The sequence below is a fragment of the Mycobacterium sp. 852002-51961_SCH5331710 genome (assembly GCF_001665535.1).
Classification (GTDB): Bacteria; Actinomycetota; Actinomycetes; order Mycobacteriales; family Mycobacteriaceae; genus Mycobacterium.
Genome location: NZ_LZSQ01000001.1, coordinates 1 through 56236 on the forward strand (window position 1 = coordinate 1; position 56236 = coordinate 56236).

56 protein-coding genes and 1 pseudogene (1 of these 57 cut by a window edge) are annotated in these 56236 nt (G+C 67.8%); 27 read left to right on the top strand and 30 right to left on the bottom strand.

Annotated elements, in window-relative coordinates:
- From A5752_RS00005 to A5752_RS00015, 3 genes and pseudogenes are all read right to left on the bottom strand, one after another.
- A pseudogene (locus A5752_RS00005) lies at nucleotides 1–273 on the bottom strand (hypothetical protein); the annotation flags it as partial.
- Between the two features lie 349 nt (nucleotides 274–622).
- Entirely contained in the window at nucleotides 623–1783 is a 1161-nt protein-coding gene (locus A5752_RS00010; RefSeq protein WP_067080116.1) for a hypothetical protein, read from the bottom strand.
- A complete protein-coding gene (locus A5752_RS00015) occupies nucleotides 1780–2271 on the bottom strand; it encodes an ImmA/IrrE family metallo-endopeptidase (RefSeq protein WP_067080118.1) in 492 nt (163 codons plus the stop codon). Before A5752_RS00015 ends, A5752_RS00010 begins: the two co-directional genes overlap by 4 nt.
- Nucleotides 2272–2527: 256 nt before the next feature.
- Here A5752_RS00015 and A5752_RS00020 point away from each other — a divergent pair, with 256 nt between their 5' ends.
- From A5752_RS00020 to rraA, 7 genes are all read left to right on the top strand, one after another.
- Nucleotides 2528–3184 (top strand): DUF6474 family protein, encoded by a 657-nt coding sequence (locus tag A5752_RS00020; protein WP_067080120.1) that lies wholly within the window; start codon nucleotides 2528–2530, stop codon nucleotides 3182–3184.
- Between the two features lie 7 nt (nucleotides 3185–3191).
- Entirely contained in the window at nucleotides 3192–3707 is a 516-nt protein-coding gene (locus A5752_RS00025) for a hypothetical protein (protein WP_067080122.1), read from the top strand.
- A gap of 32 nt (nucleotides 3708–3739) precedes the next feature.
- Nucleotides 3740–4348 carry a YcnI family copper-binding membrane protein gene (locus A5752_RS00030; protein ID WP_067080126.1) on the top strand — a complete coding sequence of 203 codons (609 nt, stop codon included), beginning with the start codon at nucleotides 3740–3742 and terminating at the stop codon, nucleotides 4346–4348.
- Nucleotides 4345–4857: a copper resistance CopC family protein gene (locus A5752_RS00035; protein WP_067080129.1), complete on the top strand. Its 513-nt coding sequence runs from the start codon at nucleotides 4345–4347 to the stop codon at nucleotides 4855–4857. The genes A5752_RS00030 and A5752_RS00035 overlap by 4 nt, the downstream gene beginning before the upstream one ends.
- Nucleotides 4854–5777 carry a CopD family protein gene (locus A5752_RS00040; protein ID WP_231983287.1) on the top strand — a complete coding sequence of 308 codons (924 nt, stop codon included), beginning with the start codon at nucleotides 4854–4856 and terminating at the stop codon, nucleotides 5775–5777. Before A5752_RS00035 ends, A5752_RS00040 begins: the two co-directional genes overlap by 4 nt.
- 91 nt (nucleotides 5778–5868) lie before the next feature.
- Nucleotides 5869–6390, top strand: coding sequence for a hypothetical protein (locus A5752_RS00045; protein ID WP_067080135.1), 522 nt, complete (start codon nucleotides 5869–5871; stop codon nucleotides 6388–6390).
- A 92-nt stretch (nucleotides 6391–6482) separates the two neighbouring features.
- Nucleotides 6483–6962 carry a ribonuclease E activity regulator RraA gene (rraA, locus tag A5752_RS00050; protein WP_067080138.1) on the top strand — a complete coding sequence of 160 codons (480 nt, stop codon included), beginning with the start codon at nucleotides 6483–6485 and terminating at the stop codon, nucleotides 6960–6962.
- Between the two features lie 85 nt (nucleotides 6963–7047).
- On the opposite strand, the gene A5752_RS00055 is transcribed toward rraA, so the two are convergent.
- Entirely contained in the window at nucleotides 7048–8523 is a 1476-nt protein-coding gene (locus A5752_RS00055; protein WP_067080141.1) for a flavin-containing monooxygenase, read from the bottom strand.
- A gap of 79 nt (nucleotides 8524–8602) precedes the next feature.
- Between A5752_RS00055 and A5752_RS00060 the strand changes: the two genes are divergently transcribed.
- Nucleotides 8603–9250: a TetR/AcrR family transcriptional regulator gene (locus tag A5752_RS00060; protein ID WP_067080153.1), complete on the top strand. Its 648-nt coding sequence runs from the start codon at nucleotides 8603–8605 to the stop codon at nucleotides 9248–9250.
- Between the two features lie 20 nt (nucleotides 9251–9270).
- On the top strand, nucleotides 9271–10491 hold the full coding sequence (dinB, locus tag A5752_RS00065) for a DNA polymerase IV (RefSeq protein WP_067080156.1): 1221 nt from the start codon (nucleotides 9271–9273) through the stop codon (nucleotides 10489–10491).
- Here the strand turns inward: dinB and A5752_RS27635 are convergent.
- From A5752_RS27635 to A5752_RS00080, 3 genes are read right to left on the bottom strand one after another with little or no spacing between them, the layout of a single operon-like run.
- Nucleotides 10480–11004 carry a hypothetical protein gene (locus tag A5752_RS27635; protein ID WP_067080159.1) on the bottom strand — a complete coding sequence of 175 codons (525 nt, stop codon included), beginning with the start codon at nucleotides 11002–11004 and terminating at the stop codon, nucleotides 10480–10482. The genes dinB and A5752_RS27635 overlap by 12 nt on opposite strands.
- Nucleotides 11005–11048: 44 nt before the next feature.
- A complete protein-coding gene (locus tag A5752_RS00075; protein ID WP_067080162.1) occupies nucleotides 11049–12053 on the bottom strand; it encodes a PHP domain-containing protein in 1005 nt (334 codons plus the stop codon).
- 55 nt (nucleotides 12054–12108) lie between these two features.
- The gene (locus A5752_RS00080) at nucleotides 12109–12801 is read right to left on the bottom strand and encodes a potassium channel family protein (RefSeq protein WP_067080425.1); all 693 of its coding nucleotides are present in this window, start codon (nucleotides 12799–12801) and stop codon (nucleotides 12109–12111) included.
- A 184-nt stretch (nucleotides 12802–12985) separates the two neighbouring features.
- On the opposite strand from A5752_RS00080, the gene A5752_RS00085 reads away from it, so the two are divergent.
- Both A5752_RS00085 and A5752_RS00090 read left to right on the top strand, forming a co-directional pair.
- Complete coding sequence (locus tag A5752_RS00085) at nucleotides 12986–14482, top strand: potassium/proton antiporter (protein WP_067080164.1); 1497 nt, start codon at nucleotides 12986–12988, stop codon at nucleotides 14480–14482.
- A 91-nt stretch (nucleotides 14483–14573) separates the two neighbouring features.
- A complete protein-coding gene (locus A5752_RS00090; RefSeq protein WP_067080167.1) occupies nucleotides 14574–15422 on the top strand; it encodes an LLM class F420-dependent oxidoreductase in 849 nt (282 codons plus the stop codon).
- 388 nt (nucleotides 15423–15810) lie between these two features.
- On the opposite strand, the gene A5752_RS00095 is transcribed toward A5752_RS00090, so the two are convergent.
- The 4 genes from A5752_RS00095 to A5752_RS00110 all read right to left on the bottom strand — a co-directional run bounded on the left by A5752_RS00095 (nucleotide 15811) and on the right by A5752_RS00110 (nucleotide 25300).
- A complete protein-coding gene (locus tag A5752_RS00095; RefSeq protein ID WP_231983288.1) occupies nucleotides 15811–16641 on the bottom strand; it encodes a polysaccharide deacetylase family protein in 831 nt (276 codons plus the stop codon).
- Between the two features lie 106 nt (nucleotides 16642–16747).
- Nucleotides 16748–18214: a glutamate synthase subunit beta gene (locus tag A5752_RS00100; RefSeq protein WP_067080173.1), complete on the bottom strand. Its 1467-nt coding sequence runs from the start codon at nucleotides 18212–18214 to the stop codon at nucleotides 16748–16750.
- Entirely contained in the window at nucleotides 18207–22799 is a 4593-nt protein-coding gene (gene gltB / locus A5752_RS00105; protein ID WP_067080178.1) for a glutamate synthase large subunit, read from the bottom strand. Before gltB ends, A5752_RS00100 begins: the two co-directional genes overlap by 8 nt.
- A 413-nt stretch (nucleotides 22800–23212) precedes the next feature.
- On the bottom strand, nucleotides 23213–25300 hold the full coding sequence (locus A5752_RS00110) for a heavy metal translocating P-type ATPase (protein ID WP_067080181.1): 2088 nt from the start codon (nucleotides 25298–25300) through the stop codon (nucleotides 23213–23215).
- Between the two features lie 54 nt (nucleotides 25301–25354).
- Here A5752_RS00110 and A5752_RS00115 point away from each other — a divergent pair, with 54 nt between their 5' ends.
- Nucleotides 25355–26170 carry a PaaI family thioesterase gene (locus A5752_RS00115; RefSeq protein WP_067080184.1) on the top strand — a complete coding sequence of 272 codons (816 nt, stop codon included), beginning with the start codon at nucleotides 25355–25357 and terminating at the stop codon, nucleotides 26168–26170.
- A 12-nt stretch (nucleotides 26171–26182) separates the two neighbouring features.
- Nucleotides 26183–27607 carry a chloride channel protein gene (locus A5752_RS00120; protein ID WP_067080187.1) on the top strand — a complete coding sequence of 475 codons (1425 nt, stop codon included), beginning with the start codon at nucleotides 26183–26185 and terminating at the stop codon, nucleotides 27605–27607.
- Here the strand turns inward: A5752_RS00120 and A5752_RS00125 are convergent.
- The 3 genes from A5752_RS00125 to A5752_RS00135 form a co-directional block, all read right to left on the bottom strand.
- The gene (locus tag A5752_RS00125; protein ID WP_064418170.1) at nucleotides 27600–28163 is read right to left on the bottom strand and encodes a Dps family protein; all 564 of its coding nucleotides are present in this window, start codon (nucleotides 28161–28163) and stop codon (nucleotides 27600–27602) included. The two genes, A5752_RS00120 and A5752_RS00125, sit on opposite strands and share 8 nt — an antisense overlap.
- A gap of 81 nt (nucleotides 28164–28244) precedes the next feature.
- Nucleotides 28245–29156, bottom strand: coding sequence for a DNA-3-methyladenine glycosylase family protein (locus A5752_RS00130; protein ID WP_067080190.1), 912 nt, complete (start codon nucleotides 29154–29156; stop codon nucleotides 28245–28247).
- Nucleotides 29157–29183: 27 nt separating this feature from the next.
- The gene (locus A5752_RS00135) at nucleotides 29184–29564 is read right to left on the bottom strand and encodes a DUF427 domain-containing protein (protein WP_067080193.1); all 381 of its coding nucleotides are present in this window, start codon (nucleotides 29562–29564) and stop codon (nucleotides 29184–29186) included.
- Here A5752_RS00135 and A5752_RS00140 point away from each other — a divergent pair.
- Nucleotides 29563–31062 carry an HNH endonuclease signature motif containing protein gene (locus A5752_RS00140; RefSeq protein ID WP_231983289.1) on the top strand — a complete coding sequence of 500 codons (1500 nt, stop codon included), beginning with the start codon at nucleotides 29563–29565 and terminating at the stop codon, nucleotides 31060–31062. The genes A5752_RS00135 and A5752_RS00140 overlap by 2 nt on opposite strands.
- A gap of 124 nt (nucleotides 31063–31186) precedes the next feature.
- The gene (locus A5752_RS00145) at nucleotides 31187–31843 is read left to right on the top strand and encodes an enoyl-CoA hydratase-related protein (RefSeq protein ID WP_067080196.1); all 657 of its coding nucleotides are present in this window, start codon (nucleotides 31187–31189) and stop codon (nucleotides 31841–31843) included.
- Nucleotides 31844–31918: 75 nt separating this feature from the next.
- Here the strand turns inward: A5752_RS00145 and A5752_RS00150 are convergent, their stop codons facing one another.
- Genes A5752_RS00150 through A5752_RS00165 form a run of 4 tightly spaced genes read right to left on the bottom strand, consistent with a single transcriptional unit; the run spans nucleotide 31919 to nucleotide 34698 of the window.
- Complete coding sequence (locus A5752_RS00150) at nucleotides 31919–32737, bottom strand: class I SAM-dependent methyltransferase (RefSeq protein WP_067080199.1); 819 nt, start codon at nucleotides 32735–32737, stop codon at nucleotides 31919–31921.
- 13 nt (nucleotides 32738–32750) lie between these two features.
- Nucleotides 32751–33755, bottom strand: coding sequence for an NAD-dependent epimerase/dehydratase family protein (locus tag A5752_RS00155; RefSeq protein WP_067080202.1), 1005 nt, complete (start codon nucleotides 33753–33755; stop codon nucleotides 32751–32753).
- Complete coding sequence (locus A5752_RS00160) at nucleotides 33752–34261, bottom strand: nuclear transport factor 2 family protein (RefSeq protein ID WP_067080205.1); 510 nt, start codon at nucleotides 34259–34261, stop codon at nucleotides 33752–33754. Before A5752_RS00160 ends, A5752_RS00155 begins: the two co-directional genes overlap by 4 nt.
- Before the next feature lie 38 nt (nucleotides 34262–34299).
- Nucleotides 34300–34698 carry a hypothetical protein gene (locus tag A5752_RS00165; protein WP_067080208.1) on the bottom strand — a complete coding sequence of 133 codons (399 nt, stop codon included), beginning with the start codon at nucleotides 34696–34698 and terminating at the stop codon, nucleotides 34300–34302.
- 59 nt (nucleotides 34699–34757) lie between these two features.
- Here A5752_RS00165 and msrB point away from each other — a divergent pair, with 59 nt between their 5' ends.
- Entirely contained in the window at nucleotides 34758–35219 is a 462-nt protein-coding gene (gene msrB, locus A5752_RS00170) for a peptide-methionine (R)-S-oxide reductase MsrB (protein WP_067080211.1), read from the top strand.
- A complete protein-coding gene (gene msrA / locus A5752_RS00175) occupies nucleotides 35216–35731 on the top strand; it encodes a peptide-methionine (S)-S-oxide reductase MsrA (RefSeq protein WP_067080214.1) in 516 nt (171 codons plus the stop codon). The genes msrB and msrA overlap by 4 nt, the downstream gene beginning before the upstream one ends.
- 18 nt (nucleotides 35732–35749) lie before the next feature.
- Here msrA and A5752_RS00180 read toward each other — a convergent pair whose 3' ends face one another.
- Both A5752_RS00180 and A5752_RS00185 read right to left on the bottom strand, forming a co-directional pair.
- A complete protein-coding gene (locus tag A5752_RS00180; RefSeq protein ID WP_067080430.1) occupies nucleotides 35750–37081 on the bottom strand; it encodes a cytochrome P450 in 1332 nt (443 codons plus the stop codon).
- Between the two features lie 8 nt (nucleotides 37082–37089).
- Nucleotides 37090–38457: a cytochrome P450 gene (locus A5752_RS00185; RefSeq protein ID WP_067080217.1), complete on the bottom strand. Its 1368-nt coding sequence runs from the start codon at nucleotides 38455–38457 to the stop codon at nucleotides 37090–37092.
- A 99-nt stretch (nucleotides 38458–38556) separates the two neighbouring features.
- On the opposite strand from A5752_RS00185, the gene A5752_RS00190 reads away from it, so the two are divergent.
- Complete coding sequence (locus tag A5752_RS00190; RefSeq protein ID WP_067080220.1) at nucleotides 38557–39162, top strand: TetR/AcrR family transcriptional regulator; 606 nt, start codon at nucleotides 38557–38559, stop codon at nucleotides 39160–39162.
- Between the two features lie 3 nt (nucleotides 39163–39165).
- Here A5752_RS00190 and A5752_RS00195 read toward each other — a convergent pair whose 3' ends face one another.
- The gene (locus A5752_RS00195; protein WP_067080223.1) at nucleotides 39166–39735 is read right to left on the bottom strand and encodes a TetR/AcrR family transcriptional regulator; all 570 of its coding nucleotides are present in this window, start codon (nucleotides 39733–39735) and stop codon (nucleotides 39166–39168) included.
- 66 nt (nucleotides 39736–39801) lie between these two features.
- On the opposite strand from A5752_RS00195, the gene A5752_RS00200 reads away from it, so the two are divergent.
- The gene (locus tag A5752_RS00200; RefSeq protein ID WP_067080226.1) at nucleotides 39802–40452 is read left to right on the top strand and encodes a class I SAM-dependent methyltransferase; all 651 of its coding nucleotides are present in this window, start codon (nucleotides 39802–39804) and stop codon (nucleotides 40450–40452) included.
- Here A5752_RS00200 and mmpH read toward each other — a convergent pair.
- From mmpH to manT, 3 genes are read right to left on the bottom strand one after another with little or no spacing between them, the layout of a single operon-like run.
- Entirely contained in the window at nucleotides 40449–41528 is a 1080-nt protein-coding gene (gene mmpH / locus A5752_RS00205) for an MMP endo-(1,4)-3-O-methyl-alpha-D-mannosidase (protein ID WP_067080433.1), read from the bottom strand. The two genes, A5752_RS00200 and mmpH, sit on opposite strands and share 4 nt — an antisense overlap.
- Nucleotides 41515–42246 (bottom strand): class I SAM-dependent methyltransferase, encoded by a 732-nt coding sequence (locus A5752_RS00210; RefSeq protein ID WP_067080230.1) that lies wholly within the window; start codon nucleotides 42244–42246, stop codon nucleotides 41515–41517. The genes mmpH and A5752_RS00210 overlap by 14 nt, the downstream gene beginning before the upstream one ends.
- Complete coding sequence (gene manT, locus A5752_RS00215) at nucleotides 42240–43475, bottom strand: MMP alpha-(1->4)-mannosyltransferase (protein WP_066841919.1); 1236 nt, start codon at nucleotides 43473–43475, stop codon at nucleotides 42240–42242. Before manT ends, A5752_RS00210 begins: the two co-directional genes overlap by 7 nt.
- A gap of 222 nt (nucleotides 43476–43697) precedes the next feature.
- On the opposite strand from manT, the gene A5752_RS00220 reads away from it, so the two are divergent.
- The 5 genes from A5752_RS00220 (at nucleotide 43698) to A5752_RS00240 (ending at nucleotide 48961) form a co-directional block, all read left to right on the top strand.
- The gene (locus tag A5752_RS00220) at nucleotides 43698–44099 is read left to right on the top strand and encodes a DUF3224 domain-containing protein (RefSeq protein ID WP_064395079.1); all 402 of its coding nucleotides are present in this window, start codon (nucleotides 43698–43700) and stop codon (nucleotides 44097–44099) included.
- Between the two features lie 248 nt (nucleotides 44100–44347).
- Nucleotides 44348–45679 (top strand): type VII secretion-associated serine protease mycosin, encoded by a 1332-nt coding sequence (gene mycP / locus A5752_RS00225; protein WP_418767586.1) that lies wholly within the window; start codon nucleotides 44348–44350, stop codon nucleotides 45677–45679.
- On the top strand, nucleotides 45676–47073 hold the full coding sequence (gene eccE, locus A5752_RS00230) for a type VII secretion protein EccE (protein WP_067080236.1): 1398 nt from the start codon (nucleotides 45676–45678) through the stop codon (nucleotides 47071–47073). Before mycP ends, eccE begins: the two co-directional genes overlap by 4 nt.
- Nucleotides 47074–47099: 26 nt before the next feature.
- Nucleotides 47100–48635, top strand: coding sequence for a PPE domain-containing protein (locus tag A5752_RS28130; protein ID WP_067080242.1), 1536 nt, complete (start codon nucleotides 47100–47102; stop codon nucleotides 48633–48635).
- The gene (locus A5752_RS00240; protein WP_156613480.1) at nucleotides 48632–48961 is read left to right on the top strand and encodes a YbaB/EbfC family nucleoid-associated protein; all 330 of its coding nucleotides are present in this window, start codon (nucleotides 48632–48634) and stop codon (nucleotides 48959–48961) included. Before A5752_RS28130 ends, A5752_RS00240 begins: the two co-directional genes overlap by 4 nt.
- Here the strand turns inward: A5752_RS00240 and A5752_RS00245 are convergent.
- Genes A5752_RS00245 through A5752_RS00260 form a run of 4 tightly spaced genes read right to left on the bottom strand, consistent with a single transcriptional unit; the run spans nucleotide 48958 to nucleotide 52094 of the window.
- Nucleotides 48958–49452, bottom strand: coding sequence for a TIGR04338 family metallohydrolase (locus A5752_RS00245; RefSeq protein ID WP_067080246.1), 495 nt, complete (start codon nucleotides 49450–49452; stop codon nucleotides 48958–48960). The two genes, A5752_RS00240 and A5752_RS00245, sit on opposite strands and share 4 nt — an antisense overlap.
- Entirely contained in the window at nucleotides 49449–50225 is a 777-nt protein-coding gene (locus tag A5752_RS00250) for a DUF2786 domain-containing protein (RefSeq protein WP_067080249.1), read from the bottom strand. The genes A5752_RS00245 and A5752_RS00250 overlap by 4 nt, the downstream gene beginning before the upstream one ends.
- 40 nt (nucleotides 50226–50265) lie before the next feature.
- Entirely contained in the window at nucleotides 50266–51228 is a 963-nt protein-coding gene (locus tag A5752_RS00255; RefSeq protein WP_502686592.1) for an alpha/beta hydrolase family protein, read from the bottom strand.
- Nucleotides 51229–51254: 26 nt separating this feature from the next.
- A complete protein-coding gene (locus A5752_RS00260; protein ID WP_067080258.1) occupies nucleotides 51255–52094 on the bottom strand; it encodes an alpha/beta hydrolase in 840 nt (279 codons plus the stop codon).
- Nucleotides 52095–52110: 16 nt separating this feature from the next.
- Between A5752_RS00260 and A5752_RS00265 the strand changes: the two genes are divergently transcribed.
- A complete protein-coding gene (locus tag A5752_RS00265) occupies nucleotides 52111–53133 on the top strand; it encodes a sigma-70 family RNA polymerase sigma factor (RefSeq protein WP_067080262.1) in 1023 nt (340 codons plus the stop codon).
- A 1-nt stretch (nucleotide 53134) separates the two neighbouring features.
- Here A5752_RS00265 and A5752_RS00270 read toward each other — a convergent pair whose 3' ends face one another.
- Nucleotides 53135–54055, bottom strand: coding sequence for a DUF8686 domain-containing protein (locus A5752_RS00270; RefSeq protein WP_082950806.1), 921 nt, complete (start codon nucleotides 54053–54055; stop codon nucleotides 53135–53137).
- 153 nt (nucleotides 54056–54208) lie between these two features.
- Between A5752_RS00270 and A5752_RS00275 the strand changes: the two genes are divergently transcribed.
- Complete coding sequence (locus A5752_RS00275) at nucleotides 54209–55333, top strand: NDMA-dependent alcohol dehydrogenase (RefSeq protein ID WP_067080267.1); 1125 nt, start codon at nucleotides 54209–54211, stop codon at nucleotides 55331–55333.
- Here the strand turns inward: A5752_RS00275 and A5752_RS00280 are convergent.
- Nucleotides 55308–55772 carry a MarR family winged helix-turn-helix transcriptional regulator gene (locus tag A5752_RS00280; protein ID WP_067080270.1) on the bottom strand — a complete coding sequence of 155 codons (465 nt, stop codon included), beginning with the start codon at nucleotides 55770–55772 and terminating at the stop codon, nucleotides 55308–55310. The genes A5752_RS00275 and A5752_RS00280 overlap by 26 nt on opposite strands.
- Nucleotides 55773–55839: 67 nt before the next feature.
- On the opposite strand from A5752_RS00280, the gene A5752_RS00285 reads away from it, so the two are divergent.
- Nucleotides 55840–56236: the 5' portion of a pirin family protein gene (locus A5752_RS00285; RefSeq protein WP_067080273.1), read on the top strand. 395 nt of this gene lie beyond the right edge of the window; the window shows 397 of its 792 coding nt (coding positions 1–397); the start codon lies at nucleotides 55840–55842; the stop codon falls past the right edge of the window.

The following is a 56236-nucleotide window of genomic DNA, read 5'->3' on the forward strand; positions in this document are numbered from 1 at the left end:
AGCAGACCGCCGACTCGCCTCAGCCTTGGAGATCCGCAACAACACCGTCAACGCGCCGGCCACACTGTGCTCACCCACCTCCGCCAACGGCGCGCCCTGCAACCCGGCGACCAGCCGGTGCCCCACCATCGCTTGGCGTCGCGTGAAGGTCTCCCACTGGGCGGTCAACGCCAACTGCTCAGCAGTGCTCAAGGTGTCGAACGACTCGGCGATCAACGCGGACGCCTGAGCGGCCATCCCCGCAATCACTTCGCTCACATGTTCGAAACCCACACCCCGACGCTAAACCCACCCCCCGACACGATCACCCCAATTGTGACCACTGAAACCAAAGAGACACAAGTGAATTGAGATGAGTCCCCGCACAAAGCAACGCGGCGCACGCTCACCTAGAAGCGTGCGCCGCGTGGCTGGGCGCTAGATGTAGCCAGCTAGTGATTACGGGGCGGGGATGTTGATGCAGCCGACGTTCGGCAGGCATCCGCTCGCGCCGCCGGGTCCGGCTGTGCCGCCGGGTCCGTTCGGAGCCAGCGCGCCGCTCGCGCCGCCGGGACCGGCCGAACCACCGGGGCCACCAGGGATTACGCCCGCCCCAGCTGGCGAAGCGCGGCCACCAGACCAGCTACGCTGCTTGACCCGCCGCGGCACCGCGGCGGGTCAACGCGCGGTACTGCTCGGCGATCTCCAGAATCCACTCGCGGTCTGAGTACTCGCTGGGTTGGTTGAGCCAACCCAGGCCGGGAAAGTCGACGCGCTGATCCTCCGCGGTGCCGTCGATTCCGGAATAAATCCATTCGGCGATCGCCTTCGCTTGTTCCTGCGGCGGAACGGGCGGCGATTCGAGTTCAGCGTCGTCCTCGGCCTCGTCACCGGTCACCGCGCCGGCGGGGTCCACCCGCAGCTTGCGGCGGTACTCGGCGGCCGTGGCTTCCAGGTAGAGCGCATCGGAGATCAACGACATCCGCTCGGCGACCCGGAAGACCAGCGGACCGCGGGGCCGGACCCCGATACCGATGTCGGGATGCCTGCGGCCCAGCTCGGTGAGTATCGGTTGAATCGCCCGCAGTTCGCGACGAGCGCCGAACCAGTCCTCGATGCTGGGCAGCAGTGATCCCGCGGCGACGACCACCATCGCGCAGCCCAGGAGCGTCGCCGCGGCGCCGACACCGACAGGCCCGCTGCGGTTCACGGCGCGCAGGAAGAAGAAGGCGGCCGCGACCGCGATCAGCACGATGCCGAGCGTGAACACGAACAGCGCCCGGCCACGGCGGCTGCGATTCGAATAGCGCAGTCCCGCCCAGGAGACCAGTGACAAGGCCAGCAGCACGTACAGCAGCGGCAGCAGCCAGGGCAACGAGTTCCCGCCCTCGCTCAGATTGCGCTGCAGGAACTCCTGGGCCGACATCTCGGGCTGCCGTCCCGCGGCGAAGAACGCCAGCGCCGTCACCACGGCGATCACCGCCGCGACGGCGTACTGCGCCATGGCGATCCGGCGGATCGTCGCCGGTTTACGCACCGACGACGCGGAGGTGATCATCACGCAGCTGCCCGCGGCACAGGCGACGAGCGCGATCTGGGACAAGCCCAGCGAGATGTTGGGCCAGTGCAGGAGCCGGTCGATCAGCAGCGTCAACGGCTGCCAGTTCAGGGCGGCGATCAACGCCAGGCTGGCCAACGCGAGGATCATCGCGGTGCTCACCAGGCTCTGCTTATTGACCAGCGCCCACCCGATGCGTAGGCCGGTGGCCAGTCCGAGCAGACCGGCGATCACCCAGACGATCAACCAAACGCCTCTCCGAGCCGCACCTGGACGATCGACGAACGGTCCGACGGCAGCCTGCCGAGGCGGTAGAGCAGCAGGGCCGCGAAATCCTCCGCCTCCTGCTCGGCCTCTTCACCGGCGGGCCCCATACAACCGGTCCGCTGGTTGAGCATGTAGCTGATGAGATCGGAGCTGGCGAACTCCGTGCTCTGCTCGGCGGCTTGCGCGACGGGGATGCCGTCGTGGCCCAGCACCAGATGCCCCAGCTCGTGGGCCAGCGTGCGGTCCCACGCGGGCAGACCCTTCTGGATCAGGAAGACGTCGTGGTCGTTGTACTGGCGCCACTGCCCACAGACTCCGGGCGGCAGCTCGGCCATCTTGAGCTCGATGCGTCGTTGGCGGTCTTCGCTGACGGCCTCGACGAGCCGGGTCAGCGACACCTCCCCGTGCCGCGGCGCCAGTTCGAGCACGGCCCCGACTGCTCGGGTGACACGGCGGTTAGCTGGCATGGATCCCCCTTCCGACCAGTCCACTATCCGCTGTCCGCCGTCTTGACGGGCGGCTTCTTGGCTTCAAGTTCGCGAACTCGCGGTTTTGTACAAGCATGCCCGCAATGCGCGGTCCAGCCAAGGCGTAACCGCAGCGGCCCCGCGGGCATCGAGCCGCCCGCAGCCCACAAGCTCGCAACGATAGGGTTGTGCTGCACCGACAACCCGCACAGCGATGACGTCAGCGGCCGAAAACACCACTGGGAGGCAAGCCGGGATGAGCCTGTTCAAGCGACGCAAAACCCGCGCCACCCGCAGGGCCGAGGCCCGCGCGATCAAGGCCAAGGCGAAACTGGAGGCCAAGCTGGCCGCCAAGAACGAAGCCCGTCGCATCAAGGCCGCCAACCGTTCCGAGACCAGGGCTCTCAAGGCCCAGCTCAAGGCGCAGCGCGACAGTGACCGGGCAGCGCTCAAGGTCGCCGAGACGCAACTGAAGGCCGCCCGCGAAGGCAAGCTCTTCTCCCCCGGCCGGATTCGGCGGGTGCTGACCGTGACGCGGCTGCTCGCCCCGATCGTGGTGCCGGTCGCTTACCGCGCGTCGATCACCGCACGCGGTTACCTCGACCAGCGCCGCGCGGACCGGCTCGGGGTCCCGCTCAGCCAGGTCGGTCAGTTCAACGGGTACGGCGCCCAGCTGTCGGCCCGCATCGCCGGCGCCGAGCAGTCGTTGCGCCTCGTCGCCGAGAAGAAGCCCAAGGACGCCGAGACCAAACAATTCGTCGGTGCGATCACCGAGCGGCTCGGCGACCTGTCCGCCGCGGTGGCCGCCGCCGAGCACATGCCGCCGGCACGACGTAAGGCGGCGCACACCTCGATCGAACAGCAACTCGACGGAATCGACGCCGACCTGATGGCTCGGCTCGGCGTGAGCTGAGCGGTCCATGTCGCCCACCGGTCTCGCGGCACGCCTTCGTGGCGTGGCTTCGGGGCTGCTGACGGCGACACTCGCCGCGGCCGCACACGGATACGGCGGTGCCGAGTTACCGACCGGGGCGGCGACGGTTGCGATGGCCGTTCTCGCCGCGACCATCGGCGCGCTGATCGCGGGTCTCTCGCGGGCCTCGGAAATTCCCGTGCTGCTGGGGATCTTGGCGTCGGGACAGGTCGTCGGCCACATTTTGCTGGGCGTCACCGGGCATACCCACGCACCGCCGAGCACGACGATGCTGGCCGCGCACGTGCTGGCCGTCGGAGTGGGTGCAGTGCTGATCGCGGCCGGCGACCGCCTGTGCCGGGCGGTGTCCCGCGTGGTGCGGGTGGCGGTGCGGATCGTGTGCGCACCGGTTCCGCCGCAGGCGCGCTGCAGCACTCATCGTGCCGAACAACCGCTTCGCTCCGCGCTGCTTCTCGCCGCGTCGGTGTCTCATCGTGGCCCGCCGGTCAGCCTCGCCCGCTGATCGACTTCCCCACGACACAGAAAGCCCACTCGATGAGAACCATCACCAGGGCGCCCCTGCGCGCCCTTATCACCGTCGCCGCAGCGGCGTCGACGATCGCGCTCGCCGGCACCGCGTCGGCCCACGTCCGCGTGGATGCAGACCACGCGGACCGCGGCGACTACGCAATGCTCACGTTCCGGGTCCCCGGTGAATCCGACACCGGTGCCCTCACAACGGAATTGACCGTGGAGCTGCCGAACCTGACGTCGGTGCGGACAGAGGTCATGCCGGGGTGGACCGCACGGCTGGACCGTGACACCGCAGCGGGCACCGTCCGCTCCATCACCTGGACGGCGGCGCCGGGAACCGGCATCTCGCCCGACCAGTTCGCGTTGTTCCGCGCCTCGGTCAAACTCCCCGACGACGACTCGGTGAGCTTCCCCGCCACCCAGACCTACGACGACGGCACCGTCGTGCACTGGAGCCAGCCCGCGACAGCCGACGGCACCGAACCCGAGCACCCGGCGCCGGCGCTGGAGTTGACCAGCACGGGTACGCCGCCGACAACCGACACCGGGACGCGGTGGCTCGCCGGCGGAGCGCTGGGCGTCGCCGCCATCGCGCTCGCTGTGGCGCTGCTTTCGAGGCGGCGGGCATGAGGAGATTTGCCGTCGGTGTGCTCGTGATCGCCTGGGTGGCCGCAGGGGCGCTGGCCGGTGCGGGCACCGCGTCCGCGCACGCGACCCGCATCGCCACGGACCCGGCCGAGAACGCCCGACTGACGGAGACGCCGACGTCGGTGTCGGCGACGTTCAGCGAAGCGATGCAGACGCAGTTCGCCGCGATGACCGTCGTCGGCCCCGACGGCAACCTGTGGTCGACCGGTGAGCCGGAGGTCCGGGGCGCCGTCCTGCGTGTCGGCGTGAGACCGCTCGGGCCGTCCGGGCGGTACACCGTGAACTACCGGGCCACCTCGGCCGACGGGCACGTGGTCAACGGGTCGTGGTCGTTCGAGCTGAGTGTGCAGGGGACCGGGACGCCGGGACCGCCGGCGGCCGCCCCGGCTGACACCTCGGCCGACGACGGGGTTCCCGTGTGGCCGTTCTTCGTGGGCGCCGTCGTCGTCATCGGTGCCGGCGCGGTGTGGGCGGTGCGGCGGCGCCCGTGACCCGCGCACGCACGGTGGCCGCCGGGGTGCTGCTGGCGGCCGCCGCGGCGGTCCTGGCGTGGGCCCTGGCCCATCCGCACGGGTCGTTGGCCGTGATCGCCGTGCGAGCACTGGCCGACGGCGCAGGCGTCGTGGCGCTGGGCCTGGCCGTGGTGCCGATGCTCGACGGTGAGCGTCGTCGCGGCGAGCTGCTGGTCCGCTCGTCGCGACCGCTCGCCGTCACCTCGGCGGTGTGGCTGCTGGCCGAGCTGGCCCGGTTGCTCGTCGAGGCCGCACAGGCCGCGGGGCTGCCGGTGCTTCGGCTCGGCGTGCAGACCACGCTGAATTTTGCGACCGCGACCGCTGCCGGGCGGTCGGGCATCCTCGCGGTTGTGGTTGCGGCCGCCGTCGGCTTCGCCGCGCTCGCCGCGCCGCGGACCTCGTCGAGGAACGTCGTGGTGATCGGCGCCGTGGCGGTCGGGGTGGCCGCACGCCAACTGACGGGGCACTTCGCCGACAGTGCGCTGGGCGGTGCCGCGGTCACCGTGCACACCCTGGCCGCGGCGCTCTGGTGCGGAGCGCTGGCCGCTCTGGTGCTCACCGTCGACCACCGGGGGCAGTGGGCCAGGATGCTGCCGCGTTTCTCGCAGTTGTCGCTGGTCTGCGTGCTGGTGCTGCTTGCCGGCGGGGCGGCGGGTGCCGCGATCCGGTTGGGCGCACCGGCCGAGCTGTACACCACCGGCTACGGACGGCTGCTGTCGGCCAAGATCGCGGCTACGGTCGCTCTCGTCGTCCTCGGCTGGCGAAACCGCACGATGTGGGTGCCCGCCGCACGGTCGCACCGCGCGACGGCGGTGGCGTCGCGCACCAGGGCGCGGGTCGAGACCGCGCTGATGATCGTCGCGCTGGTGCTGGCGGCCGGTCTGGCCGTCGCGGGTTAGCGCCATATCCAACCTGGCATGATGGGACCGTTCGACTGCCGGTCGCCCGCTCGGCCGGCCTGGCGCCGAGACACTGCAAAGGAGCAGCCCGATGGCAGACCAGCAGGGCCGACCCGACGAACAGCCGCAGGGCTCACCACCGGCGGATGAGTCGACCCCGCAGCCCGCTGCCGCCGAGTCGGCGAGCACCTCGCCGGATCCGCTGATCCCCCCGGCGCCCGCGAAGAAGACTCCCGCCAAGAAGACTCCCGCCAAGAAGGCGGCCAAGAAGACCCCGGCCAAGAAGGCGGCGAAGAAGGCCGCACCGGCCAAGAAGACGCCCGCCAAGAAGGCGCCCGCCGCCAGGAAGGAGCCGGCTAAGAAGGCTCCGCCGAAGACGGCGCCCCCGACGGAATCGGCCGCCAAGGACAGCAGCCTCGAGTCGGCGGCGAAAGAGGCCGCTGCACAAGCCAAGTCGACGGTCGCCAGCGCGCCCAACCCGGTGTCAGGGCCGGAACCGGCGCCGTTGATCGGGCCGGAGCCATCGCGGTTGCCGGTGGCGGTGGCGATCGCGGCGGGTGTGCTGGCGATCATCGTCGTGCTGCTGATACGCCGCGGCGGCGACGAGGACTGACGCGGCGTCTGGGTCGATAGTGCTGCGCGAAGAGGGTGATCTCCCTGGCCCTCGCCAGCACCGGACAGGGCGCGCTCCCTTAGCATCGACCGGTGAGCATCGAACCCCGCCCCACCGCCGACCTGGTCGACGACATCGGACCCGACGTGCGCAGCTGCGATCTGCAATTACGCCAGTTCGGCGGGCGCGCCGAGTTCGCCGGACCCATCGTCACGGTGAAGTGCTTCCAGGACAACGCCTTGCTGAAGTCCGTGTTGTCCGAACCCGGTGACGGCGCGGTGCTCGTCATCGACGGCGACGGGTCGCTGCATTCGGCGTTGGTCGGTGACGTCATCGCGGGCCTCGGCGTCGACAACGGCTGGGCCGGTTTGATCATCCACGGCGCCGTCCGCGACTCCGCGACACTGCGCACCCTCGACATCGGCATCAAGGCGCTGGGCACCAATCCGCGGAAGAGCACGAAAACCGGTGCGGGCGAACGCGATATCGCGGTCGAGTTCGGCGGGATCGTGTTCGAGCCCGGCCACATCGCCTACAGCGACGACGACGGCATCGTGGTCGTCGCCCCCTGACGGCCACCCCCACAACCGCGAACAGACGCGAACCTGCCTCATTTCGGCGAGAAATGGGCAGGTTCGCGTCTGCTCGGCGGAAGAACTAGGCCGAAGCTTTCACCCACGCTTCGTGCTTGCTGAACTCCAGCGCCTCGTCGTCGACCTTGCCACGACGGATCAGCCGCAGGTCGAGCAGGTAGTTCTGCTTAAGCCGCCACGGGGTGACGTGTCCGGCCTTCGGCAGATAGTCCAGTGCGCGCAGGACATATCCGGGCGTGAAATCCATCAGCGGACGCTCGTCGACGGTGTTACCGGGATGCTTCGGCTCGAAGCGGTCGAATCCCTTGGCGTCCATGTAGTTCAGCACCCGGCAGAAGTACTCCGAGACCAGGTCGGCCTTCAGCGTCCACGACGCGTTGGTGTATCCGATCGTGAACGCCATGTTCGGCATGTGGGTCAACATCATGCCCTTGTAGGCCATGGTCTCGTTCAGCTCGATCGGCTCGCCGTTGCGCATGATCGCCGCACCACCGAACAGCTGCAGGTTCAAACCCGTTGCGGTGATGATGATGTCGGCAGTCAGCTCCTCACCGGAAGCGAGCTTGATGCCCGTCTTGGTGAAACGCTCGATGGTGTCGGTGACGACGTCGGCCTTGCCGTGGCGGATGGTCTTGAACAGATCCCCGTTGGGCGCCAAGCAGAGTCGCTCGTCCCACGGGTTGTACCGCGGACCGAAGTGCTTCTGCACGTCGTAGCCCTCCGGCAGCCGGCGCTGCGCCATCGTCATCAGCTGCTTGCGCATGAAATTCGGGAAGCGCCTGCTGATCTGGTACTGCGCCGACTGGAACAGAATGCTCTTCCAGCGGTTGAGCACGTACGCCATCTTCTCCGGCAACGCCTTCTTGGTCTGGACGGCGAACGGGTCGACGTCGGGCAGCGCGCCGATGTAGGTCGGCGAGCGCTGCAGCATCGTCACGTGGCCCGCTCCCGAATTGGCCAGTGCCGGAATCAGCGTGACCGCGGTGGCGCCGCTGCCGATCACGACGATCTTCTTGCCCGTGTAGTCGAGGTCTTCGGGCCAGTGCTGCGGGTGGATGATCGTGCCCTCGAAGTCGTCGCGGCCGACGAACTCGGGGGTGTAACCCTCGTCGTAGTTGTAGTAACCGCTCGCGGCGAACAGGTAGGACGCGGTGATCTCGGCCTCCTCGCCATCGCGGTCGACGCGCACGGTCCAGCGGTTGTCCTGGTCCGACCAGTTCGCCGACAACACTCGGTGGCGGTACCGAATGTTTTTGTCGATGCCGTACTCGGCGACCGTTTCCTTCAGGTACGCCATGATCGACGGCCCGTCGGCGATCGCCTTCTCCGATGTCCACGGCTTGAACCGGAAGCCCAGCGTGAACATGTCCGAGTCGGACCGGATGCCGGGGTACTTGAACAGGTCCCAGGTGCCGCCGAGGTTCTCCCGGCGCTCCAGGATCGCGTAGCTCTTACCGGGGCAGCGGTCCTGCAGGTGCCACGCGGCGCTGATGCCGGAGATCCCTGCTCCAACGATGACGACGTCGAGGTGTTCGCTCATGGTACCGGAGCGTATCAACGCACTGTCGACTTAGTCAACGGCGTGTCGAGAAAGTCGACACCGTGTAAAGTCATGGGTTGTGACCACCGTCAGTCAGTCCCGCGGACCGCGGGGGCGCCGTTCCGGCAGGCCCTCCGGCGACGACCGTGAGCAGGCAATACTCTCCACTCTCGAGGCCCTTCTCGAGGAGCGCTCGCTGGCCGACATCTCGGTGGACGACCTGGCCAAGGGCGCTGGTATCTCCCGCCCGACGTTCTACTTCTACTTTCCGTCGAAGGATGCAGTGCTCCGCGCGCTCGTCGAGCAGGTGATCGACGAGGCCGACCGCAACGCCGACGACGCGATGGGCGGCTTGGACACCGCGGTGGATCCCGCCGGGGTCTGGCGGGCCATCAACGCGCTGTTCCGCACCTTCGGGTCACACCGCGCCGTCACGCTCGCGGGTGCGGCCGCCCGGCCCACCAACCCCGACGTGCGCACGCGATGGTCGAGCTTCATGCAGAAGTGGATCGACTACACCACCGCGTCGATCGAGACCGAACGCGCGCGCGGTGAGGCGCCCGAGACCATCCCGGCACGGGATCTTGCGACGTCGCTGAACCTGATGAACGAGCGCACGATGCTCGCGGCCTTCGCGTCCGAGCAGCCGGCCGTCGACCCGGCGCAGCTCGTCGACACCCTCGCCCACATCTGGGTCACGAGCATCTACGGCAAGGCTCGCCACTAGTCGGTCCTCGATGCGAACATATGTTCGTGTCCACTGGTCCCGGGGCCGACTCGGCGAGCATCCTGCACGCCGACCTCGACTCGTTCTACGCCTCGGTCGAACAGCGGGACGACCCGGCGCTGCGCGGTAAGCCGGTGTTCGTCGGCGCCGGGGTGGTGTTGGCCGCCAGCTACGAAGCCAAGGCCTACGGGGTGCGAACCGCCATGGGCGGGCGCGAGGCACGCCGCCTCTGCCCCCACGCGATCGTCGTGCCTCCGCGGATGTACGCATACTCACAGGCCAGCGCCGCGGTCTTCGAGGTCTTCCGTGACACCACCCCCACGGTCGAACCACTCTCGGTCGACGAGGCGTTCCTCGACGTGTCGGGTCTGTGGCGGGTGTCGGGAACCCCGGTCGAGATCGCCGCGCGGCTGCGCGAGCGCGTCCGCGACGAGGTCGGCCTGCCCATCACCGTCGGCATCGCCCGCACCAAGTTCCTGGCCAAGGTCGCCAGCCAGGAAGCCAAACCCGACGGGCTGCTGCTGGTCCCACCCGATCGCGAGCTGGCGTTCTTGCATCCGCTGCCCGTGCGCAGGCTCTGGGGCGTCGGGGCGAAGACCGCGGAGAAGCTGCACTCCTACGGCATCGAGACCGTGGCCGACGTCGCCGAGCTGAGCGAGTCCACTCTGGGCTCCCTCGTCGGCGGAGCGATGGGCAGCCGGCTGTTCGCGTTGTCGCACAACATCGATCGGCGGCGGGTGGTCACCGGCGTGCGCCGTCGCTCCGTGGGTGCGCAGCGGGCGCTGGGTCGCCGCGGCAACACGATGTCGACGCAGGAGGTCGACGCCGTCGTCGTCAACCTGATCGACCGCATCACCCGCCGGATGCGCAAGGCCGGCCGGACCGGGCGCACCGTCGTCCTGCGCCTGCGCTTCGACGACTTCGGCCGTGCCACGCGTTCGCACACGATGCCGCGCGCCACGGCGTCGACGGAGGTGATCCTGCATGCCGCGCGTGGCCTCGTCACCGCCGCGGCGCCGTTGATCGCCGAGCGCGGGCTGACCCTCATCGGGTTCGCGGTGTCCAACGTCGATCGCGACGGCGCACAACAGCTCGAGCTGCCCTTCGAAGAGAGCCACGACACGACCGCGGTCGACGAGGCGGTCGACCAGGTGCGCCGGCGTTACGGCAATGCGGCGGTGACACGCGGCGTATTGCTGGGCCGGGACCCTGGCCTCGAGATGCCCCAGCTACCCGACTGAACCGGGTCGTCCCTTGCGCGGCTGGGTCTTCTTCGCCTTGGCGGGTTGTGCCTTCTTGGCCGCTCGCCGCGGGTCCGGCGGCGGATTGGCGGCCCCGGTCTTCGCCGACTTCATCGGCGGCACAGTCTTTTTCGCACGCGCCTTCTTGGCGGGGGCCTTCTTGGCCGTCACCTTCTCGACCGGAGCCTTGGACACCGCCTTGTTGGCGGGCATCTTCGGAACCGTCTTCTTGGCCGGAACCTTCTTGGCCGGAGCCTTCTTGGCGGGGGCTTTCTTCGCCGGCGCCTTCTTGGCGGCCACTTTCGTCGCGGTCGCCTTCTTGGCCGGAGCCGTCTTGACCGGAGTCTTCTTGGACGGCGCCTTTGCCTGCGACGTCGAGGCCGGCGTGCCCTGGTCTTCTGACTCTCCACTGACGCGACGCACGATGCGTCCGGCCGTCTCGCCCGCGGCGCTCGCGAGCTCCGCCGCACGTGCGCCGAGCGCCGCGGCCGTCTCACCGATTTTTCGTCTCACAGACACCCTGTACCCCGTTCGGGTCGGTTAACCGCGGACGATTTTCATGATCCGGCCCACGCCAACAGGCGATCGGCGGACCACGTGTTGACGATGCGGTCGACCGGCACCTCGGAGTCGAGCGCACGCTGCGCGCCGTATCCGAGGAACTCCAACTGCCCGGGCGCATGTGAATCGGTGTCGATCGAGAACAGGCAACCGATGTCCAGCGCGAGCTTGAGCAACCGGGTCGGCGGGTCGCGCCGTTCGGGACGGGAGTTGATCTCGACAGCCGTGCCGTGATCGCGGCAGGCCGTGAACACCTTTTCGGTATCGAACTTCGATTCCGGCCGCATCCCCCGTCCGCCGGTGACCAGCCGGCCGGTGCAGTGGCCCAGCACATCGGTGTGCGGGTTGGCGACGGCCTTGAGCATGCGGCGCGTCATCGATGGCGCGTCCATCGCCAACTTCGAGTGCACACTGGCCACCACGATGTCGAGCCGTTCGAGCAGCTCTTCCTCTTGGTCGAGGGAGCCGTCCTCGAGGATGTCGACCTCAATGCCGGTGAGGATCCGCAGCGGCGCGACCGTCTCGCGCAACTCGTCGATGACGTCGAGCTGCTGACGCAGCCTGTCGGGCGACAGGCCGTTGGCGATCCTCAGCCGGGGTGAATGATCGGTCAGCGCGCAGTACTCATGACCGAGATCCCTTGCCGCCGTCATCATTTCCTCGATCGGGGCCGACCCGTCCGACCAGTTCGAGTGCACGTGCAGATCGCCCCGCAGCGCTGACCGGATGTCCCCACCGCCGAGATCCTTGGCGTTGGAACGCAGTTCGACCAGTACATCGGGCTCACGTCCGGCCCATGCCTGCGCGATGACCTTCGCGGTCTTGGGGCCGATGCCCGGTAGCGACTGCCAACTGTTCGCGGTGCCGTGGCGGTCGCGTTCGGCATCGGACAGCGCTTCGACGATGTCGGCTGCATTGCGGTAGGCCATCACCCGGCGCGGGTCTTCGCGCGCGCGGTCCTTGTAATAGGCGATCTGCCGAAGGGCGATGACGGGGTCCATCACTCCAGTGTGCCCGCTTTGCTCCGAGGCGATCGATCACGCTCAGACGCAAGGGTCAGCTCTCGGGTGCTTTGGCGGGCGTTGCCTGCATCGCCCCGTGTACCAGCGCCGCGACCTCGCCGTGCGTCGACCCGCCGGTGAGGAACAGCATCTCGTCACCGGCCTCGAGCACGTCGTCGGGCTTGGGCAGCACGATCCCGCTGTCGCGGATGATGATCGCCAACGCCGTGTTCTCCAGCAGCGGCAGATCGCGCATCCGCCGGCCGACCAGCGGATCGCCCTCGGGCAGCGTCAGTTTCGCCAAGCTCACCTGGCCGTGGCGCAACTGCATCAACCGCACCACATGGCCGATGTCGATCGCACCCTCGATCGCCGCCACCAGTGCGCTCGGCGCCGATACCGCCACGTCGACCCCCCACGCCTCGGTGAACAACCACTCGTTGCGAAGGTCGTTCACCCGAGCCACCACGCGACCGACGCCGAACTCCGTCTTGGCCAGCAACGACGCCGTCAGGTTCACCTTGTCGTCGCCGGTCGCCGCGATCACCACGTCGCAGATCTGCAGCCCGGACTCCTCCAGCGCTGACAGCTCGCACGCGTCGGCGAGCAGCCACTCCGCGTCGGGCACCGACTGCGGTTCGTAGTGCCGCACGCTGTGTTCGATCAACAGAACCTTGTGGCCGTAGTCGATCAGCTCCTGTGCCACCGAGCGGCCGACGGCCCCGGCACCGGCGATGCCCACCCGCATCATCTGGCGCTCCTCGACGCGCTGCGGCGCGTCGGAATGCCGCCAGGGGAGCCGTATCACGCACCCATAGTGACCCATCGCGGCGGCATCGCGCGCAGCTACCGGGCGAGACTGACCGGCCAGGACCCGTGGTAGGTGTTTTACTGCACCTCACACCACCCACCCGGTTCCGAACGGCGAGGAAATGACCCTGGAGCAGCTGTATCTCGTGCTGCTGCTCGCTGGGGTGGTGCTGCTGGCGAGCATCGTCGCCACCAGGGCCGCCAGCCGCGTCGGCCTGCCCAGCCTCCTACTGTTCCTCGGCGTCGGCGTCATCGTCGGCGAGGACGGGCTCGGCCTCCAATTCGACAATTACCTGCTCGCCGATCACCTGGGCACAGTGGCGCTGGCCGTGATCCTCGTCGAGGGCGGTCTGACGACGCGGTTCTCCGACGTCCGGCGGGTGCTCGCGCCTGCGGGCGCCCTCGCCACCATCGGGGTTGCAGTCAGCATGGTCGTCACCGCCGCGGGAGCGCACCTGCTGCTCGGGATCGACTGGCAGCTGTCGCTGCTGCTCGGCGCCGTCGTCTCGGTCACCGACGCGGCCGCGGTGTTCTCGGTGCTCCGCGTAGTGCCCCTGCCCCGCCGGGTGGCCGGCCTGCTGGAAGCCGAGTCCGGCTTCAACGACGCCCCTGCCGTCATCCTCGTGCTGATGTTCAGCGTGGCACCGCTGGAGCTCTCGCCCGTGCACGCCGTCACGGAACTGGTCTACGAGCTGGTCGTCGGCGCCGCGGTCGGCCTGGGTGTCGGCTTCCTGGGCTCTGCCGCGCTGCGCCGCATCGCGCTTCCGGCGTCGGGCCTGTACCCGCTGGCCACGTTCGGGCTGGGCATGGTCGCGTTCGCCGCCGCCGGCAGCGCACACGCCAGCGGATTCCTCGCCGCGTATCTGTCGGCGGTGGTGCTCGCCAACACCGGTCTTCCGCACCGGTCGGCCACGCGCTCGTTCGCCGAAGGTCTCGGTTGGCTGGCGCAGATCGGTCTGTTCGTCCTGCTCGGTCTGCTCGTCGATCCCAGCGATCTTGGCATCGAGGTGGTTCCCGGCATCGTGACGGGCCTGGTGCTGTTGCTCGTCGCGCGGCCGCTGTCGGTGTTCTTGTCCCTCGTTTGGTTCCGAATACCCTGGCGCGAGCAGATATTCGTGTCTTGGGCCGGTCTTCGCGGCGCCGTTCCGATCGTGTTGGCGACGTTCCCGATCGTCGGCGGTGTGCCCGACAGTGTCCGGCTCCTCAACATCGTGTTCATCCTCGTGGTGGTGTTCACGCTGGTGCAGGGCCCGAGCCTGCGCTTCGTCGCGCACCGGTTGGGATTGATCCCGAAGGAGGCGACGCGCGAGATCCACGTCGAGTCGGCTCCCCTCGATGTGCTGGACGCCGAACTGCTGACCATGACGGTGGAGGCGCCGTCGCGGTTGCACGGTGTCACGGTGCTGGAATTGCGCCTTCCCGATCCGAGCGTGATCACGCTGATCATCCGCAACGGCCGCACCTTCGTTCCGCAGCCCGACACCCGGATCTCGATCGGCGACGAACTGCTGATCGTCACGACCACCAAGACGCGCGCGATCGCCGAGCGCCGGCTGCGCGCGGTGAGCCGTCGCGGCAAGCTCGCCTACTGGTTCGACGAATTCGGCGAAGCCGAATAGACGGCCGGAGCGGCGAAGCCGAATAGACGGCCGGAGCGGCGAAGCCGAGTGAACAGGCGGCTCACAGCCGGGCCGGACTAATCTCGATTCAGTGAGATTCGCTTTCAAGACATCCCCGCAGAACACGACCTGGGCCGACATGCTCGCGCTGTGGAAGGCCGCCGACCAGATCGACGTGTTCGATTCCGGCTGGACGTTCGATCACTTCTATCCGATCTTCTCCGACCCGACCGGCCCGTGCCTGGAGGGTTGGGTGACGCTGACCGCGCTCGCGCAGGCGACCGAGCGGCTGCGCGTCGGCGTTCTGGTCACCGGCATCCACTACCGCCACCCCGCGGTCCTCGCGAACATGGCCGCCGCATTGGACATCGTGTCCAACGGCCGGCTGGAACTCGGCATCGGCGCGGGCTGGAACGAGGAGGAGTCCGGGGCGTACGGGATCGAGCTGGGCTCGATCCGGGAACGGTTCGACCGGTTCGAGGAGGCGTGCGAGATCATCACGAGTCTGCTGAGCCAGGAGACGACGTCGTTCGACGGCAAGTTCTTCCAACTCAAGGACGCCCGCAACGAGCCGAAGGGACCGCAGCGCCCGCACCCGCCGATCTGCATCGGCGGCAGCGGTGAGAAGCGCACGCTGAGGATCACCGCCAAGTACGCCCAGCATTGGAACTTCGTCGGTGGAACGCCGGAGGAATTCGCCCGCAAACGCGATGTGCTGGCCGGCCACTGTGCCGACATCGGGCGGGACCCGAAGGAGATCATGCTGTCGGCGCACGTCCGGCTGGACTCCGACCACAACTACGCCAAGGCCGTCGAGGAGGCCGCTGCCCTCGGGGAAGAGGGGCTGGATCTGGCGATCATCTACCTTCCGCCGCCGCACGATCCCGCGGTGCTAGAACCGCTGGCCGACGCGATCGTGGCCTCGGGTCTACGAAGTTAGCCGTCGTTTCTGACGGTCACGGAAATATAACGATTTGGCAAACGCGGATCGGAAGTTTCTCCGGGGGAGGAAATCCACCCCGTTCAGTTCGCTAGACGCCGTAGAGACGGAGTTCGTCGGCGGTGATGAGGCGCTCGGCCTTGGCCGGAAATTCGCGGCTCTTCAGGGGATGACGTAGGAGTGACCAGGCGATTCGGCTCACCCGAGACCGGGATAGCGGGTTGACATACACGGAACTGACTCCTGTGTCGAAACCGATAGCTGACCGGGGGCTAACCTTACCTCAGTGCCCTCATGAAGTCATTAGAACCCCGCCCTCGGGCAAACTGTGGTAGGCGCGCCGATGAATAGTCGGATGTTTTTAGAGTTGCTGAAGTGACAGATGTGACTACGTCTGAGGTCGGAAAAACACATCATCGAGTGTCACGGTCCGCAGCCTGCGCGCCTCGAGAATGTCGATCAACTGCCCGAAGACCTCGGTGACCGGTGGGTGGTTGAGGTGGCCGATGACGATCTTCTGCGGGGTGAAGTGTTCGTCGGCCATACGCACGACCTCGGCCGGTGGAATCAACTCGTGGTCCTCCAGCGTGCCCGACCACAAGGTCTCGACGGTGTAGCCGAGGTCGCTCGACACCTTGTCGACGTGCGGACTGGTCGCGCCGTAGGGCGGGCGGAAGTACGGTCGTGCGTCGACTCCGTATGTCTTCCAGAGGAATTCGTGGTTGCGTCGCAACTGCTCGGCCACGTCAGCCAAGGGCAGCTTGGTGAGGTCCGGGTGCGACCAGGTGTGGTTGGCCAGCTGGATCTGGCCGTCGTCGACCAGCGGCCGCAGCAGGTCGACATGGTCGGTCCAGGAGCGGTAGACGCCGTTGACGAAGTAGGTCAGCCGTATCCCGGTGTCCTTCGCGAATTGAGTGTAAGCGCGCACCACGTCACTGCTCACACCGTCGTCGACGGTCAGCGCGAGGAGGTCACCGTCGCCGGGCAAACTGCTCAGCACCCCGTCGCCGGGCAACGCAACCCGCGCCGACTTCGGCGGCGGCGGCAACAAGCCGGCGGGGTCGGGTGTCTCGGCGGCCACGCCAGTCACCTGCGGCTGGCCGTCCGTGGTGCAACGGCTCAGCCCTACGGCGCCGACGGTGGCGATGGACAGAGCCGCGATGAAGTTGCGCCGGTTGAGCTCGAGCCCGGCGCGGACAGTTCGGTAGCGGCCGATCACCGCCATTACTGTCGCGCGTCGTAGCGCGATATCCGTCCATTGCGCCGCGTGTCGCGCCGGCTATCAGCGAGCGCTCATCGCTGCAGTCTGCTCTTCGCGCGAGCGCTCATCGCTGAGGAACGGCGGTCGGCTTGATCGGCGCCGGAAGCGCGGAGTGCCCCATCAGGTAACGGTCGACACCGGCCGCGGCGGCGCGGCCCTCCGCGATCGCCCACACGATCAGCGACTGCCCGCGCCCCATGTCGCCTGCGACGAAGACGCCGGGCACCGAGGACGCGAAGTCGGCGTCGCGGCTGACATTGCCCCGCTCGTTGATTTCGACGCCGAGGTCGGTCAGCAGGCCTTTGCGCTCGGGGCCGGTGAAGCCCATCGCGAGCAGCACGAGATCGGCTTCCATCTCGAACTCGGTGCCCTCGACCTTCTCGAACTTGCCCGCGTTCATCTTGACCTCGTGGCCACGCAGCCCGGTGACATGCCCGTCGCGGCCGATGAACTCCTCGGTGTTGACCGAGTAGACCCGCTCGCCGCCTTCCTCGTGCGCCGAGGACACCCGGAACATCAATGGATAGACCGGCCACGGCGTCGAGTCGGCCCGCGTCTCCGGCGGCCGCGGCATGATCTCGAACTGGTGCACACTGGCCGCGCCCTGGCGGTGAGCGGTGCCCAAGCAGTCGGCGCCGGTGTCACCACCGCCGATGATGATGACCTTCTTGTCCTTCGCATGGATCGGCGGCAGGCCGTTTTCGTCGGTGACCGGATCGCCGAACTGCACGCGGTTGGCCCACGGCAGATACTCCATCGCCTGGTGGATGCCGTCGAGCTCCCGGCCCGGGATCGGCAGGTCACGCCGCTCCGTCGCGCCGCCGGCGAGCACCACCGCGTCGAACTCCTTACGAAGCTGCTGCGCGGTGATGTCAACGCCGACGTTGACCCCGGTGCAGAACTCGGTGCCCTCGGCCGCCATCTGCTCCAGACGACGGTCGATGTGGCGCTTTTCCATCTTGAACTCGGGGATGCCGTAACGCAGCAGCCCACCGATGCGGTCGTCGCGCTCGAACAGCGTGACGCTGTGCCCGGCGCGGGTCAGCTGTTGGGCGGCGGCCAGCCCGGCCGGGCCCGAGCCGACGACGGCGACCTTCTTGCCGGTCTTGACATCCGGCGGCAGCGGCGTCACCCAACCCTCGTCGAAGGCCTTGTCGATGATCTCGACCTCGACCTGTTTGATCGTGACCGGATCCTGGTTGATGCCCAGAACGCACGAGCCCTCGCACGGGGCGGGGCACAGCCGGCCGGTGAACTCCGGGAAGTTGTTCGTCGCGTGCAGCCGCTCGATGGCGTCGCGCCAGCGGTCGTTGCGCACCAGGTCGTTCCACTCGGGGATCAGGTTGCCCAGCGGGCAACCGTTGTGGCAGAACGGGATCCCGCAGTCCATACAGCGGGCCGCCTGCTCGCGCAGGGTGTCGTGGGAGAAGTCCTCGTAGACCTCTTTCCAGTCGCGCAGGCGAATCGGCACGGGCCGCCGTTGGGGCGTCTCGCGGTGGGTGTACTTGAGGAAACCGCGGGGATCAGCCACTGGCGGCCGCCATGATCGCCTCGGCAATCCCGTTCTCGTCGGCGCCGCGCTGTTCGGCCTCGGCGATCGCCTCGAGTACCCGCTTGAAATCGCGGGGCATCACCTTGGTGAAGTGCTTCACGTTGTTGTCCCAGTCGTTGAGGATCCGTGCTCCGGCAGCGGAATCGGTGGCATCGACGTGGGCCTGAATCATGCCCGCGAGCCAGTCGAGGTCCTCCTCGTCGAGGCCCTCCAGTTCCACCATCTCGGCGTTGAGGTTCTCCGGCAGTGACCCGTCTGGGTCGTAAACATAGGCGATGCCACCGGACATGCCCGCGGCGAAGTTGCGCCCCGTCGGACCGAGGATCGCGATCTTGCCGCCGGTCATGTACTCACAACCGTGGTCGCCCACGCCTTCGACCACCGCGTGCGCACCGGAGTTGCGCACCGCGAACCGCTCGCCGACCTGGCCGCGGATGAACACCTGGCCGCTGGTCGCACCGAACAGGATCACGTTGCCCGCGATGATGTTGTCCTCGGCGACGTAGTCGTCGGGAGCGCTGTCCGATGGCCGCACCACGATCCGTCCACCCGAGAGGCCCTTGCCGACATAGTCGTTGGCGTCGCCGTAGACCCGCAGCGTGACACCCTTCGGCACGAACGCCCCGAAGCTGTTGCCCGCCGAACCGTCGAAGGTGATGTCGATGGTGCCGTCCGGAAGACCCTGTCCGCCATATGCTTTGGTCACCTCGTGGCCGAGCATCGTGCCGACGGTCCGGTTGACGTTGGCGATCGTCGTCGAGAAGCGCACCGGCGTCTGTGAATCCAGCGCTTCGCGGCACATCACGATCAACTGCTGGTCGAGCGCCTTGTCGAGGCCGTGGTCCTGACGCGAACTGCAGTACAGGTCCTGGTTCATGAACGCCGACTCGGGCTCGTGCAGCACCGGCGTCAAATCGAGCTTGTAGGCCTTCCAGTGCTCGGCGGCCTTCGTGGTGTCCAGCGCGCCGACCTGCCCCACCATCTCGTTGACCGTGCGGAAGCCCAATTGGGCCATCATCTCGCGCACTTCTTCGGCGATGAACATGAAGAAGTTCTCGACGAATTCGGGCTTTCCGGTGAACCGCTCGCGCAGCACCGGATTCTGGGTGGCCACGCCCACCGGGCAGGTGTCGAGGTGGCACACGCGCATCATGATGCAGCCCGAGACCACCAGGGGCGCGGTGGCGAAGCCGAACTCCTCGGCGCCAAGCAGCGCGGCGACCACGACGTCGCGGCCCGTCTTGAGCTGACCGTCGACCTGGACGACGATACGGTCGCGAAGACCGTTGAGCAGCAACGTCTGCTGGGTCTCGGCCAGACCGAGTTCCCACGGCGCGCCGGCGTGCTTCATCGATGTCAGCGGAGTTGCGCCCGTACCACCGTCGTGGCCGGAGATGAGCACGACGTCCGCGTGCGCCTTGGACACACCGGCGGCCACCGTTCCGACACCGTTCTCGGAGACCAGCTTGACGTGCACACGGGCCTGCGGGTTGGCGTTCTTCAGGTCGTGGATCAGCTGCGCCAGATCCTCGATCGAGTAGATGTCGTGGTGCGGCGGCGGCGAGATCAAGCCGACGCCGGGCGTCGAGTGCCGCACCTCGGCGACCCACGGGTAGACCTTGCCGCCCGGAAGCTGGCCGCCTTCACCGGGTTTCGCGCCCTGAGCCATCTTGATCTGGATGTCGGTGCAGTTGCTCAGGTAGTGGCTCGTCACGCCGAACCGCCCCGAGGCCACCTGCTTGATCGCGCTGCGGCGCCAGTCGCCGTTCTCATCGCGGTCGAAGCGCGACACCGCCTCGCCGCCCTCACCCGAATTCGATCGTCCGCCAAGGCGATTCATCGCGATGGCCAACGTCTCGTGCGCCTCGGCGGAGATCGAGCCGTAGCTCATCGCGCCGGTCGAGAACCGCTTGACGATCTCGCTGGCCGGCTCCACCTCCTCGAGCGGCACCGGCGGGCGCAACCCGTCGCGGAACTTGAGCAGCCCGCGCAGCGAGGCCATCCGCTCGCTCTGATCGTCGATCAGCTCGGTGTATTCCTTGAAGATCTCGTACTGGCCGGTGCGAGTTGAATGTTGCAGCTTGAACACCGTGTCCGGGTTGAACAGGTGGTACTCACCCTCCCGGCGCCACTGGTACTCGCCGCCGACCTCGAGTTCGCGGTGCGCCCACTCGTCGGGCCGGTCGAGATAAGCCAGCGAGTGGCGGGCCGCGACGTCGTCGGCGATGTCGTTGAGGTCGATTCCGCCGACGGGGCAGGTCAATCCGGTGAAGTACTCGTCGAGCACCTGCTGGTTGATGCCGATGGCCTGGAACAGCTGGGCGCCGGTGTAGGAGGCCAGCGTGGAGATGCCCATCTTCGACATCACCTTCAGCACACCCTTGCCCGCGGCTTTGACGTAGTTGGCCTTGGCCTGGTCGCTGGAGATGCCGGTGATGACCCCACGTTCGACCATGTCCTCGATCGACTCGAACGACATGTACGGGTTGATCGCCGCCGCACCGAAGCCGCACAGCATGGCCATGTGGTGCACCTCGCGGGCGTCACCGGCCTCGACGACCAGCCCGACCTTGGTGCGCGTGCGTTCCCGGACGAGGTGGTGGTGCACGGCCGATACCGACAGCAGAGACGGGATCGGCGCCATCTGCTCGTTGGATTCGCGGTCGGAGAGCACGATGATGCGCGCGCCCTCGCGGATCGCCGTCGACACCTTCGCGCGTACGTTGTCCAGCGCTTCCTTGAGGCCCTGCCCACCGCGGTTGACCGGGTACAGGCAGCGGATCACCGCCGCGCGCATACCGTGCTTGTGCCCGCGGATCTCGTGATCGGGGTCGACGCAGATCAGCTTCGACAGTTCGGCATTACGCAGGATCGGCTGCGGCAGCACGATCTGGCGGCACGACTCGGCGTTCGGGTTGAGCAGGTCGCCCTCGGGGCCGAGGGCGCCCTGCAGGCTGGTCACCACCTCTTCGCGGATGGCATCCAGCGGCGGATTGGTCACCTGGGCGAACAACTGCTGGAAGTAGTCGTAGAGCATCCGCGGGCGTTGCGAGAGTACCGCGACCGGAGTATCGGTGCCCATCGAGCCGAGCGGCTCGGCACCGGTGCGCGCCATCGGCGCGACCAGCAGGTTGAGCTCCTCATAGGTGAAACCGAAGATCTGCTGGCGCAACACGACCCGGTGGTGGGGCATGCGCACGTAATCGCCGGGTGGCAGTTCGTCGAGGTGGAACAGGCCGGCGTCGAGCCACTCCCGATAGGGACGCTCGGCGGCGAGTTCGGCCTTGATCTCCTCGTCCTCGACGATGCGGCCCTTGGAGGTGTCGACCAGGAACATGCGGCCGGGCTGCAGGCGCATCCTCTTGACGACGGTGGACGGATCGAGGTCGAGCACGCCGGCCTCCGAGGCCATCACCACCAGACCGTCCCTGGTCACCCAGATCCGCGATGGCCGCAGCCCGTTGCGGTCGAGCACCGCCCCGATCACCGTGCCGTCGGTGAAGGTCATCGACGCCGGGCCGTCCCACGGCTCCATCAGCGACGCGTGGTACTCGTAGAACGCTCGGCGCGCCGGGTCCATCGACTCGTTGCGCTCCCAGGCCTCCGGGATCATCATCAGCACCGCGTGGGGCAGGCTTCGCCCGCCGAGGTGCAGGAGTTCGAGCACCTCGTCGAACCTGGCGGTGTCCGACGCCCCTGGGGTGCAGACCGGGGTGATCTTGTCGAGATCCTGGTTCGGGCCGAACACATCGGTCCTGATGAGCGCCTCTCGTGCGCGCATCCAGTTCTCGTTGCCGGTGACGGTGTTGATCTCGCCGTTGTGGGCGATGCGCCGGAACGGGTGGGCCAGCGGCCACGACGGGAACGTATTGGTCGAGAAGCGTGAGTGCACGATGCCCAGCGCACTGGTGAGCCGGTCGTCCTGCAGGTCGAGGTAGAAGGCCTTGAGCTGCGGGGTGGTCAGCATGCCCTTATAGACGAAGGTCTGCCCGGAAAGGCTTGGGAAGTAGACGGTTTCACGCCCGGGCCCGTCCTGGCCCGGTCCCTTGGTGCCGAGCTCGTGCTCGGCGCGCTTGCGCACCACGTACGCGCGACGCTCCAGTTCCATGCCCGACGCACCGCCCATGAACACCTGCCGGAATGTCGGCATCGCGTCGCGGGCCAGCGCGCCCAGCGGCGAGTCGTCGATCGGTACCTCGCGCCAGCCCAGAACCTCGAGTCCTTCGGCCTCGGCGATCTTCTCGACGGCCTCACACGCGGTCGCCGCATCCTTAGACGACTGCGGCAGGAACGCGATGCCGGTCGCGTAGCTACCCGGCTCCGGCAGCTCGAAGTCGACCACCTCGCGCAGGAACGTGTCGGGAACCTGCAACATGATGCCCGCACCATCGCCGGTGTTCGGCTCGGCACCCTGCGCGCCGCGGTGCTCCAGGTTCACCAGGGCGGTGATCGCCTTGTCGACGATGTCGCGACTGCGGCGGCCGTGCATATCGGCCACCATCGCGACGCCGCACGCGTCGTGCTCGAACGCGGGGTTGTACAGCCCTTGCATCCTGGGCGCCATTCGCACCTACCCTTTTCCTGCACGTCTTATGAAGCTTCTGCCTGACAGCCGTAGACAGCGGCGGTTAGCCGGTCCGGCCATGGAGTGCCTTCGTGCAGCATCGAACGCCGGCCTGTATCCACTTGCCCCGAGTGGAGAAAACGATATGACAAACACCGGGTGACATGCCAACTTAGTAGACCCTAACTACGTCGGCGGGACGGTGTGGCCGTCTCGCTCGCCACCACTCGGTTTTGCACCCAATATCGTTGCCGCCCTAGGATTTTCAAAGCGTTCAGCGATTCTCCAGCGGGGTGCGGTACACATCACACTTCCCTCCCGACGCCGCCCGGCGTTTGCTGAAGTGCGCTATTTCGGCGCTTTTTCCAGCTTAGACCGCTGCGTAGGGGTTTGCGAAAAGCCTAGCCAGATTCTTAAGAAAACGCTTTCAGGCTGGCTTCGGGGGTGAGGTCCAGCCGTCGCAGCAGTTGGGCGTTGAGCGCCACCACGACCGTCGAAGCCGACATCAAGATCGCGCCGACGGACATCGGCAGGATGAAGCCGACGGGTGCCAACACCCCCGCAGCCAGCGGCACCGATACCAAGTTGTATCCCGCTGCCCACCAGAGGTTTTGCTTCATCTTGCGGTATGCGGCCCGTGAGAGCTGCAGCACCGACAGCACCGAGCGCGGATCCGAGCCGGCCAGGATCACCCCGGCCGAGGCGATCGCCACGTCGGTTCCCGCGCCGATCGCGATGCCGATATCGCCCTGGGCAAGCGCGGGTGCGTCGTTGACGCCGTCCCCGACCATCGCCACTTTGCGGCCCTCACGCTGCAACTCGGCCACCTTTGCCGCCTTGTCCTCCGGTCGTACCCCGGCGAACACCCGTTCGATCCCAAGGTCGGCGGCCACCGACCGCGCGACGGCCTCCGCGTCGCCGGTGATCATCACCACTTCGATGCCCAGCCTGTTCAGCGCCTCGACCACCTGGCGGGACTCCGGTCGCACCTCGTCGGCCAGCTTGATCGCACCGGCGACCCCACCGTCGACCACGACGTGCAGGATGATCGCCCCCTCGTCGCGCCACTGCCCCGTTTCGGGCAGGTCGGCGAGCCCCGCTTCGGCCAGCATCCGCGGGCCGCCGACCTGGACGCTGCGGCCCTCGACTGTGGCCTTGACGCCAACCGCCGGAGACGAGCTGAAGTCGGTGGTCGGCGGCAGGTTCAGCGAGCGGTCGCGCGCGGCCGCGACGATCGCCCTGGCCAGCGGATGCTCGGAGTACGCTTCGGCGGCCGCCGCCCACGTCAGCACGTCCTCGGCGGAGTGGCCGGGTGCGGTCGCGACCGCGGTGACCGTCGGCTCCCCCTTGGTCAGCGTGCCGGTCTTGTCGAACAGCACGGCCTCGACGGTCCGCATGCTCTCCAGCGCAAGCCGGTCCTTGACCAGAACGCCCCCGCGCGCGGCGCGTTCGGTGGCGATCGAGACCACCAGCGGTATCGCCAGCCCCAGCGCGTGCGGGCAGGCGATCACCAGGACGGTGATGGTCCTGACGACGGCCGCGGCGGGCAATCCCACGAACGACCACACCACCGCGGTGACGATCGCCGACGACAGCGCGAACCAAAACAGCCAACCCGCCGCCTTGTCCGCCAGTCGCTGCGCCCGCGACGACGAGTTCTGCGCCTCGGTCACCAATCGCTGGATACCGGCCAGCGTCGTTTCGTCGCCGACCGCGCTGACCTGCACCCGCAGCCCTGAGTCGGTGGCCACCGTGCCGGCAACGACGTGGTCGCCCGCCTCGCGGCGAACAGGCCGCGATTCGCCGGTGACCATCGACTCGTCGACGTCCGCCGAGCCGGCGATGATCTCGCCGTCGGCCGGAATGTTGCCTCCGGGGCGCACCAGCACGACGTCGCCCACACGCAACTCGGCCGGTGCGACGGTCTCCGTGCCGCCGTCGACGACCCGCTCGGCCTCGTCGGGCAGCAGCGCCGCCAGGGAGTCGAGCGCGGATGTGGTCTGCGCGAGCGAGCGCATCTCGATCCAGTGGCCGAGCAGCATGATCACGATCAGCAGTGCCAGTTCCCACCAGAAGTCCAGCTCGTGGTGCAGCACACCGAGGCTCGCACCCCAGGACGACAGGAACGCCACCGTGATCGCCAGCCCGATCAGCAGCATCATTCCCGGTGCGCGGGAACGGATTTCGCTCACCGCGCCCGCCAGGAAGGGTCGACCGCCCCAGACGTACATCACGGTGCCGAGCACCGGCGGAACCCATCGGATCCCGGGGACGTCGGGCAGCGAGTAGCCGAGAATCATCGAGAACATCCCCGACAGCGCGACGGTGGGGACGGCGAGCACGAGCATGGTCCAGAACAGGCGCCGGAACTCGGCGACGTGGCCAGAATGGTCATGGCCGCCCGAATGGTCGTGGCCCTGCGGATGCTCGTGCCCCGAATGACCGACCGCGGACGTGTCCGGGTGCTGTGCGCCATGGCCGGTGTGCGTCATAGCGGTCATGCTATACCCCCTAGGGGTATATGGCCAGGGCTTGTTCGGTCACGCTGTACCTCGATGTCGCATCCACTGAACACTCCGCTGGGCCGGTTCGGCATCGTGACGTCCACGGACGCGCCCGGCGAGTGCGTGGCCGCGATCCCGGTGGGCGGCATGGTGAACCCGCTGACCGGCGCCCCGACGATCGCGCCCATGGCGATGCTCGTCGACCACGCGTGCGGCCTCGTCAACCACCGGCGTCGCGCCGACGACGAGTGGACGGTGTCCAGCGAGCTATCCCTGGAAGCCGATCCCGACGCCGCCGAGATCATCGCGGGCGCCCCCGATGTACCTGTGGTCGCAACCGCCCGACCGTTCGGCGCCAAGAGCGACGTCGCGTTGGCGTTGTGCGAACTCACCCACCGCGACGCCGTGCTCGCCACGGCCACCGTGCGTTCGTTCTACATCCACTCACCCGCCGACATCGCACCGTTCCCCGACGGCCCGTCGGGCCCGCTGCCGCCGGGCACGCTCGCCGACCGGATGGCGGTCCGCGTCGCCGAGAGCGGCGGCGCGGGGCGGGTTCTGCTGCAGGACGAGGACCCCGTGCTGAACAACGCGATCGGCATCGTGCACGGTGGGGTGACGGCCATGGCGCTGGAACTGGTGGCATCGGCGGCACTCGACACCGATGGTTCAGACCGCCCGCTGCGAACTGCGTCGCTGAGGGTCAACTTCATGAAGCCCTTCCACAGTGGACCCGAATCTCGTTACGCCGGAACCGCTTTGCGTGTCGGGCGCCGGACGGGCGTCGCCGAGGGGCAAGCCGTCGGCCCCGGTGGAGGTGTGGCGATCCTCGCCAGACTGACCGCATACCGCGCAGATTCGCACTAGCATCTAAAGACCATGGCCGAGACCCGTGAAACCGGCGGCGGCCTCGGGGAATTCGTTCGACGCTCCGGCTACATCCGAAAGTGGCTGATTCTCGGGATCGCGATCGGCGTCATCGCCGGCCTCGGCGCGGTGGTGTTCTATCTGGCGCTCGACTATGCGGGCGACTTCCTGCTCGGTGACCTGGCCGGCTACCGGATCCCCAAACCGGTCGGCGACGGCGGCGATCCCGGCTCGGCGGGCTTCGACCGGCCGTGGGCCATCCCGCTGGTGGTCTGCGGCGGCGCGCTCGTATCGGCGTGGCTGGTCGCGAAGTTCGCACCGGAGGCCGAAGGACACGGCACCGACAGCGCGATCGAAGCCGTGCACACCGACCCCCGCGCCATCCGGGGACGAGCCATCGTGATCAAGACCATCGCCAGCGCCCTGACCATCGGGTCGGGCGGTTCCGGCGGTCGCGAAGGCCCCGCCGCCCAGATCTCCGCAGGTTTCGGATCCATGCTGACCCGTTGGCTGAACCTGTCCGACGAGGACGGCCGGATCGCGGTGTCGCTGGGCATCGGGTCTGGTATCGGAGCGATCTTCGGCGCCCCGCTCGGCGGCGCGGTGCTGGCGGCCTCGATCGTGTACCGCCGGGACTTCGACTACCGGGCGTTGATACCGGGATTCATCACCTCGGCGACCGCCTACTCGGTACTCGGTTCGATCCTCGGCTTCGACCCGCTGTTCGGATTCGTCGCCGCCGAGTACCGCTTCGACAGCCCACTCGATCTGGGCTGGTTCGTCGTGCTCGGCATCGTCGCGGCCGGCGTCGGCTACCTCTACGCGCGTATCTTCTACGGAACCGTCGCACTGACCGCTCGGCTGCCGGGCCACAAGGTGCTCAAACCCGCGGTCGGCGGGCTCGCGGTGGGACTGCTGGGCCTGGCGATCCCGCAGGTTCTGGCCAGCGGATACGGATGGGCGCAGAAGGCCACGGCCACCGACACCCTGATGGCGATACCGCTGTGGATCGTGCTGCTCCTACCGCTCGCCAAAATCTTGGCGACGTCGTTGTCGATCGGCACCGGCGGTTCGGGCGGCATCTTCGGGCCCGGTGTCGTGGTAGGCGCGTTCGTCGGCGCCGCGCTGTGGCGACTCGGCGATCTTGTCGACGCCCCCGGGATCCCCGACAGCCCCGCCACGTTCGTCGTCGTCGGCATGATGGCGTGCTTCGGCAGCGTCGCGCACGCGCCGCTTGCCGTGATGATCATGGTGGCCGAGATGACCGGCTCGTTCTCGGTGATCCCGTGCGCGATGGTCGCCGTCGGTATCGCCTACATGTTGATGTCGCGCACCGACGTCTCGATCTACCGCGCGCAGCGCCTCGACCGGGAAGCCGCCGACGCCGCGCGTGGCGACGACGGACGCCGGCCACCTCCGCCCGAAGCGACTACTTGACCGGCGCCTTCTTCTTGGCCTGGCTGGCGGCGTCCTTCTCCGTCGACGCGCCCTTGTTGGCCAACTGGCCGCCCGAGTTCTCCAGGTGCGCACGCACGAACCACTGGAACTTCTCCAACTCGGCGGCGTGGCCGATCAGCATGTCCTCGGTGACCGGATCGGAATCCTCGGCGTCCTCGATGTTCTTTCGGGTGTCCTCGATGACACCGTCGTAGACCAGATCGAGTGCGGCCAGGTGCGCCTGCACGGTGTCGCGGTCCAGCGAGTAGTCATCCCAGGAGCGGTCGCCGATGATCGCGCCCGGCGTGCCCTTCGGCGAGTAGCCCAGCGTCGCAATGCGCTCGGCGACCTCGTCGGCGTAGCCGCGCACCAACTCGACCTGCGGGTCGATCATCTCGTGGACTCCGATGAAGTTCGGGCCCACCACATTCCAGTGAATGTGCTTGAGTGTCAGGTGCAGATCGTTGTACCGGCTCAGCTGCTTCTGTAACAGTTCGGCCATCTTGGCCGCGTCTTTGTCGGTCATACCCGGAACGGTGTACTGAGACTTAGGCATGGGAAAGCTCCTTTGCACGCATACGGTGTCGAGGCTTCGACTACCCGCTGCGTCGGCGGGGTAATCACCACGTCACAGACGTCACATCTCGATCAGATTCGGGATCGCCATGCGCGGGCCGAACCGCGGAAGCACCGCAAGACCGCTCACTTCCAACAAGCGCACAGCGCGGTGACGGTGCGGGCGAAGCGGTTCGAGCACCTCGACCATCGCGGGATCGTCAATCGGATGGCCCAGCAAGCTCCACCCGACCATCTTCGCCAGGTGGTAGTCGCCGACCGAGAGCGCATCCGCGTCACCGAACGCGCGTTGACTCGTCTCGGCCGCGGTCCACTCACCGACCCCCGGAAGCGACGCCATCGCGGCACGCGCCCTGGCCGGTGACCGGGCGCCCAGCCGTTCCAGGGAGTCGGCGCGCTGAGCACATACGACGACGGTGCGAGCGCGGCGCGGATCGACGTTGGCGCGGTGGAACTCCCACGACGGGATGCGGCGCCAGATGTCACCGGGCGGCGGCACCCGCATGTGCGCGGGCGCCGGACCGGGTGCGGGGGCGCCGAACTTAGTGACCAGCAGCCGCCACGCGCGGCGCGCGTCCTTGCCGTAGACCCGCTGTTCGAGCACCGCCGGAATCAGCGCTTCGAGCACGCGGTCGGTGCGGCCCAGCCGGAGATGCCGCACGCGTCGATGCGCCGCGGCGATTGTCGGTTCCGTGGGCGCGAAGCCGACACTGTCGTCGTAAGCGCCGAGTTGGGCGGGCAGGGTCTCGGCGAATTCCCTGGCACCCTCGCCCCATGCTTCGCAGTCGACGGTGTCGGGTGCCGATTTGGTGAGGCGCGCGGTGACCGGGCCGCTGCGCATCAGGCTGGTGCGCCAGATCGCGCCGTCGGGGTCGTCGAAGTAGCAGGGGTCCTTCCGGCCACGCCGCAGCGGCGCCAGGGTCAACGCGGGGCTGACCGGGCCGTCGAAGACGACGCTGACCGAGGTGTGCACCGGCCAAGGTTATGCCGGGTCGACGGTTTATGCCTGAACGACGGTGACCTCCGCCTTGTCCGGGTAGAACGCCACGTGACCGGCGATGGGGGCGACGGCCGGGTAGGGCTTCTGGTAGGTCCAGATGGCGTCCTCGACGACGGTGCCGTTGTCGGTCACCAGGTCGTAGTAGCTGGCGTCGCCCTTGAACGGGCAGTACGTCTGGGTGTCGCTGGGCCTGAGTTTGTCTTGGACGACGTCGTTGTGCGGGATGTACTGCACCGCCGGATAGGTCGACTCCTGAAGCGTCAACGCACGTTCTGTGTCGGCGACGATCTCGCCGTTCACCCGGACGGTGACGTGTCTGCCGGTCGGCTCGACGGTGATCGGATGCTCCGCGGTGGGCTCGAGTACGGGTCGATCGCTCATGACATGGCCAACGCCCAAGGTGGCGGTCGGCATTCCGGACGTGTCGGTGGACGATGGCATAGTCGAACACATGTTCGGATCGGACTTCGCAGAGGCCGACGACGCCGCTGTGGTCGCCGCCATCGCCGAGGGTGCACGTGCGGAGGCACAAGCCGCCGCACGCCGGCTCGCGGCCATTGCAGAGTTGGTCCGGCGCAAGGTGTGCGATGACGACGAGCGGCAGCGGTCCGCGTTCGATCCGTGGGATGCCGTCGCCGCCGAGGTGGCTGCGGCGATGACGGTCGGTCATCGCCGCGCTTCGGGGCAGATGCGCATCGCGCAGGCGCTGCGCGAGCGGCTGCCACAGGTGGCCGCGTTGTTCGAGCAGGGCGGTATCAGTGCGCGGATCGTCTCGACGATCACATGGCGCACCACGCTGATCGAGGATCCTGAGGCGTTGGCACTCATCGACACCGCACTCGCCCAACGGGCGTCTCGATTGAGTCCGCTGTCGGAGCGACGACTCGACGATGCGGTCGACGCGCTCGTCCACCGGTTCGACCCGCTCGCGGTGCGGAAATCAAAAGCTACGGCCCGCACCCGGGACTTCCACTTCGGTGACGAAGACGACCCGGCCGGCACCACTTCGGTGTGGGGCCGGTTGTTGGCCACGGATGCGGCCGCCCTCAAACGGCGCGTCGCCGAGATGATGAAGGGGCTGTGCGACGACGATCCGCGCAGTATCGGCGAGCGGCGCGCCGACGCTGTCGGCGCCTTAGCGGCCGGCCATAACCAATTGGCTTGTGCGTGCGGATCGCCGACATGCGCCGCTGCCGGTGTGCATGCGTCGAATGTCCTCATACACGTGATCGCCGACCAAGCCGCGCTCGACAATGCCACTCGCGCAACCGAAGGCGAGGCCGCTCCCACAACCGAGAAGCGTGGCACTGCAGTACTGCTGGGCCAAGGGGCTTTGCCCACGTTCCTACTGCCCTGGCTGATCAGCCGCGGGGCGAAGGTGCGCCCGATCAAGATGCCGAGGTCGGAAGCCGAGTCGCGGTATCAGCCGTCAGCGGCGCTGGCCGAATTCGTGCGCATGCGTGATATGTACTGTCGCGCACCGGGATGCGATGTGCCTGCCGACCTCTGCGACATCGATCACACGACCCCGTGGCCCCTGGGGCCCACGCATCCGTCGAACCTCAAATGCCTGTGCCGTAAGAACCACATGATGAAGACATTCTGCGGCGGCCCTGACGGCTGGCGCGACGTCCAGCTTCCGGATGGAACTGTCATCTGGACCGCACCGAGCGGCCACACCTATACCACCCACCCCGGTAGCAAGCTGTTCTTCGAATGGGACACGACCACCGCCAACTTGCCACCGCCACCGGATATTCCACCGCCCACACCTGATCGCGCAGCGAAGATGCCGAAGCGAAGACGCACTCGCGCAGCCGAATTCGCCGCACGGATCAGAGCTGAGCGGGCGCGTAATGCCGACCCGGCACCGTTCTAAGAGCCGACGCCGGCTGGTGCGGTCGGTCGCCGAACCACGCCGCTACCGCGATGATGTGCCACGACGGGTAGGCCTTATTCGGGTAGTACGCCGTCTGTTCCTAAGTAGGTGGTGTAATCGGCTGATGGCAGAACTTGAACGGCACGGCGCGGTGTACGTGTTGACCCTCGGCGAGGACGAGAACCGCTTCCACCCCGACCGGCTGACCGCGATGAACTCGGCACTCGACGAGGTGGAGGCCGCCGACGGGCCGAGGGCCGTCGTCACCACGGGCAGCGGCAAGTTCTACTCCAACGGGCTCGACCTCGACTTCATGGCCGCGAATCCCGATGCGGCCGAGGCCAATCTGGCCGACGTGCACGCGCTGTTGGTACGCGTGCTGGCGTTCCCGGCGCCGATCATCGCCGCGGTGCAAGGGCACGCGTTCGCCGCCGGTGCGATGCTGGCGCTGGCCCACGACCAGATCGTCATGCGCGCCGATCGCGGCTTCTTCTGCCTGCCGGAGGTCGACCTCGGCATCCCGTTCACCGCTGGGATGAACGCCCTCATCCGGTCCCGCCTTCCGATCGCGACCGCGCACGACGCGATGACCACGGCGCGACGCTACGGCGGCGAGGACGCCCGCGCGGCGGGGATCGCCGCGGCCACCGCCGGGGAGGGTGAAGTCCTCGACACCGCGGTCACGCGCGCCGGTGCGCTGGCCGCCAAAGCCGGCACGGTGTTCGGTGCCATCAAGGCGCGCCTGTACGCGGAAGTGATCGCCGAACTCAAGGTCCGGTAGCTAGCCTCCCGAAACTGAGCTTCTGCACGAACCACCGCTCATTTGCATGCATATCTTCAGCTTCGAGTGCAACGGTCAGAACGCCCAGCGATGATACTGCGCGATGTACCGCAGCGACGGCAGCACAGCCATCGCACGCCCCATCGCCCGGTAATACCAGGCGACGTCACGAAATGTCGGCGAATCGAACGGTGACACCCACGCCAGCAACCGCACACCGGGCACCGCCTCGGCAATGTCGTCCGGACCGTCAATCCCCCACTGCAGCGTCGCCCCCGAGCGCCGCACCACCGCGTTCAGGACCTGCGACCGGATGCCGAGCCGGCTGAACGCGTCGAATTGCAGTTCACCGGAGGGAAACCCGTCGACCACCCGCCGCAGCAGCGCCGCACCGTCGGATTCCGTCAGATACATGGTGAGGCCCTCGGCGATCATCAAAGTCGGCCGATCCGAGGGGATTCCGGACAGCCAAGATGCATCTGCGACCGAGGCGCCGATCACCCGGTAACGGTCGCGGTGCGGATAGAGCTGCGTGCGCAGACTCGCGACCTCCGGATAGTCGATGTCGAACCAGTCGACCCCGGGCCCGGTGTCCACTCGAAACGCCCGCGCGTCCAGCCCGCAGCCCAGATGCAACACGACCGCCCGCGGGTGCGCGGCCAGGAACTGGCGCGTCCACCTGTCGAAGTGCGCGCTGCGGGTGGTCACCGATGCCGAATTGGCCGGCGTGATCGTTGTTTTCGACCAGTCGTAGTCGATGCGCTCGACGATGTCCTTGGCAAACCGGTCACCCAGGATCGCGTTGGGCAAGTCGGCGTCGAGCGCCTTGGCGTAGAACGTCGCAAGCATGGTCTGCGGCGCACCGGACAAATCGACGGGGAGCTTGTCGGGCATCTCTACTCGCGGGCTAACCGGCCTTGCTCGTACGCCGCGCGTCCCGCAGCCCCGCCCAGAACCTGGCGGCCGCCTGGATCGACTCCTCGACAGGCCTTGGACTCCAACGCAATTCGTGTCGCGCCTTGCTGCAATCCACCGGCGCTTCCGCGCGCATCAGCCGGAGCGAGCCGAGCGAGAACTTCTCGTCCTTGCCCGTCACCCGCGCCTTGGCGGTGCCCAGGGCGGCCATCGCGTAGGAGACCGGCAGCGGGAGCGACTTCGTCGGCACAGGCATCCCCGCGGCTTCGGCCGCGATGCGCACCACCTCCGCATTGCTGATCATCTTCTCCGAGATCAGGTACCGCTCGCCGACTCGGCCGTGCTCGGCGGCGAGGAGCATGGCGCGCGCGGCGTCGTCGACACCGACGGCCTCCAACTCGATACCGCGCATCACGAACGGCAGCTTGCCGAACGCCGCCCCGGCGATGATCGCGCCGTGCGGGGTGCGGCCCCAGTCGCCGCCGCCGTAGGTGGTCGACACGCACATCGCGACTGCGGGCACGCCGTGCTCGCGCGCATATTGCAGCACCAGCGTCTCGGCCTGCACCCGCGACCGCACATACGGCGTCAAACCCTTGTCGACGATCACGTCGTCCTCGGTCGCCACGTGCCCGCGCCTGCGGCCGACCGTCACATAGCTGCTGGTGTAGACGAACCGCCGCAAACGCATGTCCTTGGCGACCTCGAGCACGTTTCGGGTGCCCTCGACGTTCGTATAGAACAGCGGCGTGGGGTCCTTGAGCCAGCCGCGCGTGTCCACGACGCAGTAGTACACGTCGTCGACTCCGGTCATGGCCGCGCGCAGCGTGTCGTTGTACCAGATGTCGCCGAGGAAACGCTGTACCGGCAGATCGTCGATGCTCTTGGTGTTCGCGTTCGGGCGGACCATGACGCGGACGTCGTGGCCTGCGGCCACCAGTTGCCGGGTGACATGCGATCCGAGGAAACCGTTGGCTCCGATGACCAGCTTGCTCACTTGGCTCCTCCGTACTGCTTCATCCACTCCTCGGCCTCGGGCGGCAAGGTGCCGAGTTCGGCGGCCTTGCGGCACCATTTGACCGTCGCCTTGACGAACCGCAGCGGGTTGTAGATGTCTTCTTGCCGACGCCACAGTCCGTCGCCGGCGTAGGTGAGGATCGAGACGTTGGTGGCGCTGATGGCTGTGCCGTCGCCGGGGTCGCGCATCGGGTTGTCCAGCTCGCAGATGATGCGGCCGGTCGCCTCGTCGATCACGGTCCACCGCGACGGGAACGACGTCATGTAGCTACCGGGAAACGACTCCATCGTCTTCCAAATCCAGGGGCGCACCTGTTCGCGGCCGCGCATGGTGCCCGCCGCGTGCTCGACGTAGACGACGTCTTCGGTGTACTGGTCGACCCAGGGATCCCAGTCGCGGGTCTGTGCGGCGCGGTCGACTGTCGCCTCGAACTGTTGGAACGCCGCGGCCAATTCGTCGCGGCTGAAGGTGCTGCTGCCCGTCACACCAGAACTAGAACACGTTCTACCGAGCTTGTCGAGGGTCAGAACGCGGTCAGCACCTGGCGGCTGCCCAGCGGATTCTGCAGCGGGACCTCGAGGATCCCCGACACCGCGATCATGATGCACGGCCGGCCCGCGGCTTCGGGAAGCGCGCCGCCGAAGAGTTCGACGGTGACGGTCTCGGGTGTCTCCAGCACGGACGCGTGCACGCCGTAACACTGCGGGGTGCCGGTGGTGAAGTGCACGCCGACGGCGCGGTCGCCCGCGACGCGGTTGTAGGACTCGGCGCGCATCGGCTGCGGGTCGACGATCGCGGGATTGTCGATGAACAGCAGGCCCGGATGGCCGGGCCGCTCGGACAGTACGGCCGTCTCGGCCGCTGCCGCCGGGGCCGCCCACACGGCCAGCACAGCGGCCATCACGGCGAGGAATGTGCGCATCACACAACCGTAATCGCCGACTGGAACATGGCGGTCGATTCGGTGGTTATACAGGCACTATGGCAAAGCAATACAACAAGAATCCGGCCGCAGTGAACGCGTTGTCGCCGGAGCAGTACCAGGTCACACAGAAAAACGGCACGGAGCGGCCCTTCACCGGCGAGTACTGGGACAACCACGAGCCGGGCATCTACGTCGACGTGGTCTCGGGCGAGCCGTTGTTCGCCTCTGTCGACAAGTTCGACAGCGGGACCGGGTGGCCCAGCTTCACCCGTCCGATCGAAGCGACCAACGTCGTCGAGAAGCGCGACTTCTCGCACCTGATGGTCCGCACCGAGGTGCGCTCGGCGCACGGCGACAGCCACCTCGGCCATGTCTTCACCGACGGCCCCCGCGCAGAGGGTGGGTTGCGCTACTGCATCAACTCCGCTTCGCTGAGATTCATCCACCTCGACGACCTCGAGGCCGAGGGGTATGGCGATTACAAGAAGCTGTTCGTGAATGAGGAGGCGCAAGCATGAGCGACCACAAGAGAGCCATCCTGGCGGGCGGTTGCTTCTGGGGCATGCAGGATCTGATCCGTAGGCAACCGGGCGTGGTGTCGACGCGTGTCGGCTACACCGGCGGCGAGAACGCCAATCCCACGTACCGCAATCACCCCGGCCACGCCGAGGCGATTGAGATCGTCTACGACCCGGCGCGGACCGACTACCGCGCATTGCTGGAGTTCTTCTTCCAGATCCACGATCCGACCACGAAGAACCGTCAGGGCAACGATATCGGCACAAGCTACCGGTCGGCGATCTTCTACCTCGACGACGAGCAGAAGCGCGTCGCGCTGGACACCATCGCCGATGTGGATGCGTCAGGACTGTGGCCCGGCAAGGTCGTCACCGAGGTGACCCCGGCCGCCGACTTCTGGGAGGCCGAGCCCGAGCACCAGGATTACTTGGAGCGCTACCCGAGCGGTTACACCTGCCACTTCCCGCGCCCGGGCTGGAAGCTGCCCAAGCGCGAAACGGCCAACCAGTAGGAACACCGACGCGCTCGGTTACCGGCGGTGGCGCACCACGACGCGGCCGCCGTCCTTCGGGGTGAACGCGATCCCGCGGAAGTGCACCTTCTCGTCGGGTGCAGTGTCGGTCTCGATCACGAAGTGGCGCAGGATCGTTCGCAGTACGACGTCCATCTCGACGTTGGCGAACGCGGCGCCGATGCATCGGCGGGTCCCGCCACCGAACGGCACCCACGCCGTCGGCGGGCGCTTGCCCATGAACCGGTCGGGATCGAAGCGTTCGGGGTCGGGGAACACGTCCGGGTTGGCGTGCATGTTCGCCAGCGCCACCATCACGGTGTAGCCGTGGGGAATCCGCCACTTGCCGGCGTCGAAATGCGGTGCCAGCACGTGGCGTCCGGAGAAGTCGATGACGGTCCGGTTGCGCTGCAACTCGTTGATGAAGGCCTGGCGGTACTCGTTGCCGCCGGCGTCGTTCTCCTCGACCAGCTTGGCCAGCACCGCGGGATGGCGGCGCAACCGTTCGAACGCCCAGCCGAGCGTCGACGCCGTCGTCTCGTGGCCGGCGCCGAGAAGGGTGAGCAGCTCGTCGGAGATGTCCTGGTGCGACATCGGGGTGCCGTCCTCATAGGTGCTGCCCAGTAGCAGCGCCAGGATGTCCGTGCGCTCCTCGCGAGCGGGGTCGGCCTCGGCTTTGTCGATCAACGCGAAAACGGTCCGGTCGAAGTTGCGGCGGAACGTCTCCAGGCGGCCCCACGGGCTGTAGCGACCGGTCTTGAAAGATGGCTCGGGCAATGTCGCCATGCGCGAACCGAGCTTGGCCCACGGCGGGATGATCTCGCGCAGATAGTCCAGTTCGGCCCCGTCAGCCCCGAACACGGTGCGCAGGATGACATTCAGCGTGATCCGGTTCATCGGTTCGAGCGTCGCGAACTCGACGCCCTCGGGCCAGGTCGCGGTCTCGCGGAGCGTCTCCTCCTCGATGATCTTCTCGTAGTTCTTGATGCTCTGGCCGTGGAACGGCGGCGCGAGCAGCTTGCGGCGCTTGCGGTGCTCGACGCCGTCGAGCGCGAAAACCGAACCGGGGCCGAAAATTCGGCTGAGGTTCGGCTGGACGTTGATCAGGTCGTCGGTGCTCGCGAGATACACGGTGCGGATCAGCGCTGGATCGGCGATCACCACGCTGCGGCCGAAAAATGGCACGTTGATCGCGAACACCGGGCCGTATCGCTGAAGCGCCTTGCCCAGGAACCAGCGGCGAAATCCCGCCATCAGCACCATCTGGACGGGTTTGGGCAGCGGTACCGCCGGCGGCAACTTGCCGGGTGTGACCGGGGCTTGCTGGTCGGCGGCGGTAGCGTTCGTCATCGGTTCCTTCACTCCTCCTGCGCGAGCGGTGTGTTGCGGCGGTGCACCACGATGCGGCCGCCGTCCTTCGGGGTGTAAGCCACGCCGCGCGAGTGCGTCTTCTCCGCGGGCGCCGCGGTGGTGTCGATCACGAAGTGGCGCAATACAGTCCGCAGCACCACGTCCATCTCGACGTTGGCGAACACGGCGCCGACACAGCGGCGGGTCCCCCCGCCGAACGGGATGAAGGCGAACGTCGGCGGTCGCTCGTCGACGAAGCGCTGCGGGTCGAAGCGCTCGGGATCGGGAAACTCAGCGGCCCTGTCGTGCATCAGCGAGATGCTCGCTAGCATCGTATAGCCCTGCGGGACAACCCATTCGCCTAGCTCAAAGGTCGACGCGTAGACGTGCCTGCCCGCGAAGTCGATCACCGTGCGCGACCGCTGCACCTCCCCAAGGACGGCCTGGCGGTAGTCGTTGCCGTCGGTCTCCGCCTCGGTCACCAGCTTGGCAAGGACGTCGGGATGGCGGGTGATCCGCTCGAACGCCCAGGCCAGGGTCGAGGCCGTGGTCTCGTGTCCGGCCGCAAGGAGGGTCAGCAGTTCGTCGCCGATGTCCTTGCGGGACATGGCGCTACCGTCCTCATAGGTGCTGGCGAGCAACAGCGCAAGAACGTCGGTCCGCTCCTCGAATCCGGGGTCGGCCGTGACCCGGTCGATCAGCTTGTCGATGACCTCGTCGTATTGCCTGCGGTACTCGGCCAGCCGCCCCCACGGACTGAACCTTCCGTATGTGCGTGACGGTGCGGGCAACGACGCCAGGCGCGAACCGAGCGTCACCCATGGCGGGATGATGCGCCGCAGGTCGTCCAACTGCTCGCCGTCGGCGCCGAACACCGCACGCAGGATCGCGTTGAGGGTGATCCGCATCATCGGTTCCAGGGTCGGAAATGCCTGACCCTCGGGCCAGTTCGCCGATTCGCGCAGGGTCTCCTCTTCGAAGATCGCCTCGTAGTTCTTGACGCTCCTGCCGTGGAACGGCGGTGTCAGCAGCCGGCGCCGCCGCCGGTGTTCGGACCCGTCGAGCGCGAACACCGAACCGGGGCCCAGCACGCGCGACAGGTTGGGTTGGATGTTGCCGACGTCGTCGGTATTGGCCATGAACATCTGTTTGGCCAGCTGCGGGTCGCCGACGACGACTGTGCGTCCGAAGACCGGGACGTTCATGGTGAAGACCGGGCCGTGGAGGCGGGCGAACTGGGCGACGGTCCAGCGCCGCGAAACCGCGAACGCGAGACCCAGCAGCGGCTTGGGAATCCGCGCCTTCGGTGGCAGGTTGACCGCGGCAGGCGACGCCGCTGCAGGTGTGGGCTTCTCGACGACCAAAGCTTCGCTCATGACGCTCCCAGCCAGTTCCCCGGTACTACGATGTACCGTAGGTTCGTGTAGTACGGTACCGCTTGGTACCAGCAGACGCAAGGCTGTCGAGGAGGCGGTATGACCACTGCGCTGGACAACGGCGTGCATACCGCGGCCGACGGCGCGTTCCGCGACCGCCTGCTCGACGGTATGGCCGCCTCGATCACCGAACGCGGCTATCGCGACACCACCGTCGCCGACATCGTTCGGCAGGCGAGAACCTCGAAGCGTACGTTCTACGAACAGTTCGCGAGCAAAGAGGAATGCCTGATCGAGCTGCTGCGGCGCAACAACGAGACGATGATCGCCGGCGTGCGCGCAGCCGCGGATCCCGATGCCGATTGGCGGGCCCAGATCCGCTCAGCGGTGACCGCCTACGTCGACCACATCGCGGCGCGACCGGCCATCACGCTGGCGTGGATCCGTGAGGCGCCCGCACTGGGCGCCGTCGCACATCCGCTGCATCGCGAGGCCATGGAGCATTTCACCGACATGCTGGTCGACATCAGCAGCACGCCGGGATTCGAACGCGCTTCGCTGGCTCCGCTGTCGCGTCCCCTGGCGCTCATCATCCTTGGCGGCCTGCGCGAGCTGACCGCGCTCTTCGTCGAGGACGGCCACGACCTGGGCGGCATCATCGAGCCGGCGATCACCGCTTCGGTGGCGATCCTCGGCTCGCGCTGAGGATCAGTTCAGGATCAGCCGCGCCGATTTCTCCAGTCGCTCCGCGATTTCGGCGTACGACGCGTATCCCATGCCTGCGCGCACCAGCGCGCCGGAGTACAGCATCTCCAGCGTGTCGATGACGTCGGGATCCGTGTCGGCGCCCAACGCCGCGGCCAGCCGGTCGCGGATCGCGCGGCCGATGCGCAGCCGCAGCACCTCGACGTCGGGGTCGCGACCAAGCAGCGCCGTCGTCACCGCACCGGCGAACGCGGGCTCGTCGGCGACCAGCAAGGCGATGTGGCGCAGCACCTCGATGACCCGGGCAGCGGGGTCCTCGGACTCGTGCGCCGCCGGTGGCGATGCCGCGAGCCTGCGCCAGAACACCTCGGCGACAAGGTGTTCCTTGGAGGAGAAGTAGGTGTAGGCGGTGGCCGCCCCGACGCCGGCATCGGCGGCCACTCGGCGCACCGTTAGACCGGCGAAGCCATCGCGGTTGAGCAGTTCGACCGCGGCGCGACCGAGGCGGTCGACAGTGTCGGCTTGTTTGGCGGTCAGACGGCGCCGAGTCGACTCCATGGCCGTGTCGGACACATGTCCGGACGCTACTACAACACCCCTGCACCAGCAACGATCCGCTGCGACTAGATTGAGTCACCGATGCGCACCACAGACGAACTCTTCGCCCTTGCCGAGCAGGTCATCGGATTCATGCCCTACGACGAGGGCCGGGCCCTGTTCGACGCTGCTGTGAAGTATCTCGGCGACGGCATCGGCGTCGAGATCGGCACATACTGCGGCAAGTCCACCGTGCTGCTCGGCGCCGCCGCACAGCAGACCGGCGGCGTGATCTACACCGTCGACCACCACCACGGCTCAGAAGAACACCAGCCGGGGTGGGAGTACCACGACGAGTCGATGGTTGATCCCGTCACCGGCCTGTTCGACACGTTGCCGACGGCGCGGCACACGCTCGACGCCGCCGGCCTCGACGACCACGTCGTCGCGATCGTCGGCCGGTCACCGGTGGTGGCGCGGGGATGGCGAACTTCGTTGCGCTTTCTGTTCATCGACGGCGGCCACACCGAGGAAGCCGCACAGCGCGACTTCGACGGCTGGGCCAAATGGGTGGAGGTGGGCGCGGCGCTCGTCATCCACGACGTGTTTCCCAACCCCGACGAGGGCGGGCAGGCGCCGTTCCACATCTACCAACGGGCGTTGAACACCAACCATTTTCGCGAGGTTTCGGCAACCGGATCCATGCGCGTGCTCGAGCGCACGGACGGCGTCGTCGGCGAGCCGCTGGACTAGCGGTCGCTGGTCGCACACTCGCAGTCGTACTCGCCTTCGAGGCCGCGCGGAAGGTCCGCGCCCCGGAAGATGCCGCTGGCGGCCGACGTCGACGACAGCGCGTCGGCGGCCAGAATCATCGCCGCGCCGGTCCACGTGGTGCGTTCCTCCGGCCAGCGCTTGCCGTCGGCGAACACCAGACCCGTCCAGTAGGAGCCGTCGTCCTCACGTAGATGGTGCATCGCGGCGAACTGCTCCCTGGCGCGCACCGCGTCACCCATCGCGTCCAAAGCCAGTACCAGTTCACAGGTTTCGGCCCCGGTCACCCACGGCCGGTCGTCTACGCAGCGGATACCCAGGCCGGGAACCACGAAGTCGTGCCACCGCTCGTCGATCCGCATCCGCGCAGCGGGACCGCGCACCGCGCCGGTCAGCACCGGGTAGTACCACTCCATCGACCAGCGGTCCTTCACCGTGAACGCCTCGGGATGGTGGGCGATCGCGTGGCCGAGCCTGCCGACCGCGACCTCCCATTCCGGCTGCGGGTCGTCGAAGTAGTCCGCGAGCGCCAGCGCACACCGGATGCTGTGGTAGATGCTCGCGCACCCCGTCAGCAGGGCTTCGGGTTCGATGGCCGAAGGACTTCTCGCCCAGGCGATCTCACCGCCACTGAGCTGCATGCCGAGCACGAAGTCGATCGCCTTGGTGACCACCGGCCACATCGTCTCAGCGAAACGGCGGTCACCGGTGACCAGCACGTGGTGCCACACGCCGGTGGCGATGTAGGCGCAGAAGTTGCTGTCGCTGTTGGCGTCCTCGATGACGCCGTTGCGCAACTGGATGGGCCACGATCCGTCGCGGCGCTGGTGCGTGCGCGACCATTCGAACGCCGCGCGTGCCGGCTCCAGCAACCCGGCGACCGTCAGTGCCATCGCGTTCTCGATGTGATCCCACGGATCAGTGTGGCCTCCGTCGAACCACGGCAGCGCACCCGAGGATTCCTGGGTAGCGGCAATCGATTTCGCGGTCTGACGGCACTGTTCGGGTGTCAGCACCCCGGGAACGCCCGGGACGCCGTCGAGTTTAGGCGTCAGCACCTGCACCCACCGGTTTCGTGAAGTACAACGCGACGCTCTTGCCGATCAGCGGGTTGAGCAGCGACTCGGCCGTCTTGGTCAGCCACGGGCGGCTCATCATGTCCCACACCAACATCCGGTGGTATGCCTTCACCGCGACGTGATCCGAATTCTCGGTTCCCACCGCGCATTTGAGCCACCAGTACGGGGAGTGCAAGGCGTGCGCATGATGGGTGTGCTCGAGTCGAAGGCCATGGGCGAGCACTTTGTCGCGCAGCCGGTCGGCGTGATAGATCCGCACGTGCCCGCCCTCGTTGGCGTGGTACTCGTCGGACAGCACCCAGCAGAGCTTCTCGGGGAGCCACCGCGGCACCGTGACGGCGAGCGTTCCGCCGGGCTTGAGCACCCGGACCAGCTCGGCGATCGCCTTTTCGTCCTGGGGCACGTGTTCGAGAATTTCCGAAGCGATCACGCAATCGAAAGTGCCGTCGGCATAAGGCAGATCGAGCGCGTCACCCTTGACCGCCTCGGCCTTGGCCGTCGGCGGCGCCTCACCCTGCTCGCGCATGGCTGTCAGGATCTCGTCGACGTCGTTGAGATCGGCGGCGCTCTGGTCGAACGCGACGACGTCCGCTCCGCGCCGGAAGGCCTCGAAGCTGTGCCGGCCCGCGCCGCAACCCACGTCGATCACCTTCGTGCCCTCGCCGACGCCGAGCCGGTCGAAGTCGACCGTCAGCATGCGCCGACCCGTTCGCGCGCCATCTCGTAGACCGCAACCGTCTGCGCGGCAACCGATTGCCAGCTGAACACCTCTACCGCGCGCTTGCGTCCGTTCGCGCCGAGGCGGGCCAGCTCACGCGGTGAGTCGAGCAGTTCGCCGAGCACCGCGGTCAATTCGTCGACGTCGGCGGGCTTGACCAGCCGGGCGCAATCGCCGTCGGCGCCCACCACCTCGGGCAGCGCACCGGCGCGGCTGGCCACGATGGGCGTGCCGCTGGCCATGGCCTCCACCGCCGGCAACGAGAACCCTTCGTAAAGCGATGGGATGCAAGCGACTTCGGCCGAGGCCAGCAGGTCGGCCAGCTCGCTGTCGGACAACCCGCTTGAGCTGTGCACGATGTCGGAGATGCCGAGCTCGGCGATCAGCTTTTCGGTCGGACCGTTCGGTTCCAGCTTGGCGACGAGCTGCAGTTCGAGATCGCGTTCGACGCGCAGGCGGGCCACTGCGTGCAGCAGGTGCCTGACGCCTTTGAGGGGAACATCGGCGCTGGCGATCGCGATGATGCGGTTGCGCACCCGTCGCTCAGCGGGCTTGAACATCGCCGTGTCCACGCCCAGCGGCACGACGTGCAGCTGGCTGGGCGCGACGCCGAAGTCCTCGGCGATGTCAGCCGCCGACGTCGACGACACGGTCAGCAGTTCGGGGATCTCGCATGCCACCTGCTTCTGCATTTCGGCGAAGCCGTACCACCGTCTCACCAGCGGTTTGCGCCACCACTTGGCGGCGGCGACGTCGACCACCTTGTCGCGGGTGATCGGGTGATGCACGGTGGCGACCACCGGAAGGCCGAGGCCTGCGATCTTGCGCAGCCCGGTGCCCAGGCACTGGTTGTCGTGCACGACGTCGAACTCGTGGCGACGTTCGGCCAGCACCCGCGCGGCGCGCAGGCTGAACGTGCGGGGTTCGGGGAAGCCCGCCGTCCACGTGGTCAGCAGCTCGAGCAGGTCGATCGACGTCTTGATCTCGTTGGGCCACGGGATCCGGAACGGATCGGGTTCCCGGTAGAGGTCCAGGCTGGGCACCTCGGTCAGCCGAACGCGGGGATCGAGTTCCTCCGGATATGGCTGGCCCGAGAACACCTCGACCTCGTGGCCCAGGTCCGCGAGGCCGCGGGACAGGTAGCGGACATAGACGCCCTGCCCACCACAGTGGGTCTTGCTCCGGTACGACAGAAGTGCGATGCGCATGTTCAACTCAAGACGATGCGCAGAAGCGGCTGAATCCAGGGCCGGTGAGCTGGACAAATCGTGTCACGCAACAACTCCGAACCTTCTGGACATGTGTCCAGACTATAGTTTGACGTGCTAGCGGACGCAACGCGGCCGTGATGCCTTGACTATCACAGTGACCGGGGGTGCTGCCCGTCGGCCTCTCGGTTCCGCGCTCCGGTGACCGGGTATCCGCCGGTCATGAGCAGACACATCGAGGCGACCTTCCAGATCGCCAGCTGGGATGAGACGCCGTTCGAGAACGGCGACGAGGCCACCAAGCTCACCGAGGCCCTGGTCTCGAAACGCTACGAGGGCGACATCCAGGGCACGTCGACGACCAAGTGGCTGTTGGCCTACGGACCGGACAAGAGCGCGTTGTTCGTCGGCATCGAGCACGTCACCGGCACCATCGCGGGCGCGACCGGCGGCTTGGTGTTGCTGCACGACGGCGCCTACCGAGACGGCGTGGCCAGTGGAGAGGTGCGGATCGCATCGGGCACCGGCGGGCTGGCCGAGGCGGCCGGCAACGGGAAGTTCCGCGCCGACCCCGCGGGGGCACTTACCCTCGACGTCGACGGTCTGGACATCGCGGTCACCTAGGTCGCAGGCGCTGCGGTAACCGACGGGGCAGCCCCTGGTGGCGGGCGTATGCCACCAGATAGTGGCATGACTCCCCCGAGCGGCCCCTTAAGATTGGCTGCGTGCAATCGGCCCATCGGCGTGACGTGAGCGTTTGCCCTGCGCAGCGGGCAGATTTGAGTTTGCTGCCGGTGTCGTGGCACCCCGCCGACCAGTCCGGCCGCCGCGGAGGGGCGTAGCGCGTGCGGCGCTTCTTCGAACGCGTCGGCGTGCTGACGGCTGCGCTGTTGCTGACATTGATCGCCGCCCCTCCGGCGACGGCGATCGAGCCACCGACGATTGATCCCGCGGCCGTGCCCCCGGACGAGACCGGGCCGGATCAGCCGATGGAGCAGCGCCGGGTCTGCTCGGCGCCGACGGTGTTTCCGAACGCGAACTTCGCCGACCGGCCGTGGGCGAACGACTACCTGCGGTTGTCCGAGGCGCAGAAGTTCGCGACGGGCGCGGGCGTGACGGTCGCAGTGATCGACACCGGTGTCGTCGGCTCACCGCGGGTGCCCGCCGAACCGGGTGGAGACTTCGTCGACCAGGCCGGAAACGGCATGTCGGACTGCGATGCGCACGGCACGTTGACCGCGTCGATCATCGCGGGGCGGCCCGCGCCGAACGACGGCTTCGTCGGTGTCGCGCCCGACGCCCGCATACTGTCGCTGCGACAGACCTCCGAGGCGTTCCAGACGGTGGGTACGCGCCAGGACCCCAACGACCCAAACGCCACCCAGACCGCCGGATCGCTGCGCAGCCTCGCGCGGGCGGTGGTGCACGCAGCCAATCTCGGCGCACAGGTCATCAACATCAGCGAGGCGGCCTGCTACAAGGTCACCCGCCCGATCAACGAGACCAGCCTGGGCGCCGCGATCAACTACGCGGTCAACGTCAAGGGCGCGGTCATCGTCGTCGCCGCGGGCAACACCGGCCAGGATTGCGCGCAGAACCCGCCCGCCGATCCCGCGGTTCCGACCGATCCGCGCGGCTGGAAACAGGTACAGACGATCGTCAGCCCGGCGTGGTACTCACCGCTCGTGCTGACGGTCGGCGGAATCGCGCCGAACGGACAACCGAGCACGTTCTCGATGTCGGGCCCGTGGCTCGGCGCCGCGGCGCCTGCCGAGAACCTCGTCGCGCTCGGTTACGACGGCAATCCGGTCAACGCGTTGCAGGGCCAGGACGGCCCGATTCCGATCAGCGGCACGTCGTTCGCCGCGGCCTATGTCTCCGGGCTGGCTGCGCTGCTCAAGCAGCGCTTCCCCGCGCTCACGCCGGCCCAGATCATGAACCGGATCACCGCGACGGCGCGTCACCCGGGCGGTGGCGTCGACAACTATGTGGGCGCCGGGGCCGTCGACCCCGTCGCCGCGTTGACGTGGGATGTGCCCCCGGGGCCGGAGCAGGTGCAGTACCGGGTCAAGGAGCTTCCCCCGCCGGTGTTCACCCCACCGCCGGATCGCGGGCCGATCACCGCGGTGGTCGTCGTCGGAGCCGGGCTGGCGGCCGCGCTCGGGCTCGGCGCGCTGGCCCGTCGCGCATTGAGGCGCCGATGAACAGAATTGTCGGCATGTTCGGCCTGCGCTTCACGACGGGCCACGCGATCTGGGCGGCGGCGCTGATCCCCGCGACGGTCCTGGTGTTCGCCGAGCTGAACCTGTTGTGGCTCGGGATCACGCTCGCCGTGCTGATCGGGCTGGGCTCGGTGGTGACGATTCGTGGGCTGCGGATCACCGGTTGGGTGGCGGCTGTGTTCGCGTGGCGGCGCAGGCACCGCGACGTTCCGCAGCGTCCGTCCGAACCCGGGGTGGGCGCGACCGTGATGCCGGGCGATCACGTCGCCGTGCGATGGCAGGACGAGCACCTGACGGCGGCCATCGAACTGGTGCCGCGTCCGTTCACCCCGACGGTGATCGTCAACGGCGCGGCGTTCACCGACGACGTCGTCGACACCCGGCTCGTCGAACACCTCGTGGCCGCGCACTGCCCTGACCTCGAGGCCGACGTGGTGTCGTCGGGGTATCGCGTGGGCAAAACCGCTCCAGCCACGCTGATTTCGCTGTACGAACAGGTTGTCGGCCCGTATCCGGCTCCGGCAAGCCGGCGCACCTGGATCGTGCTGCGCGCCGATCCCGAGTCCACGCGCAAGTCGTCGCAGCGCCGCGAGTCCGGGGTCGCCGGGCTGGCGCGGTACCTGGTGGCCTCGGCCACCCGAATCGCGGATCAGTTGGCCGGCAACGGAATCGATGCCCGCCCCGCGCGCAGTTTCGACGATCTCGATCGGGCCACCGAGATCAGTTTCGAGCGTGAGACGTGGTCGGCGATCAAGGGCCGCAGCACGTTCACCGCGGCCTACACCGCGCCGGGTGGACCGGACGTGTGGTGGTCGGCACGCGCCGACCATACGATCACCCGGGTCCGCATCCGGCCCGGTGAGGCACCACGCTCGACGGTGCTGCTGACCACTTTGGCCAATCCCGCTACACCGCGCGGCTTTTCGTGCCTGTTCGGCGGGCAGCGGGCGGCTCTGCACGGCATCAGCCCGGTCGGCGACCGCCACTACGAGCTGCCGATCGGGTCGGCGGGGGTGCTGGTCGGCGAGACCGCCGACCGCTACCCCGTCTACATACCGTTCGACGACGTCGACGTGAGCATCAACCTCGGCGACTCCCGACTGTTCACCCAGTTCATCGTGCGGTCGGCGGCGGCAGGCGCCGTGGTCACTCTGACGCCGCAGTTCAACGAGTTCGCCGGATACGTCAACGCCAGGATCGGAGACGAGGCCAAGGTGGCGTGGCCGCATGCGACGACGTACCTGGGCCCGCACCCGGGCCTCGGCCGGGTGACGTTGCGCAACAACCACATCGAGACGCCCCGTCATCGCCAACTGCCGATAAGGCTGATCAATCCGCGCGAGGAAAGCCGCTACCAGATGGTCCTCGAGGGCTGAGCCGACATGCGGGCGCAGGGGTAACGATGGGCGAGATCCAGCGGGTCGAACCGGCGGAGCTCACCAAGCAGTCCGCAGAGATGCACGGGACGCAGTGGCACAGCCCCGTCGCCGAAGCGGTGGTGCCGCCGGATGCGTTGCCGTCCTCGGCGGCCGCGGTCGCCAACCTGAACGCGAACGCGCAGTCGCTGCTGGAGTTTCAGCGGTGGGCCGAGACGGAGAACCAACGCGTCGCCGAAATGCTGCAGATCGCCGCCGACGCCTACACCGAGGTCGACGAAACCTGCGGGCGAGCCATCGAGAACCCCAACCGACGGGCAGCGGTCGATGCGATCGCGGTGCCCGCCCCGGCGACGCCACCGCCCGCGCTTCCCCATCCGGTCGGCACTCCGCAGCCACTCGATGCGGCCGGCTACAGCGACGTGCACGAGACGCAGGCCGACCTGGTCGCCGGGGACAACGGCGCATCGCTGAAAATGGCCATGCTGCAATGGGGTTTGGCCAGTAACCGGGCCAGGGACGCCGCGCCGCGCCCGCCCACCGGCGATTGGGAGGGACGGGCCGCCGACGCCGCGTACGCCAGGATGGCCGAGTTCAGCGGCTGGCTGGAACAACTCGCCGAGGGGTGGCACGACCTCGCGGAGGCGGCGGCGAAAATCATTGCGGCACATGACGCCGCAAAGGCCGAGCATGCGGGCATCCACACTGAGTACGCGGCATTGGAGACGCAGTTGCGTGAGCTCGCGGCCCGGGCGACCGTGGGTAACTCGGTCGCGACTTCCAACGATATGGCGAAGATCCAGAGGCGGATGCAGGAGCTGCAGCAGCAGTCCGACGACGTGCGCCAGGACTATGCGAGCGGGGCGACCTTCTCACCCGTGCGGCCCGCGATGCCGTCCGGCCCGGACGCCGACAGCGCTGCCGTCGTCGGTGGCCCCGGCGGCACCGAGTCGCAACCCGGCGGCGGTCGCGCGGGTGTGCCGTTGTACGGCCCGCAGCCGTCCGGGATAGCGGACAGGACCGTTGGTGCGGGGCGTTCGGGTGGTGCTCGGGCCGGAGGTCGCGCTCCGGCCGGCGGTGGTGCGCCCACGGGCGGTGGCGCGCCCTCGGGCGGTGCTGCGCCGGCTGGCGGTAGTGCGCCGGCTGGGGCTTCGACGTCAGGCCCGAAGTCGACCGAACCGCACGTGCGCCCCGCCGCTGTCGGCGGTGCCGCGGCAGGCGGTGGCAGGGGCGGTGGTGCCGCAGGCGGCGGTGGCATGCCTGCGACGCCGATGTCGGCGCCGGTCACCGCGGAGACGGTCGCTCCCGCGCCGACCGTGCCTGCCGCGGCGGGTGCCGCACCGGGATCCTCGACGGAGGGGCGCGCGGGTACGACCATGGCCGGGGGTATGGCCCCGATGGCGCACGGTGCGGGCGCCCAGCATGGCAAGGAGAAGCGGCGCGATCCCCGAGTCGCGCCCGACGAGGACCTCTACACCGAGGACCGGCCGTGGACCGAGGCGGTCGTCGGCATTCGCAGGCGCAGGGCGGTCGCCGACGGCGAGAGCCGAGACGACACGTGAGCGACGAGATGCACCCCGACGTCGCCGCCGTGTTGCGGCAGGCGCAGCAGTTGCAGTCCCTGATGGACGACCAGCTGGACCGGATGAATTCTCAAACCTTCACCGGCACCGACGAATCCGAGACTGTACAGGTGACGTTGGACGGTCACCACCAGCTGACGGGCGTGGCCATCGAGGACGGCCTGCTGAGTCTGGGCGTCGAGGAGGTCCAGAAGCGGCTCAACGAGGCGCTGGACTCCGCGACGGCCGCGGCCACCGCGTCGCTGGAGGCCGACCGGGACCGGATCGACGCCGCCGTCGCCGACATCACCGACGGGAACCACTAGCGCACACCCTCTTTCGCGTACACCACGCGTAACACATGGGCCACCTCTGGCCCCATCACCGTGTCGGCGAGTTCACAGAAGGTGCCCACGAACTCCGGCCCGTGCGGCGGCGCCGCCTCACACAGGTGGTGTGCGATCTCGTGCAGCACCACCAATTCGCGCAATGCCCAACGGGTCCGGACTTCCGGCACCGCGATGACGGCGCCGTCGTCGTCGAGTTCGTAGTGAGCGGCGCTGGCTCCCCGCCTGGGCCGCACGCCGAGCGGAGCCCCCCGTGGCCACCGTCGCCGCACGGCGGGCAGCGCCAGCACCTCGTCGACATACCGCTGCACCGACTCCACCGATGCGAACCGCGCCTCGGTCGGCAGCGTCAACGTCGTCCCGAAGAAGTCGATGACGCGGTTGCCGTGCTCGGCTGCCCGGTCGAACAACGTCCGGACGAACTCCTCGGCGGCGTACACCTTCGCCCGCTGGCTGTCGCGCGGCGTCACGTCTCCCCGGAGGCGCGGCGCCCGTTCCCCGGCAGCGCCGAACGCGCATTCGCCAGTTCCGGGCTGGGCCCGAGCCTGGCCTTGCGGCCCGCGCGGTCACCCGCACGGCGGGCGGCCGAGGAGTAGCCGGCCGTCGCGCTGGTCGCCCGCCACGTCCCACGCGCCTCCGAGGTCTCGCGGTAGAAGTCGCGCAGTTCGAGATCCTTGTCCCGCAACGCAATCGCGGTGCCCGGCTGGCTGTTGCGGCTGTTCGTGGCCTCCCGGCGTGCCTCCTCCCGCGCCTCGACCAGTCGTTGACCGATGCGGGCGCCGAACGCCAACTGGAAGTTGATCCGCGCGGTGATGGTGGGCGTGGGGCGGTGAGCACCCGACTCGATATAGGCCTGCGACGCCCTGACCATCTGCATGACCAAACTCGCGTACAGCGCATGGCTGGCGTCGATGTCCTCGGGAAACCCGTAGGCGTAGACGAATGTCGAATTCGACGCGATATCGCATTTCACGTCGTTGGCGTGTGCGATCACCGTGAACAACTGCACATACGTCCGCAGCCCTCGAGTGCCGGCGTTGCCGATCGTGATCGTGCGCTGCACCGGCATCTGCGCCTTCGTGCGCTGATCGGAGTGCGACCGCGCCACGGCCAGGTCGATGGAGGTGGCCGTCGCCAAGCGCTGCGCAGCGGCCATGAACGCGTCCGCCTCGTGCGGATTGTCGGTGCCCTCGGCCTGCCGCAGCAGGGCGGCGATACGGGCCAGCATCTTGTCGTCACTCATGCGCGATCCACTTCGTCCTCTCCCACCTCATGGCGCCAGATTAGGGCTGCTCGGCGACAAAGCGGTCCAGCGCTTCGACAACTTGTGGAGAGAGCGGATCTTGGGAGGCGTAATTGGCGACGTTGTCGCTCGGGTCGTCGCGCAGCACGTGGTTGACGCCCTTGAGCTCCACGACCGTCAGCGCGGTATGCCCAAGCGCGTCGGCGAGGGGCCTGATCGAGTCGCACGACGCCTGCGCGTCGGAGTCCGAACAGGTCAGCAGCACCGGCGTGCCCGCGGACACTTTGGCCGCCAGCGTCAGCGGGTCGATCTTGTCGGCTTCGACGACCGCGTTGACATTGCCCGGGTTCAGCATCGCGCCCAGGCCCTCGGGCAGGTTCGCAGGCACCGTCGCCGTGGTCCGGACCTGCTCGACAGCAGCCAACCACGCGGACAGCGCCTCGGGAGTGGCGTTGGCGCGCACCCGGTTGGTGATGATGTCGAGGTAGCGACCCGGCAGGGGCTGAAAGAGACCGAGCGCGTGGATCTTTGGCGCCCCGGCGTCGGTGTCGCCGGCCAGCGTCATCGCGTGGATGGTGCCTTCGCCCACCGCGTAGACCGAGATGCGGGAGTCGTCGGTCCGCGGCTGATCGGCCAGGTAGCGCACCGCGGCCTTCGCGCCCGTGGTGTAGACCGCACTGACCACCTCGGTGGGCCGCTGCGCGTACGGGCCGAGGCCGGTCTGGCCGGTGCCGACCTTGTCGTAGCGCAGGCTGGCCACGTCGCGATCCGACAACAGTCCGGCGAGTTGGCGCATGTTGCCGACCGGCCCGGCGACCTGGTTGTCGCCGTTGCGGTCGGTGGCGCCGCTCTCGGAGATCAGCAGCGCGGCGGGCTCCACCGCGTCGCCGGTCTCGTGCCGGTATGTGCCGTGGATGGTCAGCTCGTCGGCGGTGAAGCTGACGTCCTCGTCGACCCACTGGACATCGCCCTCGGACGAACATCCCGACAGCACGACGATCAGTGAAAGCGCCCCGGCGACAACCGCTTTCAAAGCTTGGCCTCGATCCACGAGGTAACGTCGTCGAGCACGAGTTCACGCTCGGGCTCGTTGAACACCTCGTGGTAGAGCTCCGGATAGACCTTCAGGTGAGCGTCGGTCGATGCGACACACGACAGCAGGTGGCGGCTGCCCGCGACGGGGATCAACTTGTCCTGCTCGCCGTGCACCACCAGCAGCGGCGCGGTGAGCGCGGACGCCCGCTGCGGCATCGTCTCGCCGACCTTGATCAGCGCCTTGGCCACCCCGGCGGGAAGCTTGCCGTGGTGCACCATCGGGTCGGCCATGTACGCGGCCACCACGTCGGGGTCCCGCGACACCGCTTCGGTGGGCAGTTGCTCAACGGGCAGGCCCGGCAGGATGCTGCCGAGGACCTTGGCGACCGTGATCATGACCGGAGACACCGCGTCCTGGGCGTAGACCGCGGGCCCCGACAGCACCATCGCGGTGTAGTCGTCGGGGTGCTCGACGCCGTAGGTGAAGACGACGCCGCCGCCCATGCTGTGGCCGAGAACGATGCGCGGCAGCCGCGGGTGCTCGTCGGCGGCGATCGTCACCAGGGTTCCGAAGTCGCCGGTGTACTCGCCGATGTGACGCAGATAAACCCGTTTGCCGCCGGAGCGCCCGTGGCCGCGTAGGTCCAGCGCATAGGTGAGCAGGCCGGCCTCGCCGAACCGCTGCGCGACGTGGTCGTACCGGCGGGCGTGCTCGGCGTATCCGTGGCACAGCACGACCACGCCGCGCGGATCGCGCTCGGGAGTCCAGACGTCGTAGACGATGCGCACACCGCCGATACCGTCGAAGCTGCGTTCGCTGCGGGTCGTGGCCACGCAGCGAGACTATCCGTTGTCGGACCCACTGATTAAGCTCGGCGGAGTGACGGTCCTGGCCCACGATCTCGACGACAGCAGCGCTGAGGATGCCTTCCTGGCCGATGCCCAGCGGTATCGCCGTGAACTGCTCGCGCACTGCTACCGGATGACCGGTTCCCTGCACGACGCCGAGGATCTGGTGCAGGAAACCTATCTGCGGGCGTGGAAGTCGTACAAAGGCTTCGAGGGCAAATCGTCGGTGCGCACGTGGCTGTACCGGATCGCCACCAACACCTGCCTGACGGCGCTGGAGAGCAGGCAGCGCAGGCCGCTGCCGACGGGCCTCGGGGCCCCGAGTTCCGATCCGCTCGACGACATCGTCGCCCGCGAGGAAGTGCCGTGGCTCGAGCCGCTGCCCGATCAGGCGGATGACCCGGCCGACCCGTCAGTCATCGTGGGCTCACGCGAATCGGTGCGGCTGGCGTTCGTCGCGGCACTTCAGCACCTCTCACCGCGGCAACGCGCCGTACTGGTGATGCGCGACGTGCTGCAGTGGAAGGCGTCCGAGGTCGCCGACGCGGTCGGCGCGTCGACGGCAGCGGTGAACAGCCTGCTGCAGCGTGCGCGTGCGCAGCTGGATGCCGTCGGCCCGAGCGAGGACGACGAGCTGCGCCCGCCGGAGTCCCCGGAGGCCCAGGACCTGCTGACGCGCTATATCGCCGCGTTCGAGAGCTACGACATCGACAAGCTCGTCGAGTTGTTCACCGCGGATGCCGTGTGGGAAATGCCGCCGTTCGACGGCTGGTACCAGGGCCCGGAGAACATCGTGCAATTGTCGAAGACCCACTGCCCCGCCGAGGGGCCCGGGGATATGCGGTTCATCCGGACCACGGCCAACGGTCAGCCGGCCGCGGCGTTGTACATGCTCAACCGGGAGACCGGCGTTCACGAGGCCTTTCAACTCCATGTGCTCGACGTGACGGCCGGCGGCATCGCGCATGTCGTGGCGTTCCACGCCTCGACCTTTGCCCCGTTCGGGCTCGCCGATACCGCCTGACCTACGGCTTGCGGCCCAGCGCGTACTCGTCGATGCTCAGGCCCGCCCTTTCCGCTTCGGCGCGCTCATAGGCGATGTCGTGCCGGTAGCCGAGCACGACGCTGGTGATCAACGCGATCGAGATGACGCCCTCAGCGATGAAGAACGCCGCAAAGTCGATGAGCGAGCCGATCGGCGGGCCGCCGGGCACGGCGTTGCGAAGAGGAATCAGTGCGAACAGGATCGCAGCCATCATCGAGCAGGCCGGCAGGACAAGACCTCTGCGCCACCGCAGCGCGTAGTAGGACGCCGTGACGGCCGCCGCGGCCAACCCGAGCATGAGCAGCATCACGAACACGGCGAACACCAGCGTCGGGGCGCTGCGGTGCAGGTAGAGATCCGCGTCGACGCTGTCGCCTTCGACATCCGGGTCGGGCCCCAGCGCGACCCGGAAGAACGAGTCGTTGTTGAACACGGTGAGCGTGGTGGGCAGCGCGGTGCCGTCGTCGGCCGCGATGTTGAGCCCGAGGAAGGCGGTGTAGCGATCGAAGGGGTAGTCGGTCGGGATCCCGACCATCCCGAATTTCTGCTCGATGACGGGCACCGTCTCTCCGCTCGGCAGGTTCACCGAGGGATTTGTGAAGGAATTGCTCAGCAGCTTGGTGTCCAGGTTGAGATGGCCGCTTTCATCGGCGTACTTCCCGTTGGCCTCGATGTCGGTGATCGTCGCCGCCACCGTCGTCGTCTCGGTGTCGACCCGGTTCACCCACACGGTGAGGTCGATCCGGTCGGGCTTGTCGAAGTCGCCGAGTTGCAGACCGTCCTCAGCCCAGTGCCTGCTGGATGCATACAGCGCGAGGTTGCCCGCCATCAGCAGCACAAGTGCCACAGCGAAGACGGCAAGCGCCCGCACAGCGCGCCATCGCGGCGAAGGTGTGCTCATCGCGGGCAGCGTATTACGAGGGGGGCGCGCAAAAGCGGCTCGACGCGCAGGTGGCTGGCCGACAGCGGTGCCTGCGACGGCCCGAAGCCCCTATCTACGCAGTTCAAGGCGGACTTGACACCTGTTCTGCAACGTGTTCTATAGTCAGCGGCCATGAAGACCAAGGGCGCGCTGCTGTGGGAGCTCAACTCACCGTTCCGCATCGACGAGATAGAGATCGGTGACCCCGTCGCCGACGAGGTACAGATCCGAATGCACGCCGCGGGCATGTGCCATTCGGACTACCACCTGACCACCGGCGCCACCCCGATCGGGCTGCCTGCGCTCGGCGGACACGAGGGCGCCGGCGTGATCACGAAGGTCGGCAGGAACGTCACCGGCCTCGAGGAGGGCGACCACGTCATCCTCGCGTTCATCCCGGCGTGCGGGCAATGCGCACCATGCCTCAAGGGTTATCGCTCGCTGTGCGACCGCGGCGCGGTACTGCTCGGCGGCAAGGCGATCGCCGACGGCACCTCCCGCGTGCATGCCGGTAGCACCGAGGTCTCGCCGATGAACCTGCTCGGCACGTTCGCGCCGCACATGACGGTGCACAAGGACTCCGTCGTCAAGATCGACAAAGACATTCCGTTCGAGTCGGCGGCCCTGCTGGGCTGCGCGGTCCCGACGGGCTTCGGGTCGGCCACCAACGTGGCCGAGGTGAACCCGGGCGAGACCGTCGTGATCGTCGGCGTCGGCGGTATCGGCATGAGCGCACTGCAGGGAGCGGTCATCGCCGGGGCCCGCCACGTCGTCGCGATCGACCCGAACGAGTGGAAGCGCGAACAGGCGATCAAGTTCGGCGCCACCCACGTCTACCCGTCGATGGCCGAGGCGATCGCACCCGTCATCGACCTCACCCACGGCGTGATGGCCGACAAGACGATCATCGCCGTCGGCGATATGAAGGGCGAGTACATCGAAGAGGCGCTGACGCTGACCACCAAGACCGGCACCTGCGTCGTGACGGGCATGGGCTCGATGATGGACGTCGACGTCAAGCTCAACCTGTTCTTGTTCACGATGTTGCAGAAGACGTTGAAGGGCAACATTTTCGGCGGCGGCAGTTCGCACATCGAGACCCCGAAACTGGTCGGCCTGTACAAGGCGGGCTTGCTGAACATCGACGACATGGTCACCAGGACCTACCGCCTCGAGGACATCAATTCCGGCTATGCGGACATGCTCGACGGCAAGAACATCCGCGGCGTCGTCACCTACGACGAGGCGGACTGGTAGCCAGCCGGTCCAGCACCGCGTCCAAAACCTCGTCGAACGCCTGAAGCTGTTGTGGTGTCAACCCCTCGAACACCGTGCTGCGCACGAGTTCTGCGTGCCCGGGAGCAGCCCTCTGCAGCGCTTCGAGCCCACCGTCGGTGATCGAGACGCTGGCGCCCCGCCGGTCGTCGTCGCTGCCGTGCCGCTCGAGCAGTGCGCGCCCGCGCATCCGCCGCAGCTGGTGTGACAACCTGCTCTGCTCCCACCCGAGCGTCTCGGCCAGGTCGTTGATGCGCTGCGGACCGCGCTCGTTCAGCGCCACGAGGACCTCGTAGTCCGCCAGCGACAACTCGCAGTCACGTTGTAGTTGCCGGTGCATGGCCGTCTGCAGACGGCTCGTGACCGTCAGGAACTTCCGCCAGACCTCTTGTTCGTGCCTCGTCAGCCACACGGAATACATGACACATCATCTATGTTGTCGCGTCCAGTAGCCCCATTTAGGCTGGGCGCCGAGCGAGAGGTAAGCCATGACCGCCCCCACCGTCGACATCCGCCGGGCAGACGATCGCGCGAAGACCGCGATCTCCTGGCTGGACTCCAAGCACTCGTTCTCCTTCGGCAGCCACTACGAGCCGGACAACACCCATCACGGCCTGCTGCTCGTCAACAACGACGACATCGTCAAACCGGGTACGGGGTTCGACACCCATCCGCACCGGGACATGGAGATCGTCACCTGGGTGCTGCGCGGATCGCTGGTGCACCAGGACTCCACCGGCCACTCCGGCGTGATCTATCCCGGCCTGGCGCAACGGATGTCGGCCGGCCGCGGCATCTTGCACTCGGAAAAGAACGACTCGTGGACGCTGACGGGCGCCGAATCCCGCTGGGGGCACCTCCCGCCCGAAGGGCAGGGGGACGAGC

What these genes read in the sequence shown, in the direction of transcription:
- A5752_RS00015 (WP_067080118.1), bottom strand. Translation starts at nt 2,271, where the DNA reads ATGCCAGCTAACCGCCGTGTCACCCGAGCAGTCGGGGCCGTGCTCGAA.
- A5752_RS00020 (WP_067080120.1), top strand. Translation starts at nt 2,528, where the DNA reads ATGAGCCTGTTCAAGCGACGCAAAACCCGCGCCACCCGCAGGGCCGAG.
- A5752_RS00025 (WP_067080122.1), top strand. Translation starts at nt 3,192, where the DNA reads ATGTCGCCCACCGGTCTCGCGGCACGCCTTCGTGGCGTGGCTTCGGGG.
- A5752_RS00030 (WP_067080126.1), top strand. Translation starts at nt 3,740, where the DNA reads ATGAGAACCATCACCAGGGCGCCCCTGCGCGCCCTTATCACCGTCGCC.
- A5752_RS00035 (WP_067080129.1), top strand. Translation starts at nt 4,345, where the DNA reads ATGAGGAGATTTGCCGTCGGTGTGCTCGTGATCGCCTGGGTGGCCGCA.
- A5752_RS00045 (WP_067080135.1), top strand. Translation starts at nt 5,869, where the DNA reads ATGGCAGACCAGCAGGGCCGACCCGACGAACAGCCGCAGGGCTCACCA.
- A5752_RS00055 (WP_067080141.1), bottom strand. Translation starts at nt 8,523, where the DNA reads ATGAGCGAACACCTCGACGTCGTCATCGTTGGAGCAGGGATCTCCGGC.
- dinB (WP_067080156.1), top strand. Translation starts at nt 9,271, where the DNA reads ATGTTCGTGTCCACTGGTCCCGGGGCCGACTCGGCGAGCATCCTGCAC.
- A5752_RS00075 (WP_067080162.1), bottom strand. Translation starts at nt 12,053, where the DNA reads ATGGACCCCGTCATCGCCCTTCGGCAGATCGCCTATTACAAGGACCGC.
- A5752_RS00080 (WP_067080425.1), bottom strand. Translation starts at nt 12,801, where the DNA reads ATGCGGGTGGGCATCGCCGGTGCCGGGGCCGTCGGCCGCTCGGTGGCA.
- A5752_RS00085 (WP_067080164.1), top strand. Translation starts at nt 12,986, where the DNA reads ATGACCCTGGAGCAGCTGTATCTCGTGCTGCTGCTCGCTGGGGTGGTG.
- gltB (WP_067080178.1), bottom strand. Translation starts at nt 22,799, where the DNA reads ATGGCGCCCAGGATGCAAGGGCTGTACAACCCCGCGTTCGAGCACGAC.
- A5752_RS00110 (WP_067080181.1), bottom strand. Translation starts at nt 25,300, where the DNA reads ATGACCGCTATGACGCACACCGGCCATGGCGCACAGCACCCGGACACG.
- A5752_RS00115 (WP_067080184.1), top strand. Translation starts at nt 25,355, where the DNA reads ATGTCGCATCCACTGAACACTCCGCTGGGCCGGTTCGGCATCGTGACG.
- A5752_RS00120 (WP_067080187.1), top strand. Translation starts at nt 26,183, where the DNA reads ATGGCCGAGACCCGTGAAACCGGCGGCGGCCTCGGGGAATTCGTTCGA.
- A5752_RS00125 (WP_064418170.1), bottom strand. Translation starts at nt 28,163, where the DNA reads ATGCCTAAGTCTCAGTACACCGTTCCGGGTATGACCGACAAAGACGCG.
- A5752_RS00140 (WP_231983289.1), top strand. Translation starts at nt 29,563, where the DNA reads ATGACATGGCCAACGCCCAAGGTGGCGGTCGGCATTCCGGACGTGTCG.
- A5752_RS00135 (WP_067080193.1), bottom strand. Translation starts at nt 29,564, where the DNA reads ATGAGCGATCGACCCGTACTCGAGCCCACCGCGGAGCATCCGATCACC.
- A5752_RS00145 (WP_067080196.1), top strand. Translation starts at nt 31,187, where the DNA reads ATGGCAGAACTTGAACGGCACGGCGCGGTGTACGTGTTGACCCTCGGC.
- A5752_RS00150 (WP_067080199.1), bottom strand. Translation starts at nt 32,737, where the DNA reads ATGCCCGACAAGCTCCCCGTCGATTTGTCCGGTGCGCCGCAGACCATG.
- A5752_RS00165 (WP_067080208.1), bottom strand. Translation starts at nt 34,698, where the DNA reads ATGCGCACATTCCTCGCCGTGATGGCCGCTGTGCTGGCCGTGTGGGCG.
- msrB (WP_067080211.1), top strand. Translation starts at nt 34,758, where the DNA reads ATGGCAAAGCAATACAACAAGAATCCGGCCGCAGTGAACGCGTTGTCG.
- msrA (WP_067080214.1), top strand. Translation starts at nt 35,216, where the DNA reads ATGAGCGACCACAAGAGAGCCATCCTGGCGGGCGGTTGCTTCTGGGGC.
- A5752_RS00180 (WP_067080430.1), bottom strand. Translation starts at nt 37,081, where the DNA reads ATGACGAACGCTACCGCCGCCGACCAGCAAGCCCCGGTCACACCCGGC.
- A5752_RS00185 (WP_067080217.1), bottom strand. Translation starts at nt 38,457, where the DNA reads ATGAGCGAAGCTTTGGTCGTCGAGAAGCCCACACCTGCAGCGGCGTCG.
- A5752_RS00190 (WP_067080220.1), top strand. Translation starts at nt 38,557, where the DNA reads ATGACCACTGCGCTGGACAACGGCGTGCATACCGCGGCCGACGGCGCG.
- A5752_RS00200 (WP_067080226.1), top strand. Translation starts at nt 39,802, where the DNA reads ATGCGCACCACAGACGAACTCTTCGCCCTTGCCGAGCAGGTCATCGGA.
- A5752_RS00210 (WP_067080230.1), bottom strand. Translation starts at nt 42,246, where the DNA reads ATGCTGACGGTCGACTTCGACCGGCTCGGCGTCGGCGAGGGCACGAAG.
- manT (WP_066841919.1), bottom strand. Translation starts at nt 43,475, where the DNA reads ATGCGCATCGCACTTCTGTCGTACCGGAGCAAGACCCACTGTGGTGGG.
- A5752_RS00220 (WP_064395079.1), top strand. Translation starts at nt 43,698, where the DNA reads ATGAGCAGACACATCGAGGCGACCTTCCAGATCGCCAGCTGGGATGAG.
- eccE (WP_067080236.1), top strand. Translation starts at nt 45,676, where the DNA reads ATGAACAGAATTGTCGGCATGTTCGGCCTGCGCTTCACGACGGGCCAC.
- A5752_RS28130 (WP_067080242.1), top strand. Translation starts at nt 47,100, where the DNA reads ATGGGCGAGATCCAGCGGGTCGAACCGGCGGAGCTCACCAAGCAGTCC.
- A5752_RS00250 (WP_067080249.1), bottom strand. Translation starts at nt 50,225, where the DNA reads ATGAGTGACGACAAGATGCTGGCCCGTATCGCCGCCCTGCTGCGGCAG.
- A5752_RS00270 (WP_082950806.1), bottom strand. Translation starts at nt 54,055, where the DNA reads ATGAGCACACCTTCGCCGCGATGGCGCGCTGTGCGGGCGCTTGCCGTC.
- A5752_RS00275 (WP_067080267.1), top strand. Translation starts at nt 54,209, where the DNA reads ATGAAGACCAAGGGCGCGCTGCTGTGGGAGCTCAACTCACCGTTCCGC.
- A5752_RS00280 (WP_067080270.1), bottom strand. Translation starts at nt 55,772, where the DNA reads ATGTATTCCGTGTGGCTGACGAGGCACGAACAAGAGGTCTGGCGGAAG.